54 protein-coding genes, 1 rRNA gene and 2 riboswitches (1 of these 57 running past the window's edge) are annotated in these 57,671 nt (G+C 47.1%); of the genes, 48 read left to right on the forward strand and 7 right to left on the reverse strand.

The features are described 5' to 3' along the window. Nucleotides 1-80: ribosomal RNA gene (gene rrf / locus A8709_RS35720) — 5S ribosomal RNA — on the forward strand; the annotation flags it as partial. A 202-nt stretch (nucleotides 81-282) separates the two neighbouring features. Here rrf and A8709_RS19565 read toward each other — a convergent pair. Next, entirely contained in the window at nucleotides 283-810 is a 528-nt protein-coding gene (locus A8709_RS19565) for a hypothetical protein (RefSeq protein WP_065854279.1), read from the reverse strand. A gap of 135 nt (nucleotides 811-945) precedes the next feature. On the opposite strand from A8709_RS19565, the gene A8709_RS19570 reads away from it, so the two are divergent. From A8709_RS19570 to rsmI, 10 genes are all read left to right on the forward strand, one after another. Then, nucleotides 946-1,146, forward strand: a complete 201-nt coding sequence (locus A8709_RS19570; RefSeq protein ID WP_065854281.1) for a sigma factor G inhibitor Gin — start codon at nucleotides 946-948, stop codon at nucleotides 1,144-1,146. A gap of 136 nt (nucleotides 1,147-1,282) precedes the next feature. Then, on the forward strand, nucleotides 1,283-2,761 hold the full coding sequence (locus A8709_RS19575; protein WP_065854283.1) for an aminotransferase class I/II-fold pyridoxal phosphate-dependent enzyme: 1,479 nt from the start codon (nucleotides 1,283-1,285) through the stop codon (nucleotides 2,759-2,761). 29 nt (nucleotides 2,762-2,790) lie between these two features. Continuing rightward, nucleotides 2,791-3,447: a dTMP kinase gene (gene tmk / locus A8709_RS19580; protein ID WP_065854286.1), complete on the forward strand. Its 657-nt coding sequence runs from the start codon at nucleotides 2,791-2,793 to the stop codon at nucleotides 3,445-3,447. Between the two features lie 45 nt (nucleotides 3,448-3,492). Beyond that, entirely contained in the window at nucleotides 3,493-3,822 is a 330-nt protein-coding gene (locus A8709_RS19585; RefSeq protein ID WP_056618038.1) for a cyclic-di-AMP receptor, read from the forward strand. Between the two features lie 33 nt (nucleotides 3,823-3,855). After that, entirely contained in the window at nucleotides 3,856-4,302 is a 447-nt protein-coding gene (locus A8709_RS19590) for a YaaR family protein (RefSeq protein WP_065854288.1), read from the forward strand. 13 nt (nucleotides 4,303-4,315) lie between these two features. After that, nucleotides 4,316-5,293: a DNA polymerase III subunit delta' gene (gene holB, locus A8709_RS19595; RefSeq protein ID WP_065854290.1), complete on the forward strand. Its 978-nt coding sequence runs from the start codon at nucleotides 4,316-4,318 to the stop codon at nucleotides 5,291-5,293. 1 nt (nucleotide 5,294) lies between these two features. Beyond that, complete coding sequence (locus tag A8709_RS19600; RefSeq protein ID WP_065854292.1) at nucleotides 5,295-6,098, forward strand: PSP1 domain-containing protein; 804 nt, start codon at nucleotides 5,295-5,297, stop codon at nucleotides 6,096-6,098. 60 nt (nucleotides 6,099-6,158) lie between these two features. Beyond that, the gene (gene yabA / locus A8709_RS19605; protein ID WP_065854389.1) at nucleotides 6,159-6,503 is read left to right on the forward strand and encodes a DNA replication initiation control protein YabA; all 345 of its coding nucleotides are present in this window, start codon (nucleotides 6,159-6,161) and stop codon (nucleotides 6,501-6,503) included. Nucleotides 6,504-6,576: 73 nt separating this feature from the next. Then, entirely contained in the window at nucleotides 6,577-7,338 is a 762-nt protein-coding gene (locus tag A8709_RS19610; protein ID WP_065854294.1) for a tRNA1(Val) (adenine(37)-N6)-methyltransferase, read from the forward strand. Nucleotides 7,339-7,412: 74 nt separating this feature from the next. Further along, the gene (rsmI, locus tag A8709_RS19615) at nucleotides 7,413-8,300 is read left to right on the forward strand and encodes a 16S rRNA (cytidine(1402)-2'-O)-methyltransferase (protein ID WP_065854296.1); all 888 of its coding nucleotides are present in this window, start codon (nucleotides 7,413-7,415) and stop codon (nucleotides 8,298-8,300) included. Between the two features lie 263 nt (nucleotides 8,301-8,563). On the opposite strand, the gene A8709_RS19620 is transcribed toward rsmI, so the two are convergent. Next, the gene (locus A8709_RS19620; protein ID WP_028557356.1) at nucleotides 8,564-8,818 is read right to left on the reverse strand and encodes an AbrB/MazE/SpoVT family DNA-binding domain-containing protein; all 255 of its coding nucleotides are present in this window, start codon (nucleotides 8,816-8,818) and stop codon (nucleotides 8,564-8,566) included. Nucleotides 8,819-9,185: 367 nt separating this feature from the next. Here A8709_RS19620 and A8709_RS19625 point away from each other — a divergent pair, with 367 nt between their 5' ends. Both A8709_RS19625 and A8709_RS19630 read left to right on the forward strand, forming a co-directional pair. After that, on the forward strand, nucleotides 9,186-10,463 hold the full coding sequence (locus A8709_RS19625) for an HD domain-containing protein (protein ID WP_065854298.1): 1,278 nt from the start codon (nucleotides 9,186-9,188) through the stop codon (nucleotides 10,461-10,463). 39 nt (nucleotides 10,464-10,502) lie between these two features. Then, a complete protein-coding gene (locus A8709_RS19630; RefSeq protein WP_065854300.1) occupies nucleotides 10,503-11,270 on the forward strand; it encodes a TatD family hydrolase in 768 nt (255 codons plus the stop codon). On the opposite strand, the gene A8709_RS19635 is transcribed toward A8709_RS19630, so the two are convergent. From A8709_RS19635 to A8709_RS34955, 3 genes are all read right to left on the reverse strand, one after another. Further along, the gene (locus A8709_RS19635; protein ID WP_065854302.1) at nucleotides 11,253-12,500 is read right to left on the reverse strand and encodes an ABC transporter permease; all 1,248 of its coding nucleotides are present in this window, start codon (nucleotides 12,498-12,500) and stop codon (nucleotides 11,253-11,255) included. The genes A8709_RS19630 and A8709_RS19635 overlap by 18 nt on opposite strands. Continuing rightward, nucleotides 12,497-13,240, reverse strand: a complete 744-nt coding sequence (locus A8709_RS19640) for an ABC transporter ATP-binding protein (protein WP_065854304.1) — start codon at nucleotides 13,238-13,240, stop codon at nucleotides 12,497-12,499. The genes A8709_RS19635 and A8709_RS19640 overlap by 4 nt, the downstream gene beginning before the upstream one ends. Nucleotides 13,241-13,523: 283 nt before the next feature. Beyond that, nucleotides 13,524-13,717: riboswitch (cyclic di-AMP (ydaO/yuaA leader) on the forward strand. A 233-nt stretch (nucleotides 13,718-13,950) separates the two neighbouring features. Beyond that, nucleotides 13,951-14,130: a hypothetical protein gene (locus tag A8709_RS34955; protein ID WP_208607714.1), complete on the reverse strand. Its 180-nt coding sequence runs from the start codon at nucleotides 14,128-14,130 to the stop codon at nucleotides 13,951-13,953. Between A8709_RS34955 and A8709_RS19645 the strand changes: the two genes are divergently transcribed. From A8709_RS19645 to A8709_RS19795, 30 genes are all read left to right on the forward strand, one after another. Next, complete coding sequence (locus tag A8709_RS19645; protein WP_208607711.1) at nucleotides 14,048-15,139, forward strand: 3D domain-containing protein; 1,092 nt, start codon at nucleotides 14,048-14,050, stop codon at nucleotides 15,137-15,139. The genes A8709_RS34955 and A8709_RS19645 overlap by 83 nt on opposite strands. A gap of 118 nt (nucleotides 15,140-15,257) precedes the next feature. Continuing rightward, the gene (gene rnmV, locus A8709_RS19650; protein WP_065854307.1) at nucleotides 15,258-15,821 is read left to right on the forward strand and encodes a ribonuclease M5; all 564 of its coding nucleotides are present in this window, start codon (nucleotides 15,258-15,260) and stop codon (nucleotides 15,819-15,821) included. A gap of 17 nt (nucleotides 15,822-15,838) precedes the next feature. Then, nucleotides 15,839-16,747: a 16S rRNA (adenine(1518)-N(6)/adenine(1519)-N(6))-dimethyltransferase RsmA gene (gene rsmA / locus A8709_RS19655; RefSeq protein WP_065854309.1), complete on the forward strand. Its 909-nt coding sequence runs from the start codon at nucleotides 15,839-15,841 to the stop codon at nucleotides 16,745-16,747. A 55-nt stretch (nucleotides 16,748-16,802) separates the two neighbouring features. Further along, the gene (yabG, locus tag A8709_RS19660; RefSeq protein ID WP_065854311.1) at nucleotides 16,803-17,678 is read left to right on the forward strand and encodes a sporulation peptidase YabG; all 876 of its coding nucleotides are present in this window, start codon (nucleotides 16,803-16,805) and stop codon (nucleotides 17,676-17,678) included. 270 nt (nucleotides 17,679-17,948) lie between these two features. After that, nucleotides 17,949-18,224: a biofilm formation stimulator Veg gene (gene veg, locus A8709_RS19665; protein ID WP_028557365.1), complete on the forward strand. Its 276-nt coding sequence runs from the start codon at nucleotides 17,949-17,951 to the stop codon at nucleotides 18,222-18,224. A gap of 164 nt (nucleotides 18,225-18,388) precedes the next feature. Next, the gene (locus tag A8709_RS35465) at nucleotides 18,389-18,757 is read left to right on the forward strand and encodes a hypothetical protein (protein ID WP_279615884.1); all 369 of its coding nucleotides are present in this window, start codon (nucleotides 18,389-18,391) and stop codon (nucleotides 18,755-18,757) included. A 75-nt stretch (nucleotides 18,758-18,832) separates the two neighbouring features. Beyond that, nucleotides 18,833-19,687 carry a 4-(cytidine 5'-diphospho)-2-C-methyl-D-erythritol kinase gene (gene ispE, locus A8709_RS19675; RefSeq protein ID WP_065854313.1) on the forward strand — a complete coding sequence of 285 codons (855 nt, stop codon included), beginning with the start codon at nucleotides 18,833-18,835 and terminating at the stop codon, nucleotides 19,685-19,687. A gap of 195 nt (nucleotides 19,688-19,882) precedes the next feature. After that, the gene (purR, locus tag A8709_RS19680) at nucleotides 19,883-20,707 is read left to right on the forward strand and encodes a pur operon repressor (protein WP_065854315.1); all 825 of its coding nucleotides are present in this window, start codon (nucleotides 19,883-19,885) and stop codon (nucleotides 20,705-20,707) included. Nucleotides 20,708-20,763: 56 nt separating this feature from the next. Continuing rightward, entirely contained in the window at nucleotides 20,764-21,147 is a 384-nt protein-coding gene (locus A8709_RS19685; protein WP_065854317.1) for a RidA family protein, read from the forward strand. 118 nt (nucleotides 21,148-21,265) lie between these two features. Beyond that, nucleotides 21,266-21,550, forward strand: a complete 285-nt coding sequence (spoVG, locus tag A8709_RS19690) for a septation regulator SpoVG (protein ID WP_028557369.1) — start codon at nucleotides 21,266-21,268, stop codon at nucleotides 21,548-21,550. 133 nt (nucleotides 21,551-21,683) lie between these two features. Further along, nucleotides 21,684-23,084 (forward strand): bifunctional UDP-N-acetylglucosamine diphosphorylase/glucosamine-1-phosphate N-acetyltransferase GlmU, encoded by a 1,401-nt coding sequence (gene glmU / locus A8709_RS19695; RefSeq protein WP_065854391.1) that lies wholly within the window; start codon nucleotides 21,684-21,686, stop codon nucleotides 23,082-23,084. Nucleotides 23,085-23,653: 569 nt separating this feature from the next. Next, nucleotides 23,654-24,214 carry an aminoacyl-tRNA hydrolase gene (gene pth, locus A8709_RS19705; protein ID WP_065854321.1) on the forward strand — a complete coding sequence of 187 codons (561 nt, stop codon included), beginning with the start codon at nucleotides 23,654-23,656 and terminating at the stop codon, nucleotides 24,212-24,214. Between the two features lie 136 nt (nucleotides 24,215-24,350). Continuing rightward, complete coding sequence (gene fin, locus A8709_RS19710) at nucleotides 24,351-24,578, forward strand: anti-sigma-F factor Fin (protein ID WP_065854323.1); 228 nt, start codon at nucleotides 24,351-24,353, stop codon at nucleotides 24,576-24,578. Between the two features lie 74 nt (nucleotides 24,579-24,652). Further along, nucleotides 24,653-28,174 carry a transcription-repair coupling factor gene (gene mfd, locus A8709_RS19715; RefSeq protein WP_065854325.1) on the forward strand — a complete coding sequence of 1,174 codons (3,522 nt, stop codon included), beginning with the start codon at nucleotides 24,653-24,655 and terminating at the stop codon, nucleotides 28,172-28,174. Then, nucleotides 28,161-29,264: a peptidylprolyl isomerase gene (locus tag A8709_RS19720; RefSeq protein WP_084225175.1), complete on the forward strand. Its 1,104-nt coding sequence runs from the start codon at nucleotides 28,161-28,163 to the stop codon at nucleotides 29,262-29,264. The genes mfd and A8709_RS19720 overlap by 14 nt, the downstream gene beginning before the upstream one ends. A gap of 308 nt (nucleotides 29,265-29,572) precedes the next feature. Further along, nucleotides 29,573-30,115 (forward strand): stage V sporulation protein T, encoded by a 543-nt coding sequence (gene spoVT / locus A8709_RS19725; protein ID WP_065854327.1) that lies wholly within the window; start codon nucleotides 29,573-29,575, stop codon nucleotides 30,113-30,115. A 132-nt stretch (nucleotides 30,116-30,247) separates the two neighbouring features. Continuing rightward, nucleotides 30,248-31,945: a putative polysaccharide biosynthesis protein gene (locus tag A8709_RS19730; RefSeq protein ID WP_065854329.1), complete on the forward strand. Its 1,698-nt coding sequence runs from the start codon at nucleotides 30,248-30,250 to the stop codon at nucleotides 31,943-31,945. Between the two features lie 254 nt (nucleotides 31,946-32,199). Then, on the forward strand, nucleotides 32,200-33,726 hold the full coding sequence (gene yabN / locus A8709_RS19735) for a bifunctional methyltransferase/pyrophosphohydrolase YabN (protein WP_065854331.1): 1,527 nt from the start codon (nucleotides 32,200-32,202) through the stop codon (nucleotides 33,724-33,726). Between the two features lie 121 nt (nucleotides 33,727-33,847). Then, on the forward strand, nucleotides 33,848-34,120 hold the full coding sequence (locus tag A8709_RS19740) for an HU family DNA-binding protein (protein WP_028557378.1): 273 nt from the start codon (nucleotides 33,848-33,850) through the stop codon (nucleotides 34,118-34,120). Then, a complete protein-coding gene (locus A8709_RS19745) occupies nucleotides 34,120-34,383 on the forward strand; it encodes an RNA-binding S4 domain-containing protein (RefSeq protein WP_065854333.1) in 264 nt (87 codons plus the stop codon). The genes A8709_RS19740 and A8709_RS19745 overlap by 1 nt, the downstream gene beginning before the upstream one ends. Nucleotides 34,384-34,522: 139 nt before the next feature. Next, the gene (locus A8709_RS19750) at nucleotides 34,523-35,122 is read left to right on the forward strand and encodes a manganese efflux pump (protein WP_065854335.1); all 600 of its coding nucleotides are present in this window, start codon (nucleotides 34,523-34,525) and stop codon (nucleotides 35,120-35,122) included. A 108-nt stretch (nucleotides 35,123-35,230) separates the two neighbouring features. Further along, nucleotides 35,231-35,518, forward strand: a complete 288-nt coding sequence (yabP, locus tag A8709_RS19755; protein ID WP_028557380.1) for a sporulation protein YabP — start codon at nucleotides 35,231-35,233, stop codon at nucleotides 35,516-35,518. Beyond that, nucleotides 35,515-36,090: a spore cortex biosynthesis protein YabQ gene (gene yabQ / locus A8709_RS19760; protein ID WP_065854337.1), complete on the forward strand. Its 576-nt coding sequence runs from the start codon at nucleotides 35,515-35,517 to the stop codon at nucleotides 36,088-36,090. Before yabP ends, yabQ begins: the two co-directional genes overlap by 4 nt. A 15-nt stretch (nucleotides 36,091-36,105) precedes the next feature. Continuing rightward, the gene (locus A8709_RS19765) at nucleotides 36,106-36,429 is read left to right on the forward strand and encodes an FtsB family cell division protein (RefSeq protein ID WP_084225177.1); all 324 of its coding nucleotides are present in this window, start codon (nucleotides 36,106-36,108) and stop codon (nucleotides 36,427-36,429) included. 222 nt (nucleotides 36,430-36,651) lie between these two features. Beyond that, nucleotides 36,652-37,251: a S1 domain-containing RNA-binding protein gene (locus tag A8709_RS19770; protein WP_065854339.1), complete on the forward strand. Its 600-nt coding sequence runs from the start codon at nucleotides 36,652-36,654 to the stop codon at nucleotides 37,249-37,251. Between the two features lie 765 nt (nucleotides 37,252-38,016). Next, on the forward strand, nucleotides 38,017-40,482 hold the full coding sequence (spoIIE, locus tag A8709_RS19775; protein WP_425262339.1) for a stage II sporulation protein E: 2,466 nt from the start codon (nucleotides 38,017-38,019) through the stop codon (nucleotides 40,480-40,482). A 67-nt stretch (nucleotides 40,483-40,549) separates the two neighbouring features. Further along, complete coding sequence (locus A8709_RS19780) at nucleotides 40,550-41,260, forward strand: sortase (RefSeq protein WP_065854341.1); 711 nt, start codon at nucleotides 40,550-40,552, stop codon at nucleotides 41,258-41,260. 170 nt (nucleotides 41,261-41,430) lie between these two features. Next, complete coding sequence (locus A8709_RS19785; RefSeq protein WP_065854343.1) at nucleotides 41,431-44,754, forward strand: collagen binding domain-containing protein; 3,324 nt, start codon at nucleotides 41,431-41,433, stop codon at nucleotides 44,752-44,754. Between the two features lie 187 nt (nucleotides 44,755-44,941). Then, nucleotides 44,942-46,084 carry a response regulator gene (locus A8709_RS19790; RefSeq protein ID WP_065854345.1) on the forward strand — a complete coding sequence of 381 codons (1,143 nt, stop codon included), beginning with the start codon at nucleotides 44,942-44,944 and terminating at the stop codon, nucleotides 46,082-46,084. Between the two features lie 51 nt (nucleotides 46,085-46,135). Beyond that, nucleotides 46,136-46,218, forward strand: a riboswitch (cyclic di-GMP riboswitch). 55 nt (nucleotides 46,219-46,273) lie between these two features. Continuing rightward, a complete protein-coding gene (locus tag A8709_RS19795; protein ID WP_065854347.1) occupies nucleotides 46,274-47,122 on the forward strand; it encodes a transglutaminase domain-containing protein in 849 nt (282 codons plus the stop codon). A 10-nt stretch (nucleotides 47,123-47,132) separates the two neighbouring features. Here the strand turns inward: A8709_RS19795 and srtB are convergent, their stop codons facing one another. Beyond that, nucleotides 47,133-47,963 carry a class B sortase gene (gene srtB, locus A8709_RS19800; protein ID WP_084225179.1) on the reverse strand — a complete coding sequence of 277 codons (831 nt, stop codon included), beginning with the start codon at nucleotides 47,961-47,963 and terminating at the stop codon, nucleotides 47,133-47,135. A gap of 67 nt (nucleotides 47,964-48,030) precedes the next feature. Beyond that, nucleotides 48,031-53,343: an SdrD B-like domain-containing protein gene (locus A8709_RS19805; protein ID WP_065854349.1), complete on the reverse strand. Its 5,313-nt coding sequence runs from the start codon at nucleotides 53,341-53,343 to the stop codon at nucleotides 48,031-48,033. 454 nt (nucleotides 53,344-53,797) lie between these two features. On the opposite strand from A8709_RS19805, the gene A8709_RS19810 reads away from it, so the two are divergent. The 5 genes from A8709_RS19810 to ftsH form a co-directional block, all read left to right on the forward strand. Further along, nucleotides 53,798-54,520, forward strand: a complete 723-nt coding sequence (locus A8709_RS19810; RefSeq protein WP_065854400.1) for a vWA domain-containing protein — start codon at nucleotides 53,798-53,800, stop codon at nucleotides 54,518-54,520. Continuing rightward, on the forward strand, nucleotides 54,504-55,412 hold the full coding sequence (locus A8709_RS19815; protein WP_065854351.1) for a protein kinase domain-containing protein: 909 nt from the start codon (nucleotides 54,504-54,506) through the stop codon (nucleotides 55,410-55,412). Before A8709_RS19810 ends, A8709_RS19815 begins: the two co-directional genes overlap by 17 nt. Before the next feature lie 26 nt (nucleotides 55,413-55,438). Then, nucleotides 55,439-56,863 carry a tRNA lysidine(34) synthetase TilS gene (gene tilS, locus A8709_RS19820; protein ID WP_065854353.1) on the forward strand — a complete coding sequence of 475 codons (1,425 nt, stop codon included), beginning with the start codon at nucleotides 55,439-55,441 and terminating at the stop codon, nucleotides 56,861-56,863. Nucleotides 56,864-56,924: 61 nt separating this feature from the next. Next, complete coding sequence (gene hpt / locus A8709_RS19825) at nucleotides 56,925-57,464, forward strand: hypoxanthine phosphoribosyltransferase (RefSeq protein WP_065854354.1); 540 nt, start codon at nucleotides 56,925-56,927, stop codon at nucleotides 57,462-57,464. A 97-nt stretch (nucleotides 57,465-57,561) separates the two neighbouring features. Next, a protein-coding gene (gene ftsH, locus A8709_RS19830; RefSeq protein WP_065854356.1) for an ATP-dependent zinc metalloprotease FtsH crosses the window boundary here: on the forward strand, nucleotides 57,562-57,671 show its 5' portion. It continues 1,870 nt past the right edge of the window; 110 of the gene's 1,980 nt are visible here — the first part of the coding sequence; its start codon is at nucleotides 57,562-57,564; its stop codon lies off the right edge, out of view.

Genomic DNA, 57,671 nt, shown 5'->3' on the forward strand with positions numbered 1-57,671 from the left:
TCTCGAACACGACCGTTAAGCCCTCCAGCGTCGATGGTACTTGAACCGCAGGGTTCTGGGAGAGTAGAACGTTGCCAAGCACATGGAGATCTTTTGGTGAAGCCAAAAGAATCTCAGCTAAAGAGCTTTACTTGGATAATACCAGGTAAGGCTCTTTTTCTATCTTTGTATGAAACGCGTGTAGAATCCAACGCGAGAAAGCCCCAACTTACGATTAGGCGAGAATATCGCTTGTTCGTTCGTAAGTTGGGGCTTTCTGTTTCATTATTGGACCAGGGTTACTTACTGGATGTAACAAGAAGTTTCCTTGCTCGTTATTTTCACCAGGCCTGCTTTGCGGTAAGGCTGAAAACGGAGCAGCATCCATAACCGCGGCAGAATCATCCAACAATGAAAGATCGTGAGGTGGATCAGCCAAGTACGAGGGATCCACGGGTACAAGATCAAGATTAGTGCTAATCCGATGAAAAACAGGTGAAGCTGCACTTTGGTCACGAGACGGACAGAAGCATGGCCTTCTGGTAAGAAACCAGCCCAGAAAATGCCCCACCGGTAAGACCATCCCCGCATCGCCATGCCAATCGTGAAATGAAAGTAAGCGCGGATAAGCAGCGTATGGAAAATAAGAATGAGTGGAAAGCTTACTAAGAGTGGCAGCCAATGAGAGGGATCAAATTTGTAGAAGACTACCAGAACGAGTGTCATATAGTAGAGCACTATTTTGTACAAGGAATGATAATAACGCTTCATCAACGTATAACTATAAATCGTAGACTGTTTGGATAAGTTGGATTCTTGTTGGATCGACATCGATAGACCTCCGCGACGCGGTAACGTTTTATTCAATTATTATCGGCATTTGCCTTCCAAAAGATGAGTGTTTAGCTAGTTTAGGAGAGTTGAGAATCGGATATACTAGTCGTAAACGATCTTTGGGGGGATCCTATGGAGGAGAATCGGTTTGGACTATGTATGATTTGCGAGCAACAAAAACTTGGCGGCATTTATATTGTTACGGCATTTATTTGTGATGATTGCAGTAGTGAGATCGTGAAAACGAACGTGAACGACCAGAAGTATCCGTTTTTTGTAAATCAGATGAAAAAAGCCATGTACTTGGGAAATACCAGTTTGTATATGAATTAAGAGGAGAAGCTTCTTTTTAAGAAGCTTTTTTTGTTTTTTTAGCATGAATCCACTACTATATAAAGGTAAAATGAAAATTCGAAGCTCATGAAGCTCAAGGAGTTTGAACCGAGTGTGCAGTCAACATATAGATAAAATGCGAGCTCCCCTATACGAGGCCATGATAGCCCACAAAGCTCGCCATACCGTAAGTCTGCATGTACCTGGGCATAAGTCAGGGCAGGGTGTATTAGAAGAGGGTAAAGAATATCTAGAATCGGTTATGTCCATTGATTATACAGAAATTACAGGACTAGATGATTTACATCATGCAGAAGGTGTTATTTGGGAAGCGGAGCAGCTTGCCGCGGATTGTTTCGGAGCTGAGGAAACCTATTTTCTAATCGGCGGAAGTACGGTTGGTAATATAGCCATGATCGGAGCTGTTTGTCAAAAGGATGAGGTTATTCTTGTCCAAAGGAATGTACATAAGTCCGTAATCAATGGGCTCATGCTAGCAGGTGCGCAAGCGGTATTCATTGCACCAGGTGTGGATCCCGAGACAGGTGTAGCGACAGGTCTACAAATAGAAGATGTTAAGCAAGCGTTACAACAATACCCAGCAGCGAAGGCTTTATTTCTGACAAATCCCAATTACTACGGAGTGGGCGTTCATCTTAAGCCTTTTGCAGATCTCATGCACGATCATGGGATGCTTCTACTCGTCGATGAGGCGCATGGCGCGCATTTCGGCTTCCACGACCTAGTACCCGCATCGGCCTTATCGCAAGGGGCAGACGCTGTTGTACAGTCCACGCATAAGATGCTGACTGCGATGACGATGGGGGCTATGCTGCATGTACAAGGGCCGCGGATTAATCGGAAAGCCATCAAACAAATGTTGGCGATGCTTCAAAGCTCAAGCCCATCCTATCCCATTATGGCTTCTTTAGATCTGGCGAGAAAGCGAATGCATACGGAGGGTCAAATCTGGTTAGATGAGGGGCTTAGACTTGTAAATGAATTTAAGCTAGGGTTAGAGGAGCTGCCGGTATTGGATTATTATCCGCGTCAATCTCTTCAAGCCAGCCTCGGGGATAACTATTCCAATGCTGATCCATTCAAAGTCGCCATTTATGATCCTTCCTATAAGATCTCAGGGACGAAGTTAAAAGAGAGGCTGGAGGAGCAAGGATGTTTCGTCGAAATGACGGATGGCTATCTGGTTCTGCTTGTTTTTACTCCTGCTAGTTCAAGAGCAGATATGCACCGAGTTCTTCAAGTTTTACATAACATTTGTTTGGACATCACGCATCAGAAGCAGGAACTACATACGCCTATCTCGAATATAATTAAATTACCCACCTACGTACCCATCTCTTCACCAATAGGCTTTGATCGAAGTGCTGTGTTTCAAGCAGCGACCACAACGGTTAATGTTAAGGAAGCGATTGGGAAACGTTCAGGTGATATGGTAATCCCGTATCCGCCGGGTATTCCTTACTTATATCCAGGAGAAGTCATCACGGATTCCGTTGCCCAAGCACTTGTTTACTTAGCAACGCAGGGGATTAAGTTTCAAGGCACTCATTTTGGACAGACGAACAAATTAACTATATACACAGATCACGAATGATTTCGTGAGGCAGTAAGCAGGAGGCATATGTGAACGGCATATTTATTACGTTTGAAGGGCCGGATGGCGCTGGAAAAACAACACAGCTTAAGAAAGTAGCGCAAGAGCTACAAAAACTAGGACATGACGTGCTCGTCACAAGAGAACCTGGCGGTACGGGGATCAGCGACAAAATTCGCAGTATCATCCTCGACCCTGCCAATGAGGAAATGGTGGATCAAGCGGAGGTTTTGCTATACGCGGCATCTCGCGCACAGCATGTTCACGAATTGATTCTACCAGCTTTGCAAGCAGGACGAATTGTACTTTGCGATCGCTTTATTGATGCCAGCGTGGCTTATCAGTCTTATGGCCTTGGTGTAGATATAGAGATGGTGAAGAGTATTTCGAAATTTGCGAGCTCAGGGCTGCAAGCAACACGGACGTACATCATGGATGTACCTGTGGAAGTGAGCTTAGAGCGGTTGAATCAACGCGCGGGTACTGGTGATAGTACGCAACAGTTGGATCGCATTGAGCAGAAAAATGTGGCCTATCATAGCAGAGTACGAGCGGGCTTCCATCAAATTGCTGCAGATCATCCCGAGCGCGTGCTAGTCATTGATGCGAATCGGAGTGTTGATCAAATTGCAGAAGACATCTGGCAAGACTGTCAACAGTTGCTTGAGGAACATATTTCCGTCTAAAGCGGAAAATCCATTATTAGTTTATAATAAAAGGAGGCATCACCCATGAAACTAGTCGTAGCCGTTGTACAGGATAAAGATAGTAACCGTCTCTCCAACGCTTTAATTAAGGAAGGGTTTCGGGCCACGAAGCTGGCGAGTACCGGGGGATTTTTGCGTGCGGGGAATACAACCTTTATGATTGGTACGGAAGATGACCGAGTGCAAGAGGTGATGCAGGTGATTCGAGCTAATTGTAAGATTCGCGAACAGCTTGTGACACCCGTTTCTCCAATGGGAGGAACGACGGACTCGTATATTCCATTTCCAGTGGAAGTACAAGTGGGTGGGGCAGCGGTTTTCGTATTGCCAGTTGAGCGATTCGAGCATTTCTAAAGATAATCAGATGTACACAAGGATGGATGCGTCTTGAAAATTAATCCGGGGCTGCAGCCCATCGGTAAGAATATGAAAGTGAACGAGAACGTTCCGTCGCCGCAAATGGCACCGCGGAACTTCTCTGACATTATGCAGCAGCAAGATGAGAAGTACACCCATGAACAGTTATCCAAAATGGTGCAGCAAATCACGGTTCAAGGCGATCGCTTGTCGAGGGGCATGACCGTGAGAGACTTGCTCCAGTATAAGCTGCTGATACGTCAGTTTTTGGAGGAAACCGCTCGTCGTGGGGTCAATTTGAGAGATACGAAGGGCTGGGATCGTCGCGGCCGTTCGAAGCGATATAAGCTTTTGGAAGAAATCGATCAAGAACTTCTCGCCATGGCCGATGAATTGTTGGAGAATGAGCAGGGGCGGATCGAAATTTTGCAGCGCATCGGAGAAATCCGGGGCATGTTGATTAACTTGTTATTTTAGGGAGCGAAGATAAATGTCCTTCCAAGCTATACCGGGGCAAGCAGCAGCGAAGCGGCTCTTGCAGAATGGACTGCGTCAAGATAGGCTTTCGCATGCGTATATTTTTAGTGGTCCTGTTGGGACGGGCCGTTCCGAAATGGCGTTGGCGCTGGCCAAAGCGATCTATTGTCAGAATGGGATTGATGACGCATGCGGGGAATGTTTGGAATGCCGAAAGGTGGAACATGGTAATCATCCGGACCTCCATATGGTTTCTCCTGAAGGCGCTTCAATTAAGATTGAGCAGATTCGTGAGTTGCAAAAGGAGTTCGCTTATCGCGCAACGGCGTCAGGAACGAAAATTTACGTGCTTTACCATGCAGAGAAAATGACGGTACAAGCAGCGAATAGTTTGTTGAAATTTCTAGAGGAGCCCAACTCACGCGTTGTGGCGATTCTGATCACGGAGAACGGGAATGCACTGTTACCTACAATTCAATCAAGGTCACAGTGGATCCAATTTACGCCAATGGCGCGTGAACAAATGGTACTCACTTTACTGGAAGAAGGCTTACCAGCAGCGTTAGTTGGGCCTGCGGCACATGTAACTGCAGGTTTGCAAGCAGCAAGAGATTTAATTGGCGCAAATTGGTTTGCAGAAATGAGAACCGTAATGTTACAATTAGCGAAGGAGACGCTCACACGTTTCCCTACTTCCATGATTACCGTACAACAGCGGATTGTGAAAACAGAACTTGCGGATCATGTATCGACGTTGTTCGACTTATTGATTCTCTGGTTTAAAGATATGGTGCAGTTGCGTCTTGAACGCAGAGATAAGCTTGTATATAATGACCAGCTAGACTGGATGAGCTCTCTCGCGTTAAGTCGAGATGTCTCAATCTGGGTGCGTATGATGGAGCAAGCCGTAGATTTGCAAAAACGACTGCGCTTTAACGCCAATTCTCAGCTGGTTATTGAGAAAATGCTCGTGGAGATGCAGGGGGTGTAAGATGTACTCAGTGGTTGGCGTCCGCTTCAAGAAAGCGGGTAAAATATATTATTTCGACCCCATTGATTTACCGATTGAGCAAGAAAGTGCTGTAATCGTTGAAACCGCTCGAGGTGTCGAATACGGCAAGGTCGTCGTGGGCAAGAAAACCGTCAAAGAGAACGATGTGGTTCTGCCGCTCAAAAAAGTGATACGCATCGCGGATGATACGGATGCTGATTTGGTTGAAGAGAATAAAAAAGCAGCCAAGGACGCTTTCCAAACGTGTCACGATAAAATTAAAGATCACAGTCTTAAGATGAAGCTTGTGGACGTAGAGTATACCTTTGACCGCAATAAAATTATTTTTTATTTTACGGCTGAGGGGCGCGTCGATTTCCGGGAGCTTGTGAAGGATTTAGCGAGCATTTTTCGGACAAGAATTGAGCTTCGTCAAATTGGCGTGCGCGATGAAGCGAAGATGTTAGGTGGTATAGGTCCGTGTGGGCGAATTCTATGCTGTTCCTCGTTCTTAGGTGATTTCGAGCCCGTATCGATCAAGATGGCCAAGGACCAGAATCTTTCCCTGAATCCGACCAAAATATCGGGTTTATGCGGTAGATTGATGTGTTGCTTGAAATATGAACATGATAACTATGAAAGTGCCAAAGATTCGCTGCCGACGGTTGGTCGTCTAGTGATCACCTCATTTGGCAGTGGGAAAGTACTAGGTCTAAATATTAAAGAACGTACCGCAAAGGTTCAATTGTTTGATCTTGGGAAAGCGCTAGATCTACCTTTCGATGATGTTGTTGAACAAGAGTAGAAGATCGAAGATCCAAGGGGGCGCTGGCCAGTAAGCATGCATGGCACTAGAGGTGAAAGCGTGGATAAACAAGATATTTTTGGACAAATAGATGGAATAGAAGAGCGGATGGGTACCACGTATGCCGAGTTGGGTGCCTTGAAGAAACGGATTATTACCCTCATTGAAGAAAATAAAAGATTAAGCATAGAGAATCAGCAGCTTCGCAAACTCATTCGCCAAGAGGAAACAGTGGTGGAGGAGCCAACGAGGGATCCTGCTGAGGAACCGGTACAGCTGCCTGGAGCCGGATATGATAATTTAACCCGCTTATATAATGAAGGATTTCATATTTGCAATGTGTATTACGGACACCTTCGGACCGAGGGAGATTGTTTGTTTTGCTTATCCTTTTTAAATAAATAAGACGATTTGGCCGTAGGGGTGTATGCCTTACGGTTTTTTTCCATAATAAGCAACAAAGAGAAAGGAAACATGTATGAAGGAAGTTTCTTTATTACCAACAGAACGTATCGATGATTTATTAACCTATGATTTGAAAATTATCCAAAGTGACGAAGTATTCAGCTTCTCGATGGATGCCGTGCTATTAGGACGGTTTAGCAGTGTTCCGCCGAAGGGACGTGTGATTGATATCTGTACAGGAAATGGCGTTGTCCCCCTGCTGCTAGCCACGCGAACCCGCGCTGAGATCTGGGGCGTTGAAATTCAGGAACGCCTTGCGGATATGGCGGTTCGTAACGCTGAAATTAATGATCTATCGGACCGATTACATATGGTGCAAGGGGATTTGAAAACGATTCACAAGACGTTAGGGCACGGACAATTCGATGCCGTCACAGTGAATCCGCCCTATCTGCCTGTGCCAAATGGGGAGCAGAATGGCAATCCTCACTTCGCAGCAGCACGCCATGAAATTCACTGCACGCTAGAGGATGTCATCTCGGCAAGTGCTAAGCTCGTGAAAGCCGGCGGGAAAGTGGCGATGGTCCACCGCGCTACGCGGTTGATCGATATTTGCTGCCTCATGAGGCAGTATCGCATCGAACCCAAGCGAATTCGTTATGTACATGCTCGCGCTGGCGAGGAAGCCATGATGGTATTGATCGAAGGGATGAAGGATGGGAAGCCGGAGATTCGTACGCTGCCTCCTTTGATTGTCTACAACGAGAATGAGGAGTACTGTCAGGAACTCAAGGAGATTTACTACGGGGGCAGGAGTTCGCTGGAGTTCTCGTAAGAGGAACGTACAGAGCAAAGAAAGTAATATGAGACATGCAGGAAGACAAATACAAAGCGATGAGGGACATATAAGTGAGCTTGACGATACAGAAAAGCTACCGCGAGGATCATAGCGGTGTAGGGACGCTATACCTGGTTGCCACACCAATCGGCAACCTAGAAGATATGACCTTCCGTGCGATTCGCACCCTAAAGGAAGTAAGCATGATTGCCGCGGAAGACACGCGGCAAACGCGCAAGCTGCTGACCCACTTCGAAGTCGCGACGCGACTGGTCAGCTACCACGAACACAACAAAGGAGCAAGCGGCCCCGAACTGGTCCGCTTGCTCCTTGAAGGGCAGAGCATCGCGCTAGTCAGCGATGCTGGGCTTCCGGCCATATCCGACCCAGGTTATGACCTGGTGCGGATGGCCGTAGAAGAGGGCGTGCCGGTGGTGCCCATCCCCGGCGCGAATGCGGCCCTGTCGGCGCTGATTGCATCAGGCTTGCCGACAGAGCGTTTCGCCTTCGTCGGTTTTCTCCCGAGGGAGAAAAAAGACCAGACGAAGTTGCTTGAAAGCTTGCAGCATGTGCAGGACACACTGCTGTTCTATGAGTCGCCGCACCGCGTGGAGAAATCACTTCTCCGCATGGCGGAAGTGTGGGGGGCGGAGCGCCGGGTGTGCCTCGCCCGCGAGCTAACGAAGCGGTTCGAGGAGTTCGTCCGAGGCACGATTGCAGAGTGCCTAGAGCACTTAGGGCAGAACCCGCCGCAGGGCGAGTACTGCATCATCGCCGAAGGCGCATCCGACGCGGCTGTACAGATTGCCGCTGACGGCTGGTGGGAAGCCAAGTCGCTCGGTGAGCATGTCGCCCACTACGAGGACCGCGGGATTGATCGCAAGGAAGCGCTGAAGCTAGTCGCAACGGATCGTGGGCTGTCTAAGCGCGATGTATATAATGCGCTGCTCGAGCGTTAAATATGACAGAGCAGGGCTAGGCCGAAGCGAGAGGGTCTCTCAATTCATCTTGGATGTAGGTATTGTATCTCCATAAAAGGAAAAAGCCCCGAACGGGGCTGAATCCTTTATCAAATCAAGGATTGTCATCGTTTTATCATACGAGGACAAAAAAAGATCTCTAACCCGTGGCCGAAGCCAACTAAGTTAGAGATGAAAGGAGATATGAAAAAGGTTAGAATTACCAATAGGATAAGTGCTACTTCTATTATATACTACTTTTCTTATTTTGTCACAGGTGTTGGCATTTCTGCTAAACAAATATGGCAAACAATTTTTCCTTTGAAATACGATACGTTCTCCGCATTGCCGCAGAAGATACAAGCTGGCTCATATTTCTTCAACATGATGCGCTCGCCGTCTACATATATTTCCAAAGCGTCTTTCTCACCAATACCCAACGTGCGGCGAAGCTCGATCGGAATAACAACGCGTCCTAGTTCGTCCACTTTTCTTACGATTCCAGTAGATTTCATCATATATATAAAACCCCTTTCGATTTTATCAATTTTTTATCAAGATCGTCATGTTTCGACATTTACTTTAAACTTATGATACCAACGATTCCCAAAATAGTCAACCATATTTTCGCTGTAAACAGGCGATTATTCCTAAAAATAATTATAGATATGAAATCACGAATAACGAAAGAATCCCTTAGAATAAGGGATGTAAGGACTATATTACGAATCTGTACGATGCTAGGCTCTAAACATGTACTGAGAAAAATGTTTGTAAGCAGCAAGGAAATTGGAATTTGAAATTCGACATAAACCGACATTTCTAGAGGAGTTCATGTCGGAATTGTCGAAATATTGAAGATGGATTAAGGGAGGTAGACAACGTATGAAGGAAGAGAAGGTTTTTAAAGATCCCGTCCACAAATATATTTATGTGCAGGATGACACGATTTGGGATTTAATCAATACGAGGGAATTTCAGCGTTTGCGCCGGATTCGCCAATTAGGCACATCCTATTTAACTTTTCATGGGGCGGAGCACAGTAGGTTCTCACATTCGCTTGGTGTGTACGAAGTGACACGGAAAATTATTTCACAATTCGAACGCAACCATTATGAGGATTGGCCGAAAGAGGAGCGGCTGCTCTGTCTGTGTGCAGCCTTGCTGCATGATTTGGGACACGGTCCCTTTTCACATTCGATCGAAAAAGCATTCGGCACGAGACACGAGGATTGGTCCATCCGTATCGTCCTTGGAGACACAGAGGTTAATGAAGTGTTAAGCCGGGTATCACCTGATTTTCCGAAAAAGGTAGCAGGTGTCATTTGTAAATCGTACAGCGAAGAGATTGTGGTTAGCCTTGTATCCAGTCAATTGGATGCGGACCGTATGGATTATTTGCTGCGCGATGCTTACTTCACAGGGGTGAATTATGGCACGTTCGATCTGGAGCGCATTCTTCGCGTGATACGGCCATATAAGGGGCATATTGTTGTCAAAGAGAGCGGTATGCACGCTGTGGAAGACTACCTGATGTCACGCTATCAGATGTACTGGCAGGTTTATTTCCACCCTGTGACGCGGAGTGCAGAAATTCTTCTGCACAAGGTATTCGCTCGGGCGAAGCACCTTTATGAAGAGGGCTATACGTTTGGGTTCATGGTGGAGCCTATTCTTCATCTAATTCAGAATCAAATTTCCCTGGAAGATTACTTGCTGCTGGATGAATCGGTTATGCAGACGATGTTGACCTTCTGGTGCCAAGAGCATGATGATATCCTAAGAGATATGTGCAAGCGTTTCTTAGATCGTAAGTTGTACAAATACAGCACCTTCGAAGGAAATCAGGATGGGCTCATTCAGCGGTTGGAACATGTGTTGAAAGAAGTTGGGTTTGACCCCATTTATTATATGGAGATCGATTTCCCTTCTAACCAATCCTACGACGTCTACAGAGCCGGCGAAAATGACGATAATTTACCGATCCTGTTACTGGATCATAAGGAAAACTTAACAGAAATTACGCATCGTTCGGAAATTGTGCAGTCGATTAGCGGCTTTCAGATGGGGAAACATCATGTTTACTATCCGGAGGAGTTGCTGGAGAGATTGAATTCGGAAGAGTATGCCGATATCTGGGAGATGCTAGGGGAGCAAGAATAGACGTATAACAACTTATTTAGGATATAGAGGAGAACAGACATGCTAACAGATTCACATACACATTTGAACGCTGAACAATTTAAAGAGGATCAGGCGGAAGTGATTCAACGAGCGTTGGATGCTGGAGTCACACGTATGGTAAATGTGGGCTTTAACCGCGAGACCATTCCTAGCTCCATTGAGCTAGCGGAGAAATATGATTTCATCTACTCCACTGTAGGTTGGCACCCGGTCGATGCGATTGATATGATGCCTGGCGATCTGGATTGGATTGAGTCTTTGTGCGCGCACGAGAAAGTCGTTGCCATCGGGGAAATCGGTCTGGATTATTACTGGGATAAGTCGCCAAAAGATGTGCAGCAACGGGTTTTCCGTGAGCAAATTCAACTTGCACGCAAGTTGGGGATGCCGATTGTGATTCATAATCGCGATGCCCATCAGGATATTTTGCAGATTTTAAAAGAAGAGAAAGCTGCAGAAGTTGGGGGCATTATGCATTGCTTCTCCGGCAGCTGGGAAACGGCGAAGCAATGTCTGGATATGAATTTCCATATTTCCTTCGGAGGCCCTGTTACGTTCAAAAATGCCGTGCAACCGAAAGAGGTGCTGGCGAAGGTTCCGCTTGATCGTCTGCTGATCGAAACGGATGCACCGTACTTAACGCCACATCCTTTCCGCGGCAAGCGCAACGAAACGGGTTATGTTCGCTTGGTGGCCGAGACCGCCGCGGAAATACGTGGTATGACGCTGGAAGAGCTGGCACACATTACAACGCAGAATGCCATCCGTTTACTCGGCCTCAAGTAAGGCGTTCTTCTTAAACCTTCGGCGAAGTACAACACCGCATGCGAATGAGATTAAGATGAGGCAGACCAGTGGAACTGAGAGATACATAATGGACGTGTGAATCATGAAGGGGATCGTCAAAATAACGAGTTCCAACGTTAACGTCAACCAAATGATGTAGGCGAGGGAGCTGGCTTTGGTCTGTGGCTCTAATGGGTACATATTGAGCCAGAACGTATAGCGATGCGCACGCTCGAGTGACGTCAGTTGGACAAGTGTGATGACTAGGGCAATGACCATAATCACACTTCGCGTGGTGACAGAGTCAGAAACGGCAATCGCTAGTACACCAATCAACGTTAGTCGCATAAAGATTGCGAACAATTCGGTTCGCAGTAATGTTTTCATATATAAATAGAGAAACGCCGAATCCTGTCGAAAAGGAATGATGCGGGTAAGCCCGCTGATCCAACCTCGGCGGGCTATTCGTGTTGGCAGCTGCGGCACATCTACAAACCAGTTGAAGAAGCCATATAACCTGGCTTGCTGCTGTTTCTCCTTGGCAATGAGGTAGTCCCACCCAATGACATACCTAGTTGCGGAGCGGAATGCGATTAGCCAAATGAACAGAAGACCTAATGCAGCCAGACTAGCCCATAAGACACTGTAGTGAAACTGCAGTGTGATCAGTAGGATGGAAGACGCCCATCGGAAAATAACAGAGAGCAATCTCGTTCGCTCGGCAGCAAATCTTCCTTCTTGCCAGCTAGCGAATAGGTTCGCTACTTTTAATAGAAGTAATAGGGCGAACATGAGTAAAATGGGCTGTGCATCGGACCCGAGACAATGCCGGTAGAGCGGCATGACGGCAACCCAGCCTAGCAGCAGCCAGAGCCCTTGCATAGATAAGCTATAGATGAAGCTGCTCCGAAAGTAGGCGCCCATCTCATGCTCAATGCGTAATAGAAACATCCGATCGGCACTGCGCGTTAACGTGCGGATGGGGCTTGAAGTGAGGAAGGGCACAAGTACGAGCAAGACGATCCACAGATACGGATAATCTGTCGGAAGGCGCTGTAATGTTTTTGCATAATAATAGGAAGAAACGATGACAAGAAACAACAAGAAGCCAATGAAGTTACTGCGGGCCGCATATTGCCAGTAGCCCATGGATTCCTTCATATAATGTTGAAATCGCTGCTGCCATAATGCACGTGTGTTTAATGCAGGTGTAGTAGTGGGATGGCTCATCGCAGATCTCCTTGAACAAGCTTGTAGAAAATGTCGTCCAATGACGCCTGGGGAAGCGCTGTTTGTTTGCGTAATTCGACGAGATCTCCCTGAGCGACCATGTGTCCTTTGTGCAGGACGACATAGTTATCACAATATTTTTCAATAGTAGACAAAATATGCGAGGAAATGAGAAATGAAGCGCCTTTTTGCTTCATGTTGACCATTAATTCGAGCAGCGAACGAATAGCTAAAGGGTCGAGCCCAAGGAAGGGCTCATCGATAATATATAAAGAGGGCTCGATGAGAAAAGCATTCATGATCATGACCTTCTGTTTCATCCCTTTGGATAAATGACTGGCGAAGCTGTTCAGCTTGTCTTTCATTTGAAATTGCTCTAAAAGGGACTCGGAGCGAACGGTGAAGTCCTCTTTGGAAATGCCATAAGCCATGGCGGTTAATTCAAGGTGTTCGCGAATCGTAAGCTCTTCGTATAGCTCCGGACTTTCGGGAACATAAGCGTAAGTTGCGCGATATGGAATTGGACTTTCGGCTAGTGTGAGGCCGTTAATTCGAATAGATCCTTTTTGCGGTTGAAGCAGGCCGAGGATATTTTTGATCGTGGTGCTTTTGCCTGCCCCATTGAGTCCAATAAGCCCCATCATTTCACCTTGACGGATCGAAAATGTCAGTTCATGGAGAACGGGTTTGGTGGGTAGATATCCACCGAATAAAGCGTTTACTTCTAAGATGGGCCCCATCTCAATTGCCTCCCTAAATAGCAAATTATTGGTATTATTTAATCATAATCTTCCAAAATCATTATAAACAAATTTGTGTTTTTAGCCTAGTTTAGGTCATTATACATTAAAAAAACGAGTATACGTACGTTAAAGTGAGACACAAGTAGATATAAGGGGGTTATATTTATGTAATAATCGAAATTTCGTCGATTTAGCCCTTTTTAACGGGTGTATATCCCTTTACAGGTTGAGATTAACAGCGTAATATACTTTTCATAATAACTTAATATCCAATTTGCCAATTTTCCATTCGCTGAGTTCCAAATGTGGAAACGGGGGAACCACTGTAAGCTTAATTTGCATGTTATGCGATTAAGTAAGCAGATTGAGTATCAGGGGTGAATCATAGACAGCAAACAGCCGTTTGCGTCTGCGTAGGGCGACTCTCACGTCCGAATCCGTCAGCTAACCTCGTAAGCGTAAGAGAGGTAACGATTGTCGTGCGTGCTATTTGTATTTCATTATGCAAACTAAGCCAGCGAGAAGAGTCCTCTTCTTGCTGGCTTTTTGTCCTCATATAGGGTTTGACACAGATCAGATGACATAAAATGACCCGGAATTCATAGGATGTTGAATAGGTAAAGAGGGGGGGACGACCAGCTTCAGCGTGTACGTTGCTGAGGATGGCGAGCACATTAAGTTAAACTAAAAACCTTAGTCGCGTCAATTTAATCATGCTGTAACCTGGCGGCGAGGCTTTGAAGGAGGACCGAAGAAGTGGGCAGTATCTCAATTAGCGAGACCCATGTAAAACGATCATCCAGCATGTCCTTCGCATTGCGATGGAAGCATGAAAACTTGCGTTTGATTTTAAGCTTAGCTGTAATATCAATCGCAATGACTTTCATGTTTTTGGTGTTGTTGTACGGAACGGCTACCAAGAGCGTATCCGTGGTTGTGAATGGACAAGAAACTATTGTGCACACGAAGCAATGGGTCCTGCAACGCCTACTGGATGAACAAGCCATAAAGATTGGTGAGCACGATGAAATCTCAGCTGCACTCTCGACGAAGATCAAGGGTGGAGACAAAATTATTATCGAGCATGCTTCGCCAATTCAATTGACTGCTGATGGAAAGACCACCACTGTTTACACAACTGCAAGAACGGTAGAAAGTGCATTGCAACGTTTACATATTGCACTTGGGGAGAACGATCGTATCACTCCCGAACCGACGGCCGCTCTAAGCGCAGGCGATGATATCAAAATCGTCCGCGTGAAAAAGGAGACGGAGGAAGTTACTGAACCGATCGCATTCGAGACAGAGAAAAAGAATGACGCCAATTTACTTAAAGGGAAAGAGCAAGTCGTCCAAGAAGGTAAAGAAGGCGTGAAGATCAAGAAGAAAGAAAAGACTTTCGAGGACGGGGTTTTGGTCGCGGAAGCAGTTGTGGGTGAAGAAGTACAAACAGAGAGTGTTAGCAAAGTGGTATCGGTAGGCACGAAAAATCCGGTTGTTGTTCTCTCCGCCTCCTCACCGAGTGTGGATGAGGTCTCCAAGAATGGTGTGACCTTCGGCTACAAGCAAATTCTCAAGAACGTGAAGCTTACCGCTTACTCAGCGGACGCAGCTTCCACTGGCAAAGATGAAGGGTCTTACGGGTTTGGTAAAACCTACACAGGAACTACCGTGACCGAAGGACGTACGATTGCAGTCGACCCGAAAGTAATTCCATTGGGTTGGTGGGTCTACATTGAAGGCATTGGCTTCCGTCGTGCCGAAGATATTGGCAGTGGCGTGAAAGGCCAAATGATCGATGTTTACTATGAAGATCATGGCTATGCAAATAAATTCGGAACTAAACAAGGGTACACCGTCTATGTGGTTGGACCTAAGAAGCCGTCTGAAAACTAACGTGTAAACGTCTGTTTCTGCGGGAACACTACGAATACACGTAGCTTGGCAACTGCCGGCGCGAAAGAAGAGGAGACCCCTCTTCTTTTTCTGCTTGTACTGGGAAGGAAAAACGTTGATGATTAAAGAAATGATCGTTGTAGAAGGTAAGGACGATACAGCTGCCATCAGGCGGGCTGTGGAGGCGGATACGATTGAAACAGGCGGGTCTGCTATTGGACAAGCCGTGCTCAAACGAATAGCGCTGGCTCAGCAGCGCAGAGGCGTCATTATATTTACGGATCCGGATCACGCCGGTGAGCGGATTCGCAAAATTGTTGCAGCCAAGGTGCCCGGCTGCAAGCATGCCTTTATTACGCAGGAACAGGCGGCGTATAAAGGCGACATCGGCGTCGAGAATGCGACGCCAGAGACGATCCGTCAGGCGCTCCAGAGCCTGCGGACAGAGTATGACGCTGCGGTGTCGCAGCTGACGATGGAAGATCTAATTGCAGCCGGCCTTATCGTGCATCCGGATGCAGCGGCTCGCAGGTTAGCCGTAGGCAATGCGCTGGGTATTGGTTACTGCAACGGCAAACAATTCTATAAGCGCTGCGCGATGTTCCAGATCTCGCGAGAGGAATTCGAAGCGGCGTTGGAGCATTTGAATGAAGAAGTATGCGAAAATAATGAGAACCTATAGATAATGAGGTCTATCCGATGAATACATCCGAACAAGAAGTCATTGTCACCGCAGAAGATGTGGCGACACCGAGTAAAACGAAACAAATCATCAAGAAGAATGGTCTTGTGCTGAAGAAAAGCTTAGGCCAGAACTTCTTGATTGATCGGAACATCTTGAGCAAGATCGTCATGGCCGCTGAGCTTGGGCCAACGAAGGCTGCGCTGGAGATCGGCCCGGGCATCGGGGCGCTTACGCAGCAGCTGGCCAAGCTCGCTGGCCGCGTGCTGGCCGTAGAGATCGATCAGCGCCTGCTGCCCATTCTGGACGAGACGCTAGAGCCATACCCTCATGCGACCGTTGTCCATGGGGATATTCTAAAGACCAACCTGCCGGAGTTGTTCCAGCAGCACTTCGAGGGCATGGACGGCGTCAGCGTCGTCGCCAACCTGCCCTACTACATCACGACGCCGATCATCATGAAGCTTCTCGAAGAGAAGCTTCCACTGGAGAATATCGTCGTGATGATCCAGAAAGAAGTAGCCGACCGCATGGCGGCACGTCCAGGCACCAAAGATTACGGCAGCCTCAGTATCGCCGTGCAGTTCTACTGCGAGCCGGAGCTCGTCTCGATCGTGCCTCGCACCGTCTTCGTGCCGCAGCCGAACGTCGATTCCGCCGTTATCCGGCTGCGGGTGCGTCAAACGCCGCCAGTCGAAGTGGCGGACGTGGACTTCTTCTTCGCTGTCGTCCAGGCATCCTTCGTGCAGCGGCGTAAAACCCTGTACAACAACCTTGCGGCACGGTTCTTTACCAAAGAGAATAAGCCGGAGCTGGAAGCTTTGCTGCATGGCATTCAGATCGAGCCATCGCGACGCGGTGAAACGCTTAGCATGGAGGAGTTCGCACGCTTGTCGACGGCGCTTCGCGCGCACGGCTGCAAATAACCCGCACCAAATGCCTAGTCTCGCCATAGGATACCCCTAGGAGGGGATTTGTGCGATGAGGCAAGGAGACTTTGTTACCCGTATTTCCTATGGCGGAGACGTCATGTTTAAAATTGAACGTATTGAGCAGCTCAAAGCTATTCTGCGAGGCGTGGACTATCGATTGCTGGCGGATGCACCTTTGACGGATCTCACGCTTACGAAATCGGCAGAGACTTTAGATCATCCGCGATCAAGTTCACCCGAGTTTCGGGAGTCGCTGCGTCGTTTGGCTGTGTCCCAGGTGCAATTACAAGAGAAGAATCAACTAGCCATTAACCAAAAACAAAAGCCTCAACACAATAGCTATTTCGAAGTGCCTGGCAAAGTGCTTCATTTGGATGGCGATCCAAGCTATCTGCGGAAATGTATGCAGCTCTATGGCGAGCTCCGTGTGCCGGCTGAAGGTTTCTATGTCCCTGAAATGCAAATGGCGGAAGCACTCAAAAGGCTGCTGCCGCAGATTAAGCCAGACATTCTCGTGATCACAGGTCATGATGGCATACTGAAGAATCGGCAGGGCAATGGACTTCATAATCTGTCGAGCTATAAGAATTCGCAGAACTTTGTGAATGCCGTCCAAGTCGCTAGGCAGTATGAGCGGAATCGGGATGCCTTGATTATCGTGGCAGGAGCCTGCCAGTCGCATTTCGAAGCGCTCTTGCGGGCTGGGGCTAATTTTGCGAGCTCGCCGGCCCGTATACTCATTCATGCGTTAGATCCGTTATGTATTGCTGCTAAGCTGTCTTATACCTCGGCAAGAGAGACGATCTCGATGCTGGAGATTATGGATTTGACGGTAACGGGTTTAGACGGGCTTGGCGGGGTGGAGACGCGCGGCAGCTATCGGATGGGTGTACCAGGCATTCAGCATACCGAAGAGCCTGTATAGCGGGTTTAAACCAATTTAATAAGAAATCCAAGAAACACTTTCTTGTCATGGACTCCTTCGTGGGGGCTGACGGAGAAGGTGTTCTTTTTTTACCTTGGAAAAGTGTGAATAATTTGCGAACTTTGGTGACAACCTGAAGAGAGGAGAAATCGGAAATTGAATAAAAATGCCGTTGACAACGGGAATGAGGTGCTGATATAATATTTGCCCTCATTTGACATGCCTGTCAGAATGGGTTATAATTGACTAGGAAAGAGGTGGTAGTTGACAATGGCAAAAAATGCGCTATTGGAAATCAAACGCAGTTTGGAGCCCCATGTTGGGCAGAAGATCATGTTGAGAGCGAATGGCGGCCGTCGTAAGACTGTCGAGCGTTCCGGAGTTTTAGAAGAAACCTACCCTTCTGTGTTTATTGTGAAATTAGATCAAGAATCCCATGCCTTCAAACGAGTGTCATACAGCTACGCCGATATCCTCACCGAATCCGTTGAAGTTACTGTATGCAATGATGATGGCCAAGTTCGCATCACTTACATACAGCATTAGCTTAAATAGCGTTCCGATATTGAACAGACCCATGCGGTCTGTTTTTGCTTTTTATAGGATGCATGGACTTGTCGCCTTGGGACATACTAACGGAAATCGTCATCAATGACTGCTTATGATGGTTGCAGAGGTTATTTTTGCGAAAATGATAAGGAGGATGGGCTATGGGTCGAAGAAGAGGTGTTATGTCGGAGAGTTTGAAATCGGAATTGGCGAAGGACCTAGGTTTCTACGATGTTGTACAGCGTGAAGGCTGGGCAGGTATTCGAACGAAGGATGCGGGGAATATGGTGAAGCGGGCGATTCAAATTGCTGAGGAACATTTGGCTAAACAGTATGCCTCCTCTAGCGTGAACACGCAGGCATCTCCATCAACGTATCGTCAGCCGAGCGTCGCACAACCGATGTACAATGGAGCGAGCTATACGCCTTCCTACGGCTCCTATTATCAACCGCAATCCGTATCGGTGAATCATCTCATTGCAGGTTCCCATCAGGCTAACCAAGGCGCGCAGCGCCCGTACTACAGCTAAAGCAATTGCTTTAGCTTTTTTTTTGTGCTTTTGTTATAATATCGGGGTGGCTAACGAGCAAAAGAAGGTGATCGGATGAAGATTTTTGAGAAAGCACCGGCTAAAATTAATTTGTCTCTTGATGTTTTACATAAAAGACCAGACGGCTACCATGAAGTTGAGATGGTCATGACGATGGTGGATTTAGCAGATCGGATCGAAATGCAGGAGATGGCACGTGACACGATTATCATATCGAGTCAGGCGGGCTATATTCCGCTCGATGAGAAGAACTTGGCCTTTCAGGCTGCCAGGCTCATTAAGGACCGCTATGACGTCAAACAGGGCGTCTACATCCACTTGGATAAGCGGATCCCTGTGGCGGCAGGCTTGGCTGGCGGCAGCAGCGATGCAGCGGCGACGCTTAGGGGGCTAAACCGTTTGTGGAACCTGAACATCCCGAATGAAGAACTTCAGGTGCTGGGCGCAGAGCTTGGCTCTGATGTGCCGTTCTGTGTGACAGGGGGGACGGCCCTCGCGACGGGGCGCGGTGAGAAGCTGGAGCATATTACAGCGCCGCCGCAGTGTTGGGTTGTGCTTGCGAAGCCGCCGATCAATGTGTCGACTTCGGAGATTTACGGGAAGCTGAAAGCGCGTGAAATTAAGAACCACCCTTCTACGGCGAATGTGCTTAGCGCAATTAGGGACAAGCAGTTCGATCGTCTTTGTAACTCTCTAGGTAATGTACTCGAAGAGGTAACCTTGGATCTGTATCCAGAGGTGAGGCATCTCAAAGAGTGCATGCAGCGCTTAGGGGCGGACGGGGTTCTGATGTCAGGCAGTGGGCCGACGGTGTTTGGGCTTGTTTCAAAAGAGGCGAAAGTGCCGCGCATCTATAATGGGCTGCGAGGTTTTTGTAAGGACGTTTACGCTGTGCGTATGCTGACATAATAAGGTCTAGGGGAGCCCCTTTGAGGGGCTCTTTTTTCTCGGATGGGGTATATTGGTGAAATTAACTAGCGCATCCTGATTTGTGTCACATTAATGTCAGGTGTATGTTAACATAATTTTCATGGTTAACTTGAATAAATACGTATAAAAGTGGTATATTTTCATTATAATATTCGGATTTTTGGGGGTAGTGCGATGAAAAAGTTGAAAAGGAGCGCTAGGCTGGTAGAAATGACACAATATTTGTTGTTTCGTCCTCACTCGTTAATCCCTTTAACGACTTTTGCCGAGCGTTACAACTCTGCGAAATCTTCCATCAGTGAAGATCTTGCGATCATTAAAGAAGTATTTGAAGAAGAAGGATTAGGCGAATTGAATACGCTGGCCGGAGCCGCCGGAGGCGTGAAGTTTTCACCGAAAGTGCCAAAAGAAATATCTCTGAAGTTTATTCAGAATTTATGTTTGCAACTCCAACAACCTGAACGGATTCTTCCGGGTGGCTATTTGTATATGTCGGATATTATGGGACAACCCCAGTATCTCAACGAAATTGGCAAAACCTTTGCATCCGCTTTCGCGGGCCGTGACGTCGATGTTATTATGACTGTCGAAACCAAAGGCATACCGCTCGCTTACGCGACGGCTACCTATATGAATTTACCTGTCGTTATCGTTCGTAGAGATAGCCGTGTAACTGAGGGTTCTGCCGTAAGCATCAACTATGTATCGGGGTCCAACAAGCGGATTCAGACGATGTCGCTCGCAAGGCGTGCACTGAAAGAAGAATCCAAAGTTCTCATTATCGATGACTTCATGCATGTGGGGGGTACGATTCACGGCATGATGGATCTGTTGGCGGAATTCAAAGCCACTGTGCAGGGCGTCGGTGTATTTATGGAATCCTGTGAAGCTGAAGAGCAGCTGGTGGATAACTATGTTTCCTTGGCTCGCTTATACGGCGTGGATTCAAAGACGAAGCAGATTACGGTGGAGCCAGGCAACTATTTTGACACGAAATAAAATGACGTACCTGTCCATCTTGGACAGATAGGTAACGAAAAGGAGATTCGTCACATATGGAACTTATTTCAACTACAGCAGCACCGGCTGCAATCGGACCTTATTCGCAAGCGGTTAAGCTAGGCAATCTGCTGTTTACTTCTGGACAAATTCCATTAGGTTTGGATGGCCAGATCGTGGAGGGCGGAATTAAGGAACAAGCGCATCAGGTCTTCGCAAATTTGACAGGCGTGTTAGAAGCAGCAGGTTCTTCTTTTGGGCAAGTCGTGAAGGCGACTGTTTTCCTGAAAGATATGAATCAATTTGGGGAGCTCAATGAGATCTATGCCACCTACTTTGGTGACCATAAACCAGCGAGATCTACCGTTGAAGTTGCGAGATTACCCCGTGATGTTTTTGTCGAAATTGAACTAATTGCTGTGATTCCTGTCGAAATTTAACAGAAACATTAAGATCACATCAAATTATCAAAAATTTCAAAAAAAGAAGAAGGAATTTGCACTACGATGTGGAATATTACACCCAAGTCTCAGAGATGGAAAAAGGTGGTGAACACAAGTGCAAATTACAGATGTAAGACTCCGCCGGGTAAACTCCGAGGGGAGGATGAAGGCAATCGCTTCTATTACCATTGATAACGAGTTCGTCGTACACGACATTCGTGTCATCGATGGCAATAACGGAATGTTCGTTGCTATGCCGAGCAAACGAACTCCAGATGGTGAATTCCGCGATATCGCTCATCCGATTTCGTCCACGACTCGTGAGAAAATTCAGGCAGCCGTTCTCGCCGAATACGATCGCGCAGCAGTTGAAGAGGAAGTTATCGAAGAAGGCGCATAATTCAGATTATTGAGAGAGCCCTTTGGGCTCTCTTTTCTTTTCACAGGTAATGATGCTATATTGGGGGAAGAACTCATTCGTTTAGAGAGAAATAGACTAATACTAGTTCATATCAAAAGGAGTTGGATTTGTGTTGAAGCTTATGGCGATCGTTTTGGCTGCTGGACAAGGAAAACGTATGAAATCAAAGCTATACAAAGTGCTTCATCCGGTTGTTGGTAAACCGATGGTGGGCCACGTTGTGGATACGCTGCAAGATATAGAAGTAACGCAAACGGTTGTGATCGTTGGATTTGGTGCAGACGCGGTGAAAGGTTACCTAGGTGACCGTGTAGGGTATGCGCTGCAGGAGCAGCAACTAGGGACAGGTCATGCGGTTCTTCAAGCCAAGGAAGCGCTCGGCGAAGAAGAGGGGATGACTGTCGTCATTTGCGGCGATACGCCGCTCATTACGGCAGCTACGCTGCAAGAGACGATCGAACTGCACAAGCAGTCCGGTGCGGCAGCAACGATTTTGACAGCGAAGCTGGATGAGCCGCAAGGCTACGGGCGTATTATTCGCGGCGCAGATGGGCGGGTTGCGCGTATCGTCGAGCAGAAAGACTGCTCGGTCGAAGAGGCAGCGGTGCAGGAAATCAACACGGGTACGTACATTTTTGATAATCGAAAAATGTTCAAAGCATTGGCGTCAGTGACGAACCAGAATGTACAAAATGAATATTACCTGACGGATGTCATTGGCATTATGACGAGCGCTGGCGAGGTTGTTCAAGGCTATTGCATGGCGGACCCGGCTGAATCGATTGGTGTGAATGATCGTGTAGCGTTGTCCGAGGCTGAACAGCTGTTCAAAGCGCGAATTAATCGCGGGCATATGCTGAACGGGGTTACGATCATCGACCCTTTGAACACGTACATCGAGAAGGATGTTACGATTGGGGCAGACACAGTGCTGCTGCCAGGTACGATTTTACGCGGAAACACGAGTATTGGTGAGTTATGTACGATTGGACCGCAAACGGAGATCATCGATTCCACAATTCGCGATGAAGTCACCATCAAACAGTCTGTTCTGCAAGATGCTTTTGTCGATAACGAAACATCGGTAGGGCCGTTTGCTTACTTGAGACCGGGTGCTAAGCTTGGCAAGCATGTGAAGGTTGGCGACTTTGTTGAGATCAAGAATGCGACGCTTGGCGAGGGATCGAAGGTTTCTCATTTGAGCTATGTGGGTGACGCGGTTGTTGGATCGAATGTGAACATCGGCTGCGGTGCAATTACAGTGAATTATGATGGATTTAATAAAAATCTCACGGAAATCGGCGATGATGCGTTCGTAGGCAGCAATGTGAACTTGATCGCACCTGTGAAAATCGGAAACGGGGCGTATGTCGTTGCAGGCTCGACGATTACTCATAATGTGAACGAAGGCGATATGGCTATCGCTCGCGCGCGGCAAGAGAACAAGGTTGGCTATGCCGATAAAATCAAAGGCCGGATGAAGGCGAGAAAAGAAAACAAAGGGCGCAGCTAGACGCTCATTGTGGCATTGGTCTGCGCGCATCAGCGTGCTTGTAGATGAAGTATAGGGAATCGGAATGGGACCTCTTGATGTGGGGGATGCTAGACATGGCGTTCTCCCCGTTCAGCTAGGCTTTCGCAAAAGCGATGAGCTAAACTAACGACAAGAGGTTCTTTCTTTATTAAATGAACCAAGCTGCCGCCAGGGAGTGCCAGTTGGAATAGTAGGCTTATTGACTAAGGCTAGTCATCTTGACAATGTAAGCGCTTAATATCCAGGTCGTGATATAAATATATGTGTCTCTCTGCTGTAGAAAGTATGATTGATCTGGATGAAATAGCGGTTGTACAATTCGATGAATCCTATATCCTTGTGTTGATTTTGATAGTATACTTGGACGGGTACGCCCGCATCTACATGATCTTGGAAATGATTATCTTGGGTAAGCTGTTGTCCATGAAGATACATCGTTCCTTTATCACCTACTGCTTTTTAATAAATGCTTATATTGTAAACAATAACCTTTAGAAGCGGGTTCCGCAAAGGTTTTTTAGTTTAGGTTTAGGGGGATTTTGAAGATTATGAAATGTTTTATTGGACTGGGAAATCCGGGAAAACAATATGAACAAAATCGACATAATGTAGGATTCATGGCGATTGACCGCTTTGCGGCCAAATGGGGGATCACATCTTTTCAGAATAAGGGAAAAGGACTGTTGGCGGAAGGCAATGTAAACGGGACGAAGGTGTATTTACTGAAGCCGATGACCTACATGAATCTTTCGGGGGAATCCATGCGTGCATTCCTCGATTTCTATAAAGCGAAGATGGAGGACGTTGTCATTGTGTATGACGATATGGACACGACCTATGGACAAATCCGTCTTCGTTATCAAGGCAGTCCTGGCGGGCACAATGGGATTAAATCCATTATTCAGCACGGGGGCACGCAAATTTTTAATCGGATTCGGATCGGCGTGAATCGCCCAGCACCTGGCTATAACATTGCTGATTATGTGCTGTCTAACTTTTCTAAAGAAGAGATGAAGTCGATGAACGATGTGCTTGATCTGACGTGCGATGCGATGGAATTCAGCTTAACGGAAACCTTCGAGAGAACGATGGCGAAGTTCAATAAATAGGGTTGTTGTACATGAAACAGCCATATGTATGATCATATGCAGGCCTCCTATTCCAAATGACAATGGCAGATTCGGCTAATTTCTCCGAAGAATGGTCATACTAGGATGTAATCGAAATGTCGAAGGAGGCATACATATGATCAAGTATATTTGCAGGCACTGTCATACCTTTGTCGGGGAAATTAATCAGCATGCAATTACGGAGCAGCAGTTAGGCTTCCATTTCTTGACCCCTGATGAGCGTAGAGATATAATATCGTATAATACGAATGGAGATATCACAGTTAGGGTTGTTTGCGACTATTGCCACGAGGCACTGGAAGCGAACCCGGAATTATCCCTGCTAGCCAGTCCGTTGCAGTAATAATGATGAAGATGAAGAGTTAATAGCCGAGGCAAGTGTGCCGAGGCTTCTTTTTGTGAGGGGAGTGTACTTGTTTGCAAGCTTTAATTGGAGCTTTTTCTGCGGATACTGACTTTCAAACGATTGTGACCGGCCTCAAGTCCGAAATGAAAGAGCAACTCATTGCTGGATTAACCGGCTCCTCCAGGCAAGTCATGCTGGCCTCACTTGCGCGTGAGCTAGAGCGTCCGCTGTTTGTTGTTACTCATAATATGTTCGCTGCACAAAAAATAGCGGAAGACCTCTTAGAGTGTCTATCCCCTGAAGAAGTGCTGCTCTATCCATCTCAAGAGCTTCTGACGACAGAAGAAGCGGCTTCCAGCCCCGAGATGCTAGCGCAGCGTATTGACGTTCTCACGAAGCTGGCTGGTGGATACCGCGGCGTCGTTATTGCGCCATTCGCTGGGGTACGCAGATTGCTGCCACTCAAGCAAGTCTTCGAGGAATCCCGCGTTACGGTGAATGTGGGAGATACCATTCAATTAGACGAGCTTCTAGCTACGTTATCGAGCTTAGGCTACGAACGGGTAGAGCGCGTCGAAACGAAGGGCGAGATGAGTGTTCGCGGAGGCATTCTCGATTTATTTCCGTTAACGTCGGAGAATGCGATTCGGATTGAGCTTTTTGACATCGAAGTGGACTCTATTCGAACCTTCGATGTAAGTGACCAACGGTCAATTGATAAATTAACGACCGTGACCATCCCTCCCTGCCGCGAGATTCAAGCGGATAGAAAGCGGTTACAATCAGCGGCGCAGCATGCGTACGAGCTATTGCAAGCGCAGCTAGCGAAGATGAGCGAGCGCTCCGCCAAAGACAAACTGCTAGAGGGCATCGGACACGATATTGAACGAATGCGCGAAGGGCAGACGTTCCCTGGTATTTATAAATATATTTCTCTCCTGTATACGGAAAGACAGACGCTCATGGACTACATGCCCAAAGATTCGATTCTCATTATCGACGAGCCTGCTCGCTTGTTAGAAACAGCGAAGCAATTGGAACGCGATGAAGCCGAATGGATGATGCATGCGTTAACTGAGGGGAAGAGCTTGCCGGCTTTTGTGCTGTCCAAATCGTATGAAACCCTGCTGCACCGCAGACCTTTTCCAACGCTGTATGTGTCGCTTTTCCTCCGCCAAGTTGCGGGGATTCAGCCTCAGAATATCGTGAACTTCGTCTGCCGCGTGATGCAGAACTTCCACGGGCAGATGAATCTCCTCAAGGCGGAGATGGAGCGCTGGACGAAAAATGGCAGCAAAGTCATTCTGCTGGCTAATGGTGAAGACCGCGCGGAACGTGTACGCCGCGTTTTGAACGATTATCAGATTGAAGTGCCCGAAATTGTGGATGGCAATCTGCAAACCGGGTTTGAGATGCCTTCGATTCATCTCGTCGTCATTACAGAAGGCGAAATCTTCACGCAGAAGCAGCGCAAGGCGCGCAAAGTAGAGAAGAAGCTGGAGAACGCAGAGCGGATCAAAAGCTATCAAGAGTTGAAGATTGGCGACTATGTTGTTCACGTGAATCACGGGATTGGGAAATACGTTGGCATTGGTACGTTAGAAGTTGGCGGGATCCACAAGGATTACCTGCACATCATGTATGCTGGCGGCGATAAGCTGTCTGTGCCGATTGACCAGATTGATTTGATCCAAAAGTATGTCGGTTCCGAAGAGAAAGAACCGAAAGTATATAAATTAGGCGGCGCGGACTGGGCTAGAGTGAAGAGTAAAGCACGCGCATCGGTGAAGGATATTGCCGATGAGCTGATTAAGCTCTACGCGGAACGCCAAGCTGCGACGGGGTATGGGTTTAGCAAGGATAGCTCGTACCAGAATGAGTTCGAAGCTATGTTCCCTTACGATGAGACGCGAGATCAGCTTCGCGCGATTGAAGAGATTAAAACGGACATGGAGAAAGAACGCCCGATGGATCGGCTGCTCTGCGGCGACGTTGGTTACGGCAAGACGGAGGTTGCGGTTCGTGCTGCGTTTAAGTCAGCCATTGACGGGAAACAGGTTGCGGTACTTGTGCCTACGACGATTCTGGCGCAGCAGCATTACGAAACGTTCCGTGAACGTTTCTCCGGCTACCCGTTCAATGTGAAGGTGTTAAGTCGCTTCCGTTCCAAGAAGGAACAAACAGAGGTTATGAAAGGCGTTAAGAAGGGGACCGTTGATGTCGTCATTGGGACCCACCGGCTTTTATCCCAAGATGTCCAGTTCAAGGATCTTGGCTTGCTGATTGTCGATGAGGAGCAACGTTTCGGCGTGTCCCACAAGGAGAAGCTGAAACGGTTGAAAACCAATGTGGACGTGCTTACGCTGACCGCGACACCGATACCAAGAACACTGCACATGTCCATGCTCGGTGTTCGTGATTTATCAGTTATTGAGACACCGCCAGAGAACCGTTTCCCTGTCCAAACGTATGTTGTGGAGTATGGACCGACGTTGGTTAGAGAGGCGATTGAGCGAGAGTTGGCGCGTGAAGGTCAGGTGTACTACCTCTATAATCGCGTGCAAGGCATTACCCAAATTGCTGATCAAATCTCCATGATGATCCCAGATGCTCGTGTAACGGTGGCACATGGTCAAATGGGTGAGCAGGAGCTAGAGAAGACGATCCTCGATTTCTTGGACGGGGAATACGATGTACTCGTCAGCACGAGCATTATTGAAACGGGTGTCGACATTCCGAATGTTAATACACTGATTGTTCATGATGCGGATAAAATGGGGCTTTCTCAGCTCTATCAGCTGCGTGGACGTGTAGGTCGTTCGAATCGCGTCGCTTATGCATATTTCACGTATCAACGTGATAAAGTGCTGACAGAAGTAGCTGAGAAACGACTTCAAGCGATTAAAGAGTTTACAGAACTTGGTTCAGGCTTTAAAATTGCCATGAGGGACTTGTCCATTCGTGGCGCAGGTAACTTGCTGGGTGCTGAGCAGCACGGCTTCATTGCTTCTGTCGGCTTTGATTTATATTCTCAAATGCTCGCGGAAGAAATTGCTAAGCTGAAGCTGGAAATAGATGGAGAAGCCGTCGTTCCGGAACCGGAATGGCATACGTCGATCGATATCCAATTGGATGCGTACTTGCCTTCAGATTATATCTATGACAGCATGCAAAAAATTGAAATTTACAAAAAAGTGGCCGCCATTCGCACGCTGGATGAAGCCGCGGATCTGCATGATGAACTCGTTGATCGTTTCGGCGATCTTCCGCAGGCCGTGTTCAACCTACTGACAGTGGCTCGTTTGAAAGCATACGGTTCGGAGTACCGAATTGAAACGATTAGCCAAAAAGGAGAGGATTATCTAATCAAGGTGCATATCGACCAGAATGGCAGATTAGATGGCCAGAAGCTCCTCGCCTTGTCCAAAGGCTTTGAGGGTCGTATCAAATTGAACGCAGATCCGCAACTGCTTATTGTTATCCGTTTTAAAGGTATGAAGCCGGAAGCCTCCATCGAATTGTTGGAGAAATTCTTGGTACAATATAAGGATGTTTTGAAAACGAAAGGGGAATTACAGGATGTTGCCAAATGAGACTAGCAGACAACGACTTTCTTCGAAAAAATGGATTTTAGGTTTGGTGACAGTGGTTCTTGCATTTTCTGTCCTCAGCGCATGTGGAAGCAAAAAAGACAGCACTTCTACAGCTTCACCTGCTGCATCAGCGGCAGCGACAGGAAAGCCAACTGACATTATTGCTACTTACAAAGATGGCGGCAAAATTACACGCGCCGAGTTCGATTCCTTCATTAACGTAAATAAAATGTTCTCACCGCAATTGGCTCAATACTTGACAGATCCAGCGTTCCAACAAGATATGTTGAAGCAAATGGTTACTTTCCGTGTTCTTTCTGCAAAAGCAGACGATAAAGTGAAAGCTGACGCTGACAAGCAAGTTACTGAGCAAATGAAATCCATTACCGATTACTTCAGCAAGCAAGAAGGCGGCATGGATAAACAATTGAAAGACAACAGCATCGAACTGAAAGATATCGAGTCCCTAATGAAATTAAGCTTCTACACAATGGGCAGTATGGAAGGTAAAATTACTGACCAACAAGTGCAAGATTCCTACAAAGAGCAATCGGCTGCACATGCGTTTGACGTAGCGACGGTTAGCCATATTCTTATTGCCTTGAAAGATTCCGCAACACAAGCAGATCTTCGTACGAAGGATGCAGCGCTTGCAAGAGCGAAAGAAGTAAAAGCAAAACTGGATGCAGGTGGAGATTTCGCGGCGCTTGCGAAAGAATATTCCGATGATCCAGGTTCCAAAGATGCTGGCGGTACGTACAAAGATGCCGACATCAATCAATGGGTGCCAGAATTCAAAGAAGCAGCAAGCACACTTCCTTTGAACAAAATCAGCGATCCTGTTGAATCTTCATTCGGTTACCACGTGATGAAAGTAGAGTCCAGAAGCACGAAACAATTGGATGATACGCTTAAAACACAAATCAAATCTCAGCTTGCGGAGAAATCTCTATCTGAGTTTGCTGAAACGGAATATCCGAAATTGATCGAAACGAATAACCTGCCTAAAGTCGAAACAAGCCCAGCTCCTGCTGCAAGCCCAGCAGCTAGCCCTGCGGCAAGTCCGGCAGCTAGTCCAGCAGCCAAGTAAGAACTTTCAGGATGTCCGATAATGGACATCCTGTTTTTATTTTTTTGACGAAAAAATCAACTGCTAAACGAGGTCGCTCAGCATTGAATTTCTTCGATATAGATTTTCTCAATTTTGGACATGATAAGCGCAGCAGGGTGCAGAGCTAAATAAAGTAAATTGCTTAGTCGAGGCGTCTGCATAGAAGAATGGGAAGTGAAGAATACTATGGATAGATTTCAAGTTCCCACCAAATCCCGATCTAGCATACAAGGTTTCATGCTCGTGTCGTATCTAATTCGTAAGCGGAAAGTGAGGCATCTAGAGGTATGAAAGCAACTGGAATTGTCCGTCGGATAGATGATTTAGGGAGAGTTGTAATCCCCAAGGAAATACGGCGCACCCTACGCATTCGTGAAGGTGACCCTTTGGAAATTTTCGTGGATCGTGATGGAGAAGTCATTCTGAAGAAATACTCACCGATTGGCGAGCTTGGCGATTTTGCGAAGGAATATGCAGAGTCATTATTTGAAAGCACCAATCATGTAGCTCTCATCTCGGATCGAGATAATATCATCGCCATGGCTGGCGGATCCAAGAAGGATTATTTAGAGAAATCCGTTGGGGCGATTATTGAATCCTGTATGGAAAATCGAAAAGCTGTGATTGAAAGCAGTTCAGGACAATTTGAGATCATTAAAGATACCAACGAAACCTTTACCTCCTTCGTAGCAGCGCCGATCGTGGCCGGAGGGGATCCAATTGGTTCGGTTATCTTGATCTCCAAGGACGAGAACGTCAAAATGGGCAATATGGAAGTTAAAATGGTTGAGACTGCCGCAGGATTTCTGGCTAAGCAAATGGAGCAATAAGCACATAAACAACACGAAAGCTTCCTTACGGAGATGGTGATCATCTGTAAGTGAAGCTTTTTTTGTCTGCAATGGCAGATTTCGCTATAATACGTACATGGGAATGATGTCAGCGAAGAGGGGTTAAGCAGAATGGAAGTTACCGGCAAGGAGCAAGATGGGCGACAAGAGGAGCTCCAGAGAAATGCCGGGAAACAGGGGAATAAGCTGTTAAAAGGCGCTGCACTGCTTGGAGGCGCCGCTGTGCTCTCCAAACTATTAGGGACCTTACAGAAGATTCCCTTACAAAACGTGGCCGGGGATGCGGCTTTTGGTATTTATAACGCGGTGTATCCGCTCTATATTTTAATTTTATTTGCAGCCACAGCAGGATTTCCTGTTGCGGTTTCTAAATTTGTTGCCGAACGCGTGATGGAAGGCGATCATCCGGGTGCTAGGCGGATTGTGTATGTCTCGGCTGCCTTATTAATGTTTGCGGGGCTCGTGTTGTTTCTGTTGTTGTATTTTGGCTCAGAAACGATTGCGGGATGGATTGGCATCCATCAGACGGCAACGGCGATTCGTAGTATTTCTTTTGCGCTGCTGCTGTCACCTATGCTTGCTGTTCTGCGGGGGTATTTCCAGGGGTATCAAAATATGGTGCCGACCGCAGTTTCACAGGTTATTGAACAACTCATTCGTGTCATCACGATGGTTGCGTTGCTGCTCTATATGGTCTCGCTCGCCTATGACAATGCTTGGATCGCAGCAGGAGCCACTTTTGGCTCTGTGACAGGCGCAGGAGCGGGTCTGATCGTGATGGCTGTATTTTGGCGAAGAGCACAGCGGTTGGAGCGGGAGAACGGAGCTGGTGGAAGGGAGGTTCTTTCTTCCTGGCAGTGGGCGAAGCGGATTACGTTGTATGCGATTCCTGTTTGCTTAGGTGCTATTGTCATGCCTCTCCTCACACTTGTCGATACGTTCACGATGCCGCGCATGTTGGAAGCTTCGCTTGGCAGTGAGATGGAGGCGATGCGTCAATTTGGTCTGTACAATCGCGGACTGCCGCTCGTTCAGCTTGTAGTGATGATTGCGTCCTCTATGTCAGCGGTACTGGTGCCGGCGATAGCGGAGGCTAAGGCGCGAGGGCAAGAGGAGCGAATTCGCTTTCGAGCGGAAATGTCAATCAGGCTCGCTTGGCTGATTGGTCTTGGCGCCTCGTTCGGGCTAGCGTTCGCGGCTGTGCCGATTAACGTGATGCTGTATACGAGCTCCGAGGCAAGCTGGACGATGGCCGTGTTGGCCTTCACGGCCTTGTTTAGTACCGTGAACGCTGTCAGTGCCAGCGTTCTGCAGGGCGCCGGCGCGATCCGCACGCCGGCCAAAGCGCTGCTCGTTGCCATCGTGCTGAAAGCACTCGGCAACATCTTACTGCTGCCCCGCTGGGGCATCGATGGCGCCGCGCTTAGCGCGGTGATCGCCTACGCCGCTGCCGCGGGGCTGAACCTGGTGCAGCTGCGCCGCAGCACCGGTGTGCGCTTCGCGCTGCGGCCGTACGCCGTCAGTCCCGCGCTGGGCGTGGGACTGATGGGAGGCTGCCTCGCAGCGCTGCAAGGGCTGGCAATGCTCGCTACGGCGGCATGGCATGTGCCTGAGCGATGGAGCGCCAGCGCCATCGCCATTATGGGCGTAGCCGGCGGCGCAGCCGTCTACGCGCTTGCGCTGCTGCGCAGCGGCGGCATCAGCCGCGAGGAGCTGCGGCTGATGCCGGAGCTGGACCGGAAGCTGGCGCCGGTCCTGGCGAAGCTGAGGCCGACGAAGTCTTCCGTCGGCTCGAAGGACTCCAAGTAGCGGCCTGAAAGTGGTTTAGTCCGATTCAACCCACTTCATGGCGACTGTTTGCGATGATTAGCGCCTGTTGTTCGATTCCCCGTCAAATAGATAAAATCGTTACTACGTAGGTAATGCACTTGATTACTGATTTGCCTGCATGAAGATTGCCCGCTTATGGTGACTTCTGCAACTGTGTATATTTGTAAAGCTGCAAATGTGCTGGCTTTTGCCAGAGAAAAATCGATATACCTATCATTCAGGAGGTGTCACCCATGTCAGCAAGCAACCCGTGTATTACCGTCCTTGGACTCGGGACCGGAGACGAAGATCAGCTCACGTTAGGTGTTTGGAAGAAACTCCAATCGGCTGCGAAGTCACAAGCTAAGCTGTTCCTACGCACGAAAGACCATCCGATGGTCCAGCTTTTAGATGCAAACAAAATCCCTTACGAGACCTTTGATGCGAATTACATGTCGAATGAGTCGTTTGAGGGTGTTTACGCGTCCATTGCGGAAGAATTAATCGCTGCTGCGAAAAGTAATTCCCTCGAAGTGCTCTACGCAGTACCAGGTCATCCCATGGTGGCTGAATTTACGGTACAACTGCTCAAACAACGTTGCCCTTCCGAAGGAATTGAGCTGCAAATCACGGGTGGTGAAAGCTTTTTAGACCAAGCGTTCCTGCGCTTTGGTTTTGATCCAATCGATGGCTTTCAGCTGCTTGATGCGACAAGCATCAGCCGTTATGCGCTGAATCCACAGCTGCATACGGTGATTGGGCAGGTGTACGATACCTACACAGCGTCAGACCTGAAAATCAGCCTCATGGATGCGTATCCGGATGAATACCGCGTAGTAGTAGGTCACGCTTTGGGTGTAGCGGGGCAAGAGCAGATCATCGAAGTACCGCTTCATGAGCTGGATCATGTCAAAGGCTACGGCAATCTGTCGCTAGTCTGGGTCCCTCGCAGCGAGCAGGAGGAGCCGTACTATCGCACATTTGGCAAGTTGCATGAGATTGTACAAACGCTGCGCAGTCCAGAGGGCTGTCCGTGGGATCAAGAGCAGACGCACGAAAGTCTGCGTAAGAATCTGATTGAAGAAGCTTACGAAGTGCTGGAAACGATCGATGAGGATGATCCAGAGCACATGTGCGAGGAACTAGGCGATCTTCTTTTGCAAGTGATGCTGCATGCTCAAATGGAAGAGGAAATTGGCACCTTCACCGTATATGATGTGATTGCCACTTTGAATGAGAAGCTGATACGCCGGCATCCGCATGTATTTGGTGAGAACAAGGCGGAAGATGCGGATGAAGCGCTGGTAAACTGGAACGCCATGAAGGCGGAGGAGAAGCGTAAGAAGGGCATTGATGTGACGAAGCAGTCCGTCCTTGATGGCATTCCGCGTGAATTGCCTGGGCTTATGAAGGCATTGAAGCTGCAGAAGAAGGCGGCGACGGTCGGTTTTGACTGGACAGAGCTGGACGATGTGCTTGCGAAGGTGGAAGAAGAGCTCGCTGAACTGCGTGAAGCGATTGCATTGGGGGCGGAAGACGGGGCTCAGGCGCGCCGCGACGAGCTGGGGGATGTTCTTTTTTCCATCGTAAATGTTGCTAGATTCCTCAAAGTAGATCCAGAAGAGGCGCTAGCCCAGACGAACCGCAAATTTATGCAAAGATTTTCCTATATCGAGGAACAACTACGTTTAAGAGAGTTATCTTTTGAACAAACTGGGTTATCAGAGATGGAAAAATATTGGCAGGAAGCAAAAAAAGTTGCAAAACTTGATAGGTCTTAGAAGGATTTTGCCGAAAAAAGCAGAATACTAGACTTGTTGCAAGGTAAAATCATAAGCATGTAACCACAGTTGGTACATAGAAGACCTGATCTTCAAACATTTTGGGAGGTAAAGAAACCACATGAACAAAACAGATTTGATCAACAACATCGCAGAAAAAAGCGGACTAACTAAGAAAGACGTAGAAGTTGTCCTTAACGGATTTCTTGGTGAAGTAACAGACGCTCTTTCATCGGGAGATAAAGTACAATTGATCGGTTTCGGTACTTTCGAAACTCGCAAACGTTCCGGCCGTACAGGTCGCAACCCGCAAACGGGCAACCCAATCGAAATCGCAGAATCCAATGTTCCTGCTTTCAAAGCGGGCAACAAGCTTAAAGACGCTGTAAAATAATGCGGATCGATAAATTTCTCAAAGTGTCTCGTCTAATCAAACGTCGCACCGTTGCGAAGGATGTGTCCGATCAAGGGCGCGTGTGGATTAACGGTCGTGATGCTAAAGCGAGTACGCATGTGAAAGTTGGAGACGAGCTATCCATTCAGTTCGGTCAGAAGAAAGTAACGATCCGCGTAGAGCTTCTTACCGAGTCTACTCGTAAGGAAGATGCTGCCATGATGTATACGCTGCTGAAGGAAGAAGCCTTCCAAACCGAATAAACGGCACATAACGTTAAAGTCCATGATTCCCTTAACGGGAGGTCTTGGGCTTTTTTGTTATGAAATGGTAAGTTCAAGTTCCGCCTGGGCGCCTCTTGCATATCCTACCTAAATGAGAAGTGATGAGGGTGGTGTTAAGATGCATTGGTTTTCTATTGTGGCCATTGGCGTCGCTGCGAATATTGATAATTTGGGCATTGGCTTATCGTTCGGCTCACGAGCAACGAAGGTTCCGTTTCTCTCCAACTTACTTATTGCTCTGCTATCTCTGGTGGCAGCCTATATGGCCATGTCGTTAGGACAATATTTGTCACATGTCATGGCGTCTTCGCATGCGAATCTGATCGGAGGTGTCGTTATCCTTATTCTGGGGGCGTGGGGACTTCGCTCGGGCATCCGACGTTACCGTAGGAATAAAGCGGAGCTGCAACTCGATGAGCAATTTGATGACATGGCCCTCCGTTCAGATAAGGACGGGAATCATGTCATTTCCTGGGGAGAGTCGTTGTCTCTTGGCTTTGCACTATCTATCAATTGTATGGCAAGCGGCTTTGGTGCGGGGGCGAGCGGTGTTTCTCCGGTATTAGCAGCACTTTCAGTGGGTCTGTTTTCCCTTGTGACCGTAGATATCGGAATTCGTATGGGCGGCCAAATCGCCAAATCATGGCTGGGTCAATACGCAGAGATACTGGGATGTCTGTTACTAATCCTCATCGGATGCTATGAAGTGATCGTGTAAACGAGAGCCTCAGCTTGTTCATATTTCTTTATGAAGTTCATAGGGTTGTAGTTCTAAAAAAGGACATCCTCCCATATCGTAATGATAGATGAAGGAGGGGTACAGGCCATGATCGAACCCGTGAAAAACAACAATAAAAGACAAGAAATCAAAATGCTGAATCGCAAGCTCTTGGAGATTTCGGGAGTTTTGAATGTAGAAAGCTTTGATAGCGAAGAGTTCCTCCTTGAAACGGAAATGGGCTACTTGATGATTAAGGGGCAGAATTTGCACATCAAGAACTTGAGCTTGGAGCAAGGATTAGTCGCCATTGAAGGTATTATTCATGAATTAGCCTATGTGGACGGGAACACCCAGGAGAAATCCAAAGGGTTCCTAGGTAAGTTATTTAAGTGACGCTTCACGTTCAGTTTCATACGATTTTCATGATGTTCCTTAGTGGAGTCTGTATAGGGGCCATGTTTGATATATTTCGTGTGCTCTCAGGCAAGCTGCGATTACCGCGATGGACCATCCCGATTGTGGATAGTATCTATTGGATTGTGGCGACAATCCTGGTGTTCAAGATGCTCGTTTACAGTAACGAAGGACAAGTTCGTATCTTTATTTTCCTTGGTATGGGGATTGGTATTTGTTTCTATTTCGCCTTCCTCAGTCCGATCATTATTCGTCTGACACTGATAATTATCCGCATCATTGTGGTGATTTACGGCTTCCTAACGAAGACTGTCGAAATTATCATCATTAAACCGATAATTGGCTTATATCGTCTAACAGTGATAATTTTAGGCTTTTTGCTAGCCGTAGCTATATTCCTTTACAAAATTGTGCTACAATTGCTCTATCCTGTGTGGAGATTATTCCTCTGGATGACTAAGCCTGTACATAAGTACTTGGTGATCCCTGCGTGGTTGAAGAAACTCGTGGGACGCATCATTGCGCTTTATCGCAGGTTATTCTCGAAGTAGGAGGAATTCCTATTCATGCATGCTCAAGCAACCGTTTCAACCAAGCGCATCAGCCGGGTAGGCTCAAAGCGAAGACTGCGTATTCTTCTCATCATCGTCTTATGTTTTCTGAGCTGGGCTGCTGTTAACATCTGGGGGCAGTTCGCCAAGCTGCACGAGAAGAAAAGTGTCGTAGCGAATATGGAGCAACAACTCGTCGATTCCAAGAAGGTGAATGTTGATTTGACGAAGGAAGTCGCACGACTGCATAACGACGAATATTTGGATCAAATCATTCGCCGAGATTTTCATTACAGTAAAACCGGAGAGACGCCGCTAAGCGCCTCGAAGTCGCAATGAGAAAACCTTTACCGACGTAATTCGAAGATGATCGATTGCGTTTAGATGTAGGTTTTATCGCCAATAACAAAGCAATTTTCGGATACCGAAAACTTATACTTTTTTATGTGGTAAAAAACGTTACGAAGAAGTGGCAAATGCCGTGTTGACCGTGGTTTCTCCATCGGTTATAATCGGCGTAGCCAGTGTTTTCAACATTTTAAGGGAGGAACATTTTACTTTATGGCAATTGAAGTTGGCACCAAGTTAGAGGGAAGAGTGACGGGGATTACTCACTTTGGAGCATTCGTCGAGCTTGCTGAAGGAGTTACCGGTCTTGTTCACATTTCGGAGATCGCGGACAATTATGTGAAGGACGTTAATGACCACTTGAAGTTGGAAGACAAGGTAACGGTCAAAGTAATTAACGTGGACAAGGATGGCAAGATCGGACTGTCGATCAAGCAAACGATTGACAAGCCAGTTGAGGAAAGACCAGCTCGTCCTGAACGTACAGGTGGCAGCAGCTATCAAGGACGCCCTAGCGGAGATCGTCCAAGCGGCGGTTATCAAGGTGGTCGCCCAAGCGGTGGCGGAGAACGTAGTGGTCCTCCAAGCGGTGGTCCCGGTGGTGGTGGCGGTCGTCCAGGTGGCGGCGGTGGCTTCAATCGTGGCGGCGGTGGTGGTGGTCGCGGCGGCTTTAACAAGCAGCAAGGCGGAGCTAGACCGTTCTCGTTCGAAGATAAAGTATCTCGTTTCCTTAAAGATAGTGAAGAGCGGATTTCGTCCTTGAAGAAGAACACCGAGTCCAAACGCGGTGGCCGAGGCGGAAGAAGAGACTAATAGATGCAGATCATGAACCACATTCGCTTAAGGCGGGTGTGGTTTTTTACTATGTCATCCTACTTATCCTACTTGTTGAGGATAGGCCAACCTCTGAGAATAACGGGTGTTGGCTTTTTTCACCACATTAGAAAGTATAAATTTTCGGTTCCTGAAAACGTCTTGATAATTGGCGATAAAAACTACCTATAAAACGCGGTCGCACATCCTCGAAGGACTTCGATAGAAGTTTTTCTCATAGAGTTTGAAGCCAAATCGTAGGGCTGTAGATGACAAGCTGCGCAAATCCACGCACAACTGTGCAATTCAATCGACATGGAATTACGGGTATCTCCCTCATATGCGCGGCGAAAGTTCGAGGTATTCAGACTTCTGGAAACGTTTGCAGTGCGAGAAAGCTAGAGTAGGCAAGGGCTGGGAGCTGTTNGAGTTTGAAGCCAAATCGTAGGGCTGTAGATGACAAGCTGCGCAAATCCACGCACAACTGTGCAATTCAATCGACATGGAATTACGGGTATCTCCCTCATATGCGCGGCGAAAGTTCGAGGTATTCAGACTTCTGGAAACGTTTGCAGTGCGAGAAAGCTAGAGTAGGCAAGGGCTGGGAGCTGTTGACAAAAGCTTCAGGATGTGTCGGAAATTTCTTTGAATCTAGCAACTCATTCTGACAAACTTTCTGCTAGATTGTCTCTATACTAGAGAAACAAATAAGGGAAGAAATGGATGGTGTTCAAGAAGATGCAAAGACGAAGCTTAGGCGCGGTGATGGGTGGCGGATGGTCGGGAATTTGGCAGAAGGCGAAAGCGGGTGTTCACAGTGCAGCTGTGGAGAATCGATGGGTACAAGCTTTTGTTGCAAAAAAATGGTCATTACTGCTAATCGTTATGGGCTTCTTGCTAGGTCGTGCAATGATTCTGGAACAGCTATCTCCGTTCGCATTAGCGTTCATCGCAGTTATTTATTTTACAAGAAAAGATATTCTGCACTGGGTAGGTGTTGCGGCATTTGCAGGCAGCTTGCTAGCGGTGAATGGGAATACCGGTTATCTGGTGACGGAAATCATTGTGTTCTTGTTAATTCAGAAGGCACTGGAGAAATACGAGCGATCCGACTTGACGCTAGCACCGATTCTCGTATTCAGCTCAACCTTTCTCGTACAGCTGTTTGCGAAACTGGTGGTATCCAACTTAACCTGGTACACACTCATGATGATTACAGTCGAAGCGTTGCTGAGCTTGGTGCTGACGCTCATCTTTGTACAAGCGATCCCTGTATTCACGCTTACCCGCAAAAACTATCATCTGAAACATGAGGAGATTATTTGTTTAATTATTTTGCTTGCCTCTGTGATGACGGGGACGGTTGGCTGGATTATGGGTCCTGTGACATTAGAGCATGTCCTTTCACGCTATTTAATTCTTCTGTTTGCGCTGGTAGGGGGTGCACCCTTCGGGGCATCTGTTGGGGTCGTGACAGGGCTGATTCTAAGCTTGGCGAGCAGCAGCGCGATTTATCAAATGAGTTTGCTTGCTTTCTCGGGTATGCTTGCGGGCCTACTGAAAGAAGGCAATCGCTTAACAGTTGCTTTTGGGATGCTGTTAGGATCCTCGATCCTTTCCTTCTATATAGGGTCTAGTGTTGATGTAATCAATTCCACATGGGAGTCGCTTGTCGCTGTTGCTCTTTTCCTCTTAACGCCACGGAGCCTCATTCTGATGCTCGCTAAATATGTGCCAGGCACACAAGAAAATCTGAAATCACAGCAGGATTATGCGAAAAGGGTACGAGATGTAACGGCGGGCCGTGTCGAACAGTTCTCAGAGGTGTTCCGGCAGCTGGCGCGCAGCTTTAAGCAGTTAACCACAGAGGATGCGGTGAGCCGCAAGGAGGAGGATGTCGGACATTTCATGAATGCTGTCACACAGAAGACGTGTGAGTCCTGCTGGAAGAAGAGCCAGTGCTGGGACCAGAAGTTTTATCAAACGTACACGTTCATGACGGATATGATGACCCAAATTGAGTCGAAGGAGACGATGACGAAGAAGCAGATTCCGCCAGAGTGGAAGAAAGTGTGTATTCGCACGGAACAGGTGCTAGATGTGATGAAAGGACAATATAGCTTATATAAGAATGACATGCATTGGAAAAAGCAGATCATGGACAGTCGGCATCTCGTTGCCGACCAATTATCTGGCGTTTCACAAGTCATGGAGGACTTGGCGAAAGAAATTAAACGGGAAGGACAGGAGCTCTTCCTCCAAGAGGAGCAAATCCGTAATGCCCTGGAGGAGCTGGGCTTATCTATTCATACCATTGACGTCATTTCCTTAGACGAAGGCAATATCGAGATTGAGATCATCCATCAGTATACGAAGGGATTTGATGAATGCCGTAAAATCATCGCGCCGCTCCTCAGCGAGATCATCGGCGAGAACGTCGCCGTGATGCGGGAGGAGATGCACACGCGCGGCGAGGGCTACAGCACGGTCGTATTCGGCTCCGCCAAGGAATACGAGGTCGAAACCGGGGTCGCCGGGGCAGCCAAGGGCGGCGACCTCTTCTCGGGCGACAGCTACTCCACGGTGGAGCTGGGCAATGGCAAGTATGCCGTTGCGCTGAGCGACGGCATGGGCAACGGCGAGCGCGCGCGGGCAGAGAGCCAGACGGCTCTAAACATCCTGCAGCAGCTGCTGCAGTCGGGGATGGACGAGAAGCTCGCGATCAAGTCGCTGAACTCGGTGTTGATGCTGCGTTCATCTGATGAGATGTACGCTACGGTGGATATGGCGTTGATCGATATGTACAACGCGAACACGACGTTCATGAAGATTGGCTCGACGCCAAGCTTCATCAAGCGCGGGTCGGAGGTCATCGCGATCTCCGCCAATAATTTGCCTGTCGGCATCTTAAGTGAAATTGATGTCGATCTGGTTTCCATTCCGCTGCAGTCTGGCGATATCCTTGTGATGATGACGGATGGCATCTATGATGCGCCGGGTCATGCGGTGAACAAGGAGATGTGGATGAAGCGAATGATCCAAGAAATCGACACTACGCTGCCGCAGGATTTCGCGGACTGCTTGCTGGAGCGTATATTCCGCCATCATCATGGGGAAATCCAGGATGATATGACCGTTGTTGTGGCGCGCTTAGAGAAGCGCCAGCCTGAATGGGCAACGTTCCGTTGGCCGGGGATTACCCGTATGGAGCGTCCGAAGACCGTTAGTTAGCGATAGAGAAAGCCGCACCAGCTCATGTGCTGGTGTGGCTTTTGGAACGAGAAAGGCAGGTTGTGGCATGATTAGGAGAGTGCTTCCCCCGCTGCTCATACTTCTGGGTATCCTCATTTTTCTATATCCGACGTTCAATGATCGATATGAGAGCTATCAGCAGAAGCAAATTTTGAAGCAGTGGCAGGATAACATGCAAGCGATGGATCAAACGATACCGGAGGAGAGTGAGGTTCCAAGCCCGATTGATGCTTTGGTGGCTACTTCTTTGACAGTGCCATCGACGCCAGTGGCTGCTCCAGCCTCTGTGGTGCCGGCCACGAGCACGAGTAGTCCACCTGTTGTGAAACAAGCGACACCGAAGCCCGTACCGATGAAACCAAAGAACATGGAGGGGGTTCTCAGCATCGCAAAAATTGATTTAAAGTTGCCCATTCTAACGGATGCGACGATGGAGAATATGAAAGTGGCTGTGGCTAGCATTGTAAACACGGGGAAGGCGGGGGCAATAGGGAATTATGCGATTGCGGGGCATCGAAATTTAACCTATGGGAAAAATTTCAATCGGCTAGACGAGGTTGAGCCCGGTGATTTGATCGGTGTGGATACCGGGAACAAGCAGTATGTGTATAAAGTGGAGGAAAAGCTGTATGTGCTGCCAACCGATGTATGGGTGTTGCAGGGAAATGATAAAGATCGAGAAATTACGCTAATTACATGCGACCCCATGGTTGATCCAACGCACCGCTTAATTGTGAAAGGGAAGCTTGTAGAATAGTTGAGATGTGTATTGACTTATAGTAAAAAGTTAAACAAGATATTTACAAAACATATGAATGAAGCTCTGTCAAAAATGATACAATATGTATCAATAAGGTAGGTTTTCTTGAATGGAGCAGGGCTGTTCCTGCCTTGAGGAAGTAACATATCTGAATGGGGGTCTAAGAAATGAGGAAGAAGCAGACGAAGGCCATGCTGATTGCTTTACTTATGTTTATGCAATGCATGTATGGCATTACCTTATCTAGTAAGGTAAACGCGACGGAAATATCAAGTAACATCCTGGATAGTGTCACGATGGCGGTGTATGACAGTTCGGGTCAAGTCGTTACAGGGAATGTCTATGACCAAGGTGCTAAGGTGAAGCTGGACTACATGTGGTCTTTGCCGGATGGGCATGGTTACCATGACGGGGATACGTTCTCTTTTACCCTGCCGCAGGAATACCAACTATTTAATGATGTAAGCGGTACACTGAAGACGGATGATAATTCTACGGCGGGGACATTCCATGCGGATAAAGACAGTCACCATGTGGTTGTCACGTTTAACCCCTATATCGAGAGCCATGATGATTTGCATGGAACGCTGACGTTCCAAACGCAATTTGATCGCAGCCAGATTACGGGAACCACCGAGCAAACGATAACGATTCCGATTCGAAGCGGTGAGCAGATCTTCACGATCCATTTCAAGCCTACGGTGACATCGACTATCAGTAAAATGGGCGTTCCCTCCGGCTACAATCCCAAGTCTATTGCTTGGACGGTAGATGTGAATCAAACGCTGGATCAGGTTCAAGATGCCGTCTTGACGGACCCTAATATAGCTGGGCTATCAGCGCCGGCGGCGGTTACGGTTTATCAATTGGCTGTTCAGTTAGATGGTACGGTCGTTCAAGGGGCACAGGTGGATGCCAGCAACTATACTGTGAATACGGACGGAGGGATTCTGACCGTTCATTTCACGAATGGTCCAATAACATCGGCCTACCGCATTCAATATACAACGGACATTACGAATACCGCTGCGACGTCTTTTACGAATACGGCTCAATTCACAGGAAGTAACCAGTCTGCTGTTACCGCATCGTCAACGGTTGCTGTGCGTCGAGGAAGTTTGATTCGCAAAGAGAACACGGACTATCAAGCGAATAAACAGAATGTGTATTGGAGTGTTCTTTACAATGGCGGAGAAGTTCCAATTATCCAAGAGCACGCCTACATCATCGACACCGTCAGCGTGCCGCATCAACTTGTGGATGGATCACTTCATGTCTATCAGGTGACGTTTGATGCTTCGGGCAATGAGATACGTGGCGGTCTGGTGCCTACCGATCAATATACGATTACGCCATCAGGAGAAAGTGGCAATGTATTCAAGCTGCAATTCAACGGTGCTATTTCTTCCGCTTACCGGATTGATTACGAGACCCATGCGACACTTCCGATTCTCGATGACACTACGATTACGAATACAGTAACAACGTGGACACAGGAGTATAGCACGGCCTCGCAGGATATTACGCAAGTTGCACTTATTAAAAACGTAGGAGCTATCGATTACAGCGCGAAAACAGTAGGTTGGAAAATCGAGTTAAACGGCAACAGCCAAGTGATGAACCAAGTTGTTTTGCAGGATACGTTCCCCAATAAAGGCTTGCACCTCGTGGAAAGCACTTTAGTGATAACTAAAGGAACGGAAACATTGGTGAGAGACGTTGATTATAGTTTGAATGTGAATGCAGGTGGTGATGGTTTCAAGGTGACGTTTGCAAATCAGGTGACGGAACCGGTAATCATCAACTATGTAACGGATTTTAGTTTGGATTGGATTGACCCGCCAGGCAGTGCAACGGATTATCATAACGAGGCTCAAATCAACTGGTATGCCTCGAATGAAAATAACTATACGAAGAAAGTTGGAGCCGCCTTTTATCCGCGGGATGAGTACAAGGACAATGGCTTTAAATACGGTTCTTTCAATTTAATGAATAAGCAGCTTACATGGATGGTCGGCATCAATTATCGGGGGAACGAACTTGATTCAGCGAAAGTGGAAGATGTCTTACAACCTAATCAGAAGTTTGTCGAAAACACGTTAGTCGTGTACAACATGATCATATCTGCGGATGGTACGCCGACATTGGGCACAGTTGTAGATCCTTCACGCTATAGTTTTAATGTTGATGATCAAAATAAGCTCATCATTACGTTCCATGAGCCGATTTCAGCAGCGTATAGTATTGTCTTTAATACAAGTCTGGATGGTCAGCTTATTCCTGAAGTGGTTTCCAACACAGCGAAAGTATTTAATGGTACAGCGCAGGTCTCTGGAGATTTAACAGCGAATTTAGGCATACCTCATGGTGGCGAATATGTCACTAAAAATGGCTCGCAAAGCGGAGATAAAATTAACTGGACGATCACTGTGAATCGTGGCCAATCAACGTTATCCGATGCACAGATTGTTGATCATCCGTCAGTAAACCAAGTATTGGTAGAGGATTCTTTTCATTTGTTTAGTACAAATGTAGCTGAGAACGGCGATTTAACCAAGAGTGTGGAACTGATAAAAGGCACTGCGTACACGCTGGATATTGCAACGGATACTCATGGATCCCAGACGTTCCATTTAGCGTTTACGCATCCGATTTCAACCGCTTATGTATTAGAGTATCAGTCGGTCATCGCTGCAAATGATAAAGATACGGTATCGAATGCGGTGGATTTTAGCGGTAACAATGTGACCACCGTAACGAAAGAGACGGTTAAAGAGATAACCGTGGGCGTCTCAACCGGTTCCGGTACAGGGAATGGTGTCCGCGGGTCGTTAGAAGTTAAAAAGCTAGAATCGAATAGAGAAACGGTCCTGAGCGGAGCAATCTACAGTTTGTATCGCGTTTCCGGTGATGCGAGAAATTTGATTCAAACGCAAACAACTAATGAATTGGGAGTAGCGCTCTTTAATGGTCTATTAGCCGGGTCGTATGTGGTAAAAGAAGTGACGGCACCAAGTGGCTATGTGCTTGATACCAGTGATCACCCATTCACGCTGCAGGCTGCTGAGAACAAGAAGCTGACGTTTACGAACGATAGAACGCCGCCACCGACATCAACGCCAACGCCGCCGCCACCGACACCAACACCAACACCAACACCAACACCAACACCAACACCAACACCAACGCCACCACCACCGACATCAACGCCGACACCAACGCCACCACCACCGACACCAACACCAACACCAACACCAAGTATAACCCCGAGCCCGTCAGTTACACCGAACCCAACTCCAAAAGCGTCGCCGCCTGTTGTCACGGTCCCTTCGCCAAAGCCGACTGATTCTGGTGTCGTCGTGCCGCTAGACAAAGAACCTGCTACGCTGCCGGTGACAGGAGAATCTAGTCATTTGTATGTGAAGCTGGCTGGTCTTACATTTGTACTATTTGGTGTTATGTTAGGCAGAAGAGTTCGTCGCAAACGTTAGGTAGCCTGTAACGACGGACTTGTATTGGTTGACGTATGAAGAAGCAGGGGAATCTTCCCTGCTTCTTTCATTTTGAAAACTCTGGAAAATTCTTTGTATCTATCCAGCCATTCTGATAAAATTTCTAGTACATACGTCTGGGGCAAAGTGGCTGACAGCTATGGGGAAGCCAAGATGAGGTGATAGGTTGCGGGCATTGTTAGTAGATGATGAACCGTTGGCGTTACGGAGTATGGAGAAGCTGCTGGAAGTACAAAACGATGTGGATATCATTGCAGCGTTAGTAGATCCCAGGGAAGCGATACGAATTGTAGAGCAACAACGCTTGGATGTTATTTTTGTCGATCTGGAAATGCCGGAAATCGGGGGCATGGAGTTGGCGGAGCAGCTATATAGGCTGCAACCGGACCTTCATATCGTATTCGTGACGGCGTTTCATCAATATGCAGTTGAGGCCTTTGAACTGCACGCGCTGGATTATGTACTGAAGCCTGTATTTGCTGATCGTTTGAATAAGACGCTAGACAGATTACGCAAGGTGCTAGCCAAATCCAAGATATCCTCAAGGTCAATCGTGAAAGTGCAGTTAAACTGTTTTCAATCATTGCATTGGCTAAGTGGGAATGAGGATGTGAGGAACTTCTCGTGGCGCACAAGCAAAACGCAGGAGTTATTCACTTTCCTTGTACATCACCGTCGTGGGCCTGTTATACGTAAGGAGTATCTAATTGAGTTGCTATGGCCAGAGCAGGAGATGACACGTGCTTCTGTGCAATTACATACAGCTGTCTATCAGCTTCGCAAAATGTTGAAAATTCAAGGGCTTTCGATTCAGGTTGTCTATGAACAAGAAGGATATCGCTTGCAATTTGACAATGTTTTCGTAGATGTCGACATGTGGGAACACGAGCTGCTGCATGCTCCGGAGTTGAGTGTGTCAACGGTGAGTACCTACAAAGCGTTATTGGCCATTTACAAAGGTGATTATCTCGGGGAGTCATCGTTTGAGTGGGCAGAAGCGGAGAGAGAACGGTTGCGTCTTGTCAGGCTGCATCATCTTCAACGTGTAGCAGATTTTTGTCTGAAAATGGGACTGCTAAACGATGCTAGCGAACTCTATCGGCTGATGAAGGAGCAATATCCGCTTGTGGAAAGCGGCTATTATGGACTCATGCAAGTGTATGTTCTATCTAATCATTTTGCTGATATCAAATTGATGTATGAGGAGCTGCGCTCCCGCCTAGAGGAAGAGCTAGCCATAATGCCAAGTCCTACCCTGACAAAGTGGTATCACGATACTTTTGAACTAGTTAAGAAACAAAACGTTTGACTTTGGTCTTGCAAGTGGTAAGATAGACTTATATTTTAGTAGAATTTAACTTTTTGAAAAAGGCAAACCTGTCGAAAGGCAGGGACGCAAAGCCACGAGTCTAAAGCATTCGCTATGATCGTCGGGCCGCCAAGAGGTAGCAGAGCATTCTATCCTCTTTTGGCTTCATTACAAAGGAGGTTTTTTGTCATGCGCAACAAGTTTAATGTATCAATTGCACTATTCGTATTGGTCATGTTCCTCATTTCGACAACGACTGCATATGCAGCATCAGGTAGTGATAGTTCCACTAGCGTGGCAGTTGCGGCTAAGGATGTAACTGAATTAGAAGCAACGATTCAAAGTGAGTTGGCGAAGAAGCCTGAAGTCATCACCATCCTTTTTACAGCCAAAGCGCCGAAAGACGCCACAAGCTATTTGCAAGGTGTGAAGGATGCGATTCAGCATGCGCAGAGCAGTTTGAACGAAGAACTGTACTGGAACATGAAGAGTCTCTCTTACAAAATGAAGGGCAGTATCGGGAACCTGAAGATTACCTTGGAGCCTTCATATTTGACAACTAACGAACAGGATCAATTCGTGAATGAGGAAGTCGATCGTATCTTAGATAAGATTCTTACATCGAAGATGACCCCGTTTGAGAAAGAAAAAGCGATTCACGACTATGTCGTTTCGCACACCTCTTATGAGGATTTAGGTGAAATTGGTCATACGGCCTATTCGGCTTTATATAACAACAAAGCAGTCTGCCAGGGGTACGCGATTCTTACGAACATGCTGCTTGGTAAAGCGGGGATTGAAAGCCATCTGGTTGTAGGCTATATCAATGACGATCCTGATCAATCCCATATGTGGAATGAAGTAAAAATCGATGATAACTGGTACATGCTCGACACAGTCTTCGACGATCCGACACCGGATCATCCGGGTGTTCAATCGACAGACTATTTCAATGTAACGAATGAAGCCCTCTCTGCGATGGGGCATACATGGGAAGTAAATGACTATCCAGTTGCGGATACGGTCTATCATAAATAAAAAAGGAGCCCTAGGGCTCCTTTTTTTTGACGGCATGCACAACTAAACGTGTGTCATCGGTCTCGTTGCTGCAAGTGACGAGGGTGAGGATTTCATCTTTTACCGTAGGGAGAACATCCGTCGTATACAGTGATTTTTGGCGATATTCTTTCAAGGCACGTTGAAATGTTTGATCGTTCTCATAGGAAGTTTCAACCGTATCGCGTGTAGCGTCAATCGTGTATACGGCGAATACGTCCCAGGTGGTTTCCTTGTCTGCTAAGTCAAGCTGAATACTGTGGTGTTCCTTGTAGAAGGCTTCCTTCTTGAAATTACCCAAACTGCCAAACATCGTACCGTCAATCATGTTATGCCCGTAAATAACAATATTTCGCTGAGGACGCGTCCAATCAATGCGATAATCCATAAAAATACTGCCGTAAATCGATGGTTTCCCCCCTGCATCGGTATGCAAGTAATAGTCGTTATCCTCATGTTGAACAACTGGATAATCAATGCGGGCCCCGTCGACGTGAAGCCAACCTATGATTTCTTTGTTTATCCTAGTTAAGGCTTTTAGCTTCTCGCGTATAGGAATCGGCGTAACCTGGGGTTCTACTGGTTTTGGAAGTTCGGTTGCCGGACTGCCCTGCGGGAAAGGTGTAACAACGGATTGAGGCTGCACATTCGCATGATAGAGCTGAGAGAGCTGATGGCTAAGCGTAACGGATTGCTTGCTCTCCTTATGAAGCTTGTACGCATCTAAACTGATGAAGGAGATGCCGCCTACAAGTAAAAGGGAGGCAAGCCCGTACCAAAGTGCATAAGATTTCGTTGTTGACACGGACTTTTGCTTCACCATGTGTCCTGCAAGCCTCCTTAATCGGTCGGGGTAAAAAGAAGGGGCACATCATGTGCCCCTTTCATTCTTATTTAGATCTATTTCTGCGCTGCTGCCAGCGCGTGGCACCAAAGACGCTTATTCCCGCAAGCACCATAGCAAGTCCAGCTAAATAGATGGAGCTGTATGCTTGTTGGCCTGTTTTAGGAACAAGTGAATTGGTGTTTCCTTTGTTCTTACCTTTAGGCAAGACATTCACTTGGATATCCACATAGGAAAGGGTGTCATCAGGCTCTTTAATTGCAATGGTGAACGTGTCAGTCCCATTAAAGCCCTCTTTCGGTGTATAGATCCATTTGCCGTCGTCTGTGAGTTCAACATCGCCGTTTTCTGGTTTGGCAGAGACGGTGTTCTCGGTATTCGGCGTAACTTTAGGGATGACACCTTCCACTGACGTATCTTCGTCTGTTGTGACGGGTGCGGAAGGTGTCGGCTCAGGAGCCGGTGTAGGCTTCACGCTAGGCGCAGGTGTTACTCCTGGTGTCGGCGTAGGCCCTGGAGTTGTTGTCGGCTTAGGTGTAGGCGTAATGCTCGGTGTCGGTGTTGGCGATGGTGACGGCGGAATATAAGGTGTATACGCATAAATCCCAGCATCAATGGTACGATCGTCATCACCTGACTTGAGAACAATACCCGTTACGCGACCTGAACTATTAGGATTGGAATCGACTGCACGGTCCGAACCGGACAGACTAATTGTAAATAAATGGTTACTAACAGGAGTAAAGGCGACATCATACGAGCCTGGCTCGAGATTATCGAATAAGTAGTACCCGTTGGCATCAGTTACGGCAGTAGCTACAGTAACAGTTGGACTGGAAGTGAGATAGAGCTTTACGGTCATATTAGCAAAACCAAGCTCTGTTGGGTCTTGCAAGCCATTGACATTGGAGTCAACGAATACCCGGTCTCCCAGTTTAGCGAGTTTGTAGAAACCAGCACCAATGGTCAAATCATTAACTGTTGTAAGCAGAGAAATCGTATGACTGAGTCCTGTCGTTAAGTCACGGTCTGAGTCTTTGCTATCGTCACTGCCAACATTCACAGGGCTCTCTTTATAGCCTGCAGGTTTAATGAATTTCACTTGATAACTGCCGGTATTCAAAAGGTTTGTAAAAAGATAACGTCCCCCAGCATCGGTTGTTTGGGTATCAAGCAATGTCGCTGTACCTGCTTGATACAGCTCGACCGTTACACCAGGAATACCAGGCTCCCCAGCATCTTGTACGCCATTCGCGTTAAGATCGTCCCAGACAATGTCCCCGAGAGAGCCATCTGTCAGCAGATAAAGTCCGGCATCAACGGTAATGTTGTCATCGCCAGAAGATAAGGAGATATAACCTGTTTTACCAGTCGTAGGATCAGCATCTGAATCCAAGGTGATGTCGCCGCCCTGATTTTTAGCAGATAGGCCATATCCTTGTGGTTTCACGAATTCTACAATATAACTGCCCGGATCTAACCCTGTAAATTTATAAAGGCCTGCTACATCTGTGGTTTGTGTAGCTATGATGTGCGCAGGATCCAAAGCTTTATACAGGTTAACAACGATCCCTGGCACAGGATCTTCGCCTGCATCTTGAATGCCGTTCTTATTGGCATCAAGGAAGACTTTATCGCCAAGACTAGCTGGTCTAAATAACCCAGCATCAAAGGTGTAATCACGTCCACCATCCAGAAGTGTAATACCGCTGACCGTAGCCTCGGCGTCTTCCCTTAATGTAAAGACGGCATCACTATCTTTCGCATCATCCCCTCCAGTGTTAGAAGGAGAGAAGAAGTCGTATGTGGTTGGCCTTGTGAACTTTACAACATAACTACCAGGAAGCAGATTGGAGAAATTATAAATGCCACTGCCATTCGTTGTTGTTGTGAATAGCGCAGTAGCAAGATCTCCAGCATCGAATAGCTTGACGGTAACGCCAGAGATACCAGGTTCACCTGCATCTTGAACACCGTTAGCATTTCGATCATACCACACAAGATCACCAATTTCACCAAGGTAGAAACCAGCATCAACAGAATGATCTTGTTGTCCTGAAGTGAGTGCGATCGAATGGCTGAAACCAGTTATGACGTCGCGGTCAGAATCCTTGGCATCATCAGCACCCTGATCTTTAAGGGTAGGTTTGTAACCAGTTGGATTCATGAACTGTACGGTGTAATTGCCTGGATCCAACTGAGGAAATAGATACTTTCCTGAAGCGTCAGTTGTTGTTGTGGCAATAGCCGTCGTCAGATCGGATGATTTAAAAAGTTTGACGGTGGCCCCGCTAATACCAGGTTCACCACTATCCTGCTTCCCGTTGGCGTTGACATCATTCCAAACGAAATCACCAATTTCACCCTTGGTATAAATACCTGCATCGAGTGTCATATTGCTCGTATTGGCAGGTAAAAAGGTGTGGACTCGATACGTTTTGGATGCCGAATCGTATAGGGCGAAATCGCTATCCGTTGCATCAGTCGCAGCCGGATTATCTTGAGGTGACAGGAAGTAGCCACCGCTTGGCATAACGAATTCCACTGTATAGTCATCCGCGGCGAGGTCAGGGAATTCATAATAGCCTGGCTTATTGGTGCCATGTTCATTACCCGTTCTCGTGTAAGCAATCCGCGTTGTAGGAGCGGAAGTGCGATACAGGTTCACCAGCACACCGTTGATGCCAGCTTCCCCAGCATCTTGTTTGCCATCGGCATTTTTATCTACCCATATAAAATCACCAAGATTACTTGTTAAAGCTGGATCTACGCCTTCGACAAGGAAACCAACCTTGATGGGTTCGGATGGTAGGAAGGCTTGTGGTCCGCCCTCATCTGGATAGGTAGCCCCGTAACCGAAGGAGTTCCAAGCGATCTGGTTTCTCGGTGCGCTAACGGGCGCACGCATGTCCCACTCTAATGTAACGGACTGTCCTTGGTTTAAGGAAAGGGTGCCGAAATCAAACTTTAATGCTTTTACCGTTGTGATATCCGCTGGAGGTGTTAGCTTCCAATCACTGGTGTCAGCAGTTGCGCGGTGAAGCGGATCGGAAATTTCGCTGACATCCGGGGCATCCTTGGTCGAGTAATAGACTTTGATTTCCGAACTTTGATTGCTTAGCGGAGCACCGTTCGGACCTGTTACGTTATTGACAAGATAAGGTCTCCAATCCGAATTTCGTCCATTGGTATCGACAACGCCGGTATCCCCGATACGTGGCAGCTTATCGATGATCACGATATTCGAGATCGGTCCGTTGGAGCTGTTATTGCTTACAACCAATTGATACATAGCTTTTCCGCCCGGGAGCGTCTTTCCGTAAGCCGGGTACTTGGAGAAGCCGCTGTCGAGCTCACCTTTTACCCATTTGACGGATTCAAGGGAGCCGATGAACTTCACATAGATGTTCGCCGTATCGGAAACAAATTTCGTTGTTGTCCCATTTCCATCCCAGTCGTTACTATCAAGAACAGTAGGGATGTCACTTCGGAAGTTATCTGTAACAGCACTAGCGGCATACATGGTATTGCCAAATGTACCATTGAGCGTGTGCGTTTTGACTTTGCCGCTAATCTTCACATCAATGTAATCCCCAGGCTGCAGGACGGCACCTGTGAATGTCCAGTTATAGACCGAATAAGTGACAGAACCGACAGTAGGTGTCGTGTGTGTAAAACTCAATGTTCCACTCGTGTGAGCATGGGATTGATCGGTACTTACAACAGTAAAGTCTTCCAATTGTGTTTCTGGGAAGAAGTCTAGAATAGTCGGTGAAGTCAAATCACCGGTAGCATAAGCATGATTCTGCACCCTTAAATTATAGGTCGCCGTCTGTCCCTCTCTTAGGGAAGAGCTGCCGACAACAGACTTATCAGCTAGAATCCAAGGCTTAGGATCTACGACCTTAATTGAGACGGTATCTGTACTGCTCAAAGTTGGAGTAGCGAGATAAGTTGCGGTTAACGTTGCTGTATTTGGGATCACTTGATTGACTACAACGGCAGCAGCATTATGGTCCGTACTCAGTAATTGGCCATAGACGTGAATATCAGATGCGATTCGGAACCCTGCAGGAGCAGAATCATACACCCACTGTACCTTCGAGACGAAATCTCCGACTCCAAAACCTAAAGCAGAGACAGGTAGATCCTGATTACTGCTTGTGCTCAGCCCAGTACCGCTGACCCAGTTGTACCAGGTAGTAGAATCGTTGTTCTTTTGATATCTAACCGATACATGCACGCCGGTATTATTCACATAGGAACCGGTGGTTACCTTGGTCAAATCAATCTGTGGGGGAATCGCGTCCTCCACAATCAGGGTATCCAAGGGTACATTACCGCTGTTACCGAAATTATTAATTTTGTAATTAACAAGCTGGCCAAGGGCATATTCATCATTCGATTGACGAGCATCCTTATTAATACCGTAAATACCCGGTGTCGGAGCAGCGAGAAGGTGCGTTACGCTAGCGATATTAGTAGTAAGTACAGTGTTCGCTAAACTGGTCCCAGCTGCATAAACGGAGTTCGTAACGGAGTTGCCGACGGCAAAGCCTGAGCTGGCCGGGAATCTCAAGACAACATTGTAGGTCATTTCTTGGCCGACATGTAAGGTAGGAATTGTCCAGTACACACTTCCGTACACGGAATCGTATACACCGCCGCCGGTAGCTGAAACAAACTCAGAATTAGGTGGCAACGTATCATAAACACCAACGCTGTTAATGTTCGACCCACCTAAGGTGCTATTGCCAGTTAACTTCACCTCATATGTGACATCGCTATCTAATGAAGGATTAACTGTAGGAACGATTTTACTCTTCGCAATGTGCCAATCAGGTGCATTCAGCGTAGCTGTAACAGCTTGTGCTGTCGATGAAGTAGGAATGCCGTTAGTAGCCGTTGCAGTAGCGGTATTCAGAGCGACATCACCTTGTTGGGTGACACCTTCTTTGAATTTCGCTCGCAGCTTTAGCACGCCTGTTCTACCTGCAGGTAGAAGGGGAATCATGTTGAACTTTACCGTGCCGGCCACCGCAGACACAGAGGCGACATCTGCCGTTGTATCAACGTCGATGTAGTCGAGTGTGGATGGCAAGACATCTGTGATCAGCATGTCCACTGCATCGTCCGTCGTGCTCGGGTTCGCATACTTAATTGTATACGTGATCGTTTCACCGGGCTTAGCCGTCGTTTTATCAACCGACTTCTCCAGTGTTAGCGCGATCGGTGCGGCAAAGACGACGAAATTGTAATAAGGCAGCACGCCCAAAGAAAGGGCTAAGAGTAAGAAAAGAACCTTTTTTGGAAACCGAAGAAAGGTTTTCTTTCTTTTCGAGCGAGATAAACGATACATTACATTGTCCCCCAAATCCATTAACATGAGCTGGCAATGTATTTTCTAATGCAAAAATAGTCCAACTGCATGTTTCGTAAATGATTTTAAATCCTTATGTAGAAGCTAAGCTGTCGATGAATGATGAATTATAGCATAGAAATTAAGTCTCACCTCCTATGAAAAATGATAATTTTATAGATTTTTATATAGGTATTTATACCTAGTGATCTATTGAATATAGTCTATAACAGATCTTTCCTACTGTACATGACAGAACTGAACAAATTCTGAACAAATCTCTTAACATATGACAGTTTTCTTTAAAATCCTACAAATGACCTGAATCTCTATTAGATGAAATGTGGGCTCGATCCCTTGGTCCCAGGATGATTAGACGCTCTCATAAATGGAAAAACTAGGATGGAAACTAGTAGAGAGCTAATCTTATCGGCCAGGGAGGCAGAAGATCATGATGAAACAAATTTTGTTAATTACAGACGGGTGCTCCAACGTTGGGGTCAGTCCTGTCATTGCGGCGGCTCAAGCACAAGCAGAAGGTGTTGCTGTGAATGTCATCGGGGTGATTGATCATGGAGAACTCGGGGTACTAGGGTCTGAGGAGATTCGTGAGATTGCAGCGGCAGGCGGAGGAATGAGCAGGATTGTGAATTCTGAGCAGCTTTCCCAAACCGTGCAGATGATGACACGCAAAACTGTCAATGCCACCATTCAGCATGCCGTAGGCAAGGAGCTTCAAAGTATTCTAGGCATATCCCAGATTGAACAATTGCCGCCAGAAAAGCGGGCCGAGGTCGTACAAGTGATTGATAATATGAGTGAAACCACATCACTGCGGGTAGCTCTCCTTATAGATGCAAGTGCGAGTATGAAGCCGAAACTTGCCGCGGTGCGTGAAGCGATCCATGATCTTTTGCTGAGCCTGCGGGCGCGTACGGGCGTGAGTGAGCTTGCTGTTTTCCACTTCCCTTCGACCAAAACGAGAGATCAAGAGTTGGAAATGGATCACGGTTGGACGAATCAACTTGCAAATGTCGACAAGATGTTCTATAAAATAAACATGAAGGGTACGACGCCAACCGGTCCGGCACTGCTGCAAACTTTGCAATATGTGACTGAAAAGCCTTTCTCACCAACGACGACCGAGGATGGGATGCTGAGTGACTACGTGGTATGATGAAGCCTTTCGCCCAGGGTCTGAAATTAAGGGGAAATGGAATGGCCGTGTGTATGTGGTCGAACGCTTATTAGGTGCGGGTTCGAATGGGATTGTTGCCCTTGTGCGAAGGGGATCTGCTAGATTTGCCCTTAAAGCAGGCTATGAAACGGTAGACCATCAGTCAGAAATCAATTCCTTGCTGGCGATATCGCTGAAAGACAATTCGTTTAAGAATTTTTTGATTGATGCCGACGATATGATCGTTCAAGGGAAGGGCATTTCCTTTTATGTCATGCGCTATATTGAGGGCGTGACCCTTTCCGATTTTATACATAAACGGGGTCAAGATTGGATTTATGTCATCGGCTCCAATTTGTTGCGGAAGCTTACCGAGATACATAAGAGCGGTTATGTGTTCGGGGATTTAAAGGCTGAGAATATGATTGTTTCTAATTATGGAGATGTCGACCTGATTGATTTCGGCGGCGTAACGTCGAAGGGGCGCGCAATTAAGCAGCTTACTGAAGTCTACGATCGCGGGTTTTGGAGTATGGGGGAACGAGTTGCGGAGGAAAGCTACGATCTATTTTCATTTGCCATTTTACTATTAAAATCATTAGATCACCGCAAGCGCTTCACAGGCTTTATCAAAACACTCCCTCAAAATCGTGAGTTAGATCATTTAACTGCCATTATGAAGGAAAACCCAGTTGCTGCGCAGCTTGCGCCCTTCCTGAACAAAGCATTGCATGGCGAATTTAGAACTTCAGAGGAAGCGAGCATCTATTGGCGAAAGCTATTAGCGGGTAAAAAGGTCGCCTATTCAACCTTAAAATTGCCGTGGCTCAAAATATGTTTTGCTGCTTCTCTATTTATTTGCGGAGCAACGATCTATGTATTTTGGGGTTAAAGCATGTTGGCAGAAAGGAATGTGAGATGGAAACAGATCTTGTTGCCGCAGTCGAACAAAGAGTAAATGAGATAAAGCTTGCAGATCCAGGAGATGTGATTATCGCCGCGGTTTCAGGAGGACCTGACTCTGTGGCGTTATTGCATGTCCTATTTCGTCTTACAGACAAGTATCATTGGACATTGGTTGTCGCCCATGTGAATCATCAATTTCGAGGTGACGAATCGGATGCAGAGGCGGATTTCGTCGCAGAGGTTGCTGCGGGTTTGGGATTGCCGTGTGAAATCGGCGTCATCGATGTTCCAGCCTATATAGAGGAAGCTTCGCTAAATGGGCAAGCCGCCGCGCGGGAGAAAAGATACGAATTTCTCCACCAGGTGGCGGATAAATATGGTGCACATCGGATCGCACTAGCTCACCATGCCGATGATCAGGCCGAAACGATACTGATGCGAATCCTTAGAGGGACAGGCCCTTCAGGGCTTGTTGGCATGCCGGAACGCAGACGAGAAAAAAAAGTGGAACTGATTCGTCCTTTTTTACGTATATACAAATCAGATATTGTGAATTATTGCACTCAGCATGAAATTACCTATTGTAATGACAGCAGCAATGAGCTGCGGAAGTATTTCCGCAATCGGATTCGGCTGGATGTAATGCCGATGCTGAGACAGTATAATGAACAACTTCCCGAGTCACTCAATCGATTGACGGATATGATGCAAGCTGAAGATGATTATTTAGCGGTGGAAACCGAGAAGGTTTTTCGCCAAATCATCACTTTTCAGTCCAACCTCTGCCGCTTTGAACGGTGTGACTTCACCGAGCTCCACGTTGCTTTACAAAGGCGTTTGATTAAATTAATATTAAACTGTCTTTGTGTGGAACGGGAACGGCTGGTCTTTACGCGGATTGAGCGCGTGCGTGAGTTAATTAGTAGAGATCTAATTTCGAATCAAGTTCTTCAGGTGGATGAACAGGTTTATATTGTGAGAGAATATGGATCTATTCAATTTCAGACCTTTGCTCCAGAACCTAAGCCTTATGCTTATGAGATCGAAGCAATGTCTAGAGAGTTGTACCTGCCGGAGTTTGATGCCAAATTAATCTGCTCATGGATGTCCTCAAGCTCGAATGAGAAAGCGGCCTTATCCTCAACTGCAACGGACGTTTTTTTGGATTTGGACCAAGTAGCCATGCCGCTTGTAATTAGAAGCCGCAGATCGGGTGACCGATTGGAACCATTTGGTTTAAACGGATCCAAAAAGGTAAAGGATATGTTCATTGATGCCAAAATGCCGTCAACTCGGCGTGAGGTCATCCCACTACTGGTCGATGCTGCCGGGCGCATTCTGTGGATTGCTGGATTTCGTAGGTCCAAACACGCTTTGGTCGAACCAGACACAGAACGTGTGCTTCATATGAAGCTAGTGCTGCAGGAACATACGTAAATTTCGTTCTTCTAGAATGTAAATTTATAAGGATTCATAATATAATCTAGGGGGTTCATCCTTGTACAGCGACATTCAAGAAGTACTTTACAGTGAAGAACAAATTCAAGGTAAAATCAAGGAATTAGGGGAATTGCTTTCCACTGATTACGAAGGTAAGAATCCATTGGTTATTTGTGTGCTGAAGGGCGCTTTTATTTTCATGGCGGATCTTGTGAAGCAAATTAGAGTTCCTTTGGAAATTGATTTTATGGCGGTATCCAGCTATGGTCAATCTACGAAATCCTCTGGTGTAGTTAAGATTATCAAAGATCTTGATGTGCCAGTGGAAGGACGTCATATCCTTATCGTAGAAGATATCATCGATAGCGGTTTAACGCTCAGTTATCTGATAGATGTGCTAGAACGCCGCAATGCCAAGACAATTTCGGTTGTTGCGTTGTTTAATAAACCGGCACGAAGAACGGTTGAACTTGAGCCTGATTATGCGGGTTATGAGCTTCCGGATGAGTTCGTTGTTGGATATGGTCTGGATTATGCAGAGAAGTATCGTAACCTTCCATTTATCGGCATATTGAAACCAGAGATCTACTCGAGCTAGTGTCATGTTTCGTGCACGCGTCAAACCTGTAAAGTTGTGGCGCTTTACCGGAATGTGGTAAAATAATAAAAGTGTGCCGTTTGAGAGGAGGCTCGTTATGAATCGAATTATCCGGAATACCGGCTTTTATTTGCTTATATTTTTGGTTACCGTAGGGATCGTTCATTTCATCAGTACCCAGAATGAACAAAAGGAGTTAATCACTTA

This window comes from Paenibacillus pectinilyticus (assembly GCF_001700435.1).
GTDB lineage: Bacteria > Bacillota > Bacilli > Paenibacillales > NBRC-103111 > Paenibacillus_E > Paenibacillus_E pectinilyticus.

What these genes read in the sequence shown, in the direction of transcription:
- A8709_RS19810 (WP_065854400.1), top strand. Translation starts at nt 53,798, where the DNA reads ATGAAACAAATTTTGTTAATTACAGACGGGTGCTCCAACGTTGGGGTC.
- A8709_RS34955 (WP_208607714.1), bottom strand. Translation starts at nt 14,130, where the DNA reads ATGAAAGTCATTGCGATTGATATTACAGCTAAGCTTAAAATCAAACGC.
- A8709_RS19575 (WP_065854283.1), top strand. Translation starts at nt 1,283, where the DNA reads ATGCGAGCTCCCCTATACGAGGCCATGATAGCCCACAAAGCTCGCCAT.
- A8709_RS19565 (WP_065854279.1), bottom strand. Translation starts at nt 810, where the DNA reads ATGTCGATCCAACAAGAATCCAACTTATCCAAACAGTCTACGATTTAT.
- A8709_RS19585 (WP_056618038.1), top strand. Translation starts at nt 3,493, where the DNA reads ATGAAACTAGTCGTAGCCGTTGTACAGGATAAAGATAGTAACCGTCTC.
- veg (WP_028557365.1), top strand. Translation starts at nt 17,949, where the DNA reads ATGGCAAAAAATGCGCTATTGGAAATCAAACGCAGTTTGGAGCCCCAT.
- rsmA (WP_065854309.1), top strand. Translation starts at nt 15,839, where the DNA reads ATGAATACATCCGAACAAGAAGTCATTGTCACCGCAGAAGATGTGGCG.
- spoIIE (WP_425262339.1), top strand. Translation starts at nt 38,017, where the DNA reads ATGGGTGGCGGATGGTCGGGAATTTGGCAGAAGGCGAAAGCGGGTGTT.
- yabP (WP_028557380.1), top strand. Translation starts at nt 35,231, where the DNA reads ATGATCGAACCCGTGAAAAACAACAATAAAAGACAAGAAATCAAAATG.
- A8709_RS19625 (WP_065854298.1), top strand. Translation starts at nt 9,186, where the DNA reads ATGAAGGAAGAGAAGGTTTTTAAAGATCCCGTCCACAAATATATTTAT.
- yabG (WP_065854311.1), top strand. Translation starts at nt 16,803, where the DNA reads ATGAGGCAAGGAGACTTTGTTACCCGTATTTCCTATGGCGGAGACGTC.
- A8709_RS19785 (WP_065854343.1), top strand. Translation starts at nt 41,431, where the DNA reads ATGAGGAAGAAGCAGACGAAGGCCATGCTGATTGCTTTACTTATGTTT.
- A8709_RS35465 (WP_279615884.1), top strand. Translation starts at nt 18,389, where the DNA reads ATGGGTCGAAGAAGAGGTGTTATGTCGGAGAGTTTGAAATCGGAATTG.
- rnmV (WP_065854307.1), top strand. Translation starts at nt 15,258, where the DNA reads ATGATTAAAGAAATGATCGTTGTAGAAGGTAAGGACGATACAGCTGCC.
- A8709_RS19720 (WP_084225175.1), top strand. Translation starts at nt 28,161, where the DNA reads ATGTTGCCAAATGAGACTAGCAGACAACGACTTTCTTCGAAAAAATGG.
- A8709_RS19765 (WP_084225177.1), top strand. Translation starts at nt 36,106, where the DNA reads ATGCATGCTCAAGCAACCGTTTCAACCAAGCGCATCAGCCGGGTAGGC.
- A8709_RS19640 (WP_065854304.1), bottom strand. Translation starts at nt 13,240, where the DNA reads ATGGGGCCCATCTTAGAAGTAAACGCTTTATTCGGTGGATATCTACCC.
- A8709_RS19610 (WP_065854294.1), top strand. Translation starts at nt 6,577, where the DNA reads ATGAAGGAAGTTTCTTTATTACCAACAGAACGTATCGATGATTTATTA.
- spoVT (WP_065854327.1), top strand. Translation starts at nt 29,573, where the DNA reads ATGAAAGCAACTGGAATTGTCCGTCGGATAGATGATTTAGGGAGAGTT.
- A8709_RS19750 (WP_065854335.1), top strand. Translation starts at nt 34,523, where the DNA reads ATGCATTGGTTTTCTATTGTGGCCATTGGCGTCGCTGCGAATATTGAT.
- A8709_RS19645 (WP_208607711.1), top strand. Translation starts at nt 14,048, where the DNA reads ATGTCCTTCGCATTGCGATGGAAGCATGAAAACTTGCGTTTGATTTTA.
- tilS (WP_065854353.1), top strand. Translation starts at nt 55,439, where the DNA reads ATGGAAACAGATCTTGTTGCCGCAGTCGAACAAAGAGTAAATGAGATA.
- A8709_RS19630 (WP_065854300.1), top strand. Translation starts at nt 10,503, where the DNA reads ATGCTAACAGATTCACATACACATTTGAACGCTGAACAATTTAAAGAG.
- A8709_RS19770 (WP_065854339.1), top strand. Translation starts at nt 36,652, where the DNA reads ATGGCAATTGAAGTTGGCACCAAGTTAGAGGGAAGAGTGACGGGGATT.
- A8709_RS19600 (WP_065854292.1), top strand. Translation starts at nt 5,295, where the DNA reads ATGTACTCAGTGGTTGGCGTCCGCTTCAAGAAAGCGGGTAAAATATAT.
- A8709_RS19740 (WP_028557378.1), top strand. Translation starts at nt 33,848, where the DNA reads ATGAACAAAACAGATTTGATCAACAACATCGCAGAAAAAAGCGGACTA.
- A8709_RS19745 (WP_065854333.1), top strand. Translation starts at nt 34,120, where the DNA reads ATGCGGATCGATAAATTTCTCAAAGTGTCTCGTCTAATCAAACGTCGC.
- fin (WP_065854323.1), top strand. Translation starts at nt 24,351, where the DNA reads ATGATCAAGTATATTTGCAGGCACTGTCATACCTTTGTCGGGGAAATT.
- yabN (WP_065854331.1), top strand. Translation starts at nt 32,200, where the DNA reads ATGTCAGCAAGCAACCCGTGTATTACCGTCCTTGGACTCGGGACCGGA.
- A8709_RS19805 (WP_065854349.1), bottom strand. Translation starts at nt 53,343, where the DNA reads ATGTATCGTTTATCTCGCTCGAAAAGAAAGAAAACCTTTCTTCGGTTT.
- A8709_RS19685 (WP_065854317.1), top strand. Translation starts at nt 20,764, where the DNA reads ATGGAACTTATTTCAACTACAGCAGCACCGGCTGCAATCGGACCTTAT.
- purR (WP_065854315.1), top strand. Translation starts at nt 19,883, where the DNA reads ATGAAAAAGTTGAAAAGGAGCGCTAGGCTGGTAGAAATGACACAATAT.
- A8709_RS19780 (WP_065854341.1), top strand. Translation starts at nt 40,550, where the DNA reads ATGATTAGGAGAGTGCTTCCCCCGCTGCTCATACTTCTGGGTATCCTC.
- ispE (WP_065854313.1), top strand. Translation starts at nt 18,833, where the DNA reads ATGAAGATTTTTGAGAAAGCACCGGCTAAAATTAATTTGTCTCTTGAT.
- holB (WP_065854290.1), top strand. Translation starts at nt 4,316, where the DNA reads ATGTCCTTCCAAGCTATACCGGGGCAAGCAGCAGCGAAGCGGCTCTTG.
- A8709_RS19635 (WP_065854302.1), bottom strand. Translation starts at nt 12,500, where the DNA reads ATGAGCCATCCCACTACTACACCTGCATTAAACACACGTGCATTATGG.
- A8709_RS19730 (WP_065854329.1), top strand. Translation starts at nt 30,248, where the DNA reads ATGGAAGTTACCGGCAAGGAGCAAGATGGGCGACAAGAGGAGCTCCAG.
- srtB (WP_084225179.1), bottom strand. Translation starts at nt 47,963, where the DNA reads ATGGTGAAGCAAAAGTCCGTGTCAACAACGAAATCTTATGCACTTTGG.
- pth (WP_065854321.1), top strand. Translation starts at nt 23,654, where the DNA reads ATGAAATGTTTTATTGGACTGGGAAATCCGGGAAAACAATATGAACAA.
- A8709_RS19570 (WP_065854281.1), top strand. Translation starts at nt 946, where the DNA reads ATGGAGGAGAATCGGTTTGGACTATGTATGATTTGCGAGCAACAAAAA.
- A8709_RS19620 (WP_028557356.1), bottom strand. Translation starts at nt 8,818, where the DNA reads ATGATGAAATCTACTGGAATCGTAAGAAAAGTGGACGAACTAGGACGC.
- A8709_RS19795 (WP_065854347.1), top strand. Translation starts at nt 46,274, where the DNA reads ATGCGCAACAAGTTTAATGTATCAATTGCACTATTCGTATTGGTCATG.